This window comes from Streptomyces sp. NPDC001920 (genome assembly GCF_053594495.1).
In genome coordinates this window covers 25,786-83,456 of sequence record NZ_JBSFEP010000027.1, presented here as the reverse complement: position 1 = coordinate 83,456, position 57,671 = coordinate 25,786, and the positions used below count along the sequence as shown (strand labels likewise).

Here is a 57,671-nt window from a genome sequence, read left to right as displayed (position 1 = left end):
TGCCAGCAGAATTTGGGCCGCCGCGAGACCTACGGGCAGTGGACCAACGTCTGGTGGGCCAAGACGGACGACGACAGCGGAAACACCGGCGTCTTCGTCAGCGACGTCTACATCGAGGGCGGCAACAACGACGAGCCGGTGCCCGGCCTCCCGGTCTGCTGACTCAGCCGCCCTGGACCCGCACGTACCGCTCCAGCCCCGAGCGCGTCACCAGCTTCTCCTCCACGAACAGACGGGTGCCGCGCTCACACAGGTCCACGTCACCGCGCGCCCGTGCGCAGAACTGCTCGGGGGTGACACCGAACAGCTCCCGCAACCGCGCTGAGCCGAGCAGGAGTTCGGTGAGCAGCGCCTGCTGGCCGGGGTGGGTGCGGGGCGCCTCGGAGCCGTTGTGGAGGACGCCGTGGCGGTTGACGTACGCGAAGGCGCCGGGGAGCGTGCTGCCGTCCGCCAGCTCGATCCGCACCTCGGGCTGCGGCAGCCAGGCGCGACCGTAGTTGCCGTGCGGGGCGGGTACGCCCTCGCTCGTGTCGATGATCGCGAGCTGCTCGGGGTCGAGCCAGATGACGAACAGCTCCCGTACCGCGTCCGGCGCGAGGAACGGTGACGCGGACACGTAGCCCATGCGGCTCACGTGCGCGGAGACGCCCACGTCGATGCCGGTCACCCGGGTCTTCACCATGGGGATGGGGGTGCGGATCCCGAAGTGGTCCATTTTGTGCCGCAGTTGGCCGGGGCAGGCGTTGGAGCCCACCGCGAGGATCGGCACGCGGTCGTCGTGGACCAGGCGGTCGAGCGGCCGCAGCCGGTCACCGTCGAGGAGACCGGAGTCCGCGGGCCAGGCGCCCGGGTAGAGCAGAGGATGTTCACGCGGCGCCTCGGCCAGCCCGAGCGCCGCCAGCGTACGGCCCTGTGAGGACTGCCGCGGCCTTCCCGTGCGCTCCGTCATGGTCCGCTCAGTCCGCCGGGAGCAGCTCGCCGGAGCCGCGGGTGATGAGCCGCGTGGGCAGTTCGATGCGCTCCGGGTCGACCAGGGTGCCGTCCAGCTGGCGGAAAAGGCGCTCGGCGGCGGTACGGCCGATCGCCGCCGCGTCCTGCGCGACGACGGTGACGCCGGGCTCCAGCAGGTCGGCGAGTTCGATGTCGTCGAAGCCGACGAGGGCCACCCGCCGGGCATGTTCCGCGAGGACGCGGATCACGGTGACCGTCACCCGGTTGTTGCCCGCGAAGACCGCGGTGACGGGGGACGGGCCGGACAGCATCTCCTCGGCCGCCCGGCGCACCCGCCCCGGGTCGGTGACGCCCAGGGACATCCAGGAGTCCTCCACCGGTATGCCCGCGTCCTCCATCGCGGCCCGGTAGCCGCGCAACCGCTCGGCGGCCGTGTGGATGCGGGGCATGTCGCCGATGAAGCCGATCCGGCGGTGGCCATGGGCGATGAGATGGGCGACGCCGTCGCGTGCGCCTCCGAAGTTGTCGGACAGGACGCAGTCGGCGTCGATCCTCCCGGCCGGGCGGTCGACGAAGACGGTGGCGACGCCCGCCTTGAGCTCGGGCTCCAGGTACCGGTGGTCGTCACCGGCGGGGATGATCACCAGGCCGTCCACCCGCCGCGCGCACAGCGCCAGCGCCAGTTCCTGCTCGCGGTCCGGGTCCTCGGCGCTGGAGCCGTTGATGAGCAGGGCTCCGTGCGCCCGTGCGACCTCCTCGACCGCGCGACTCAGCGGGCCGTAGAAGGGGTCCGCGAGATCCTCCAGGACCAGGCCGATGCTCGCCGTACGGCCTTTGCGCAGCACCCGCGCGCTGTCGTTGCGGCGAAAGCCCAGTGCGTCGATGGCCTCCTGGACGCGCCGCTCCGTCTCCGGGGTGACCCCGGGCTCCCCGTTGACCACACGCGAGACGGTCTTCAGCCCGACTCCGGCACGCGCCGCGACGTCCTTCATGGTCGGACGATTGCCGTAGCGGGCCCCGGAAACGCGGTCTGCGGGGCGGTCGGAGCGGCGGATGGTCTCGGGCACGATGCGCTGTCCTGTCCTGTCGTCGTCCACGGGGATGCGTCGTCCATGGGTTTGTATGAGGATGTGGCGTCGAGCATAGGCCCTGGACAACGTTGTCAGATCCGGGAGACACTGTCCACCGCAATCTCCGGCCTGCGCCCCCACCGCGAGACCGGCGCGTCCAATTCCCGTGGCAGGCGGGGAGATCCGATTGGTTGACGGGGAGAACTGACACTGATGCACACCGACCTCGTGGCTGCGCTCGACATCGGCGGCACCAAGATCGCCGGAGCGCTGGTGGACGGTCACGGCACGATCGCGGTCCGGGCCCGGCGTGCGACGCCGGCGCGGGAGGACGGCGAGACGGTGATGCGGGCCGTCGAGGAGGTGATCGGCGAACTCGCCGGTTCACCGCTGTGGGGACGTGCCACGGCCCTCGGTATCGGCAGCGCGGGACCGGTGGACGCCTCGGCGGGGACGGTCAGTCCGGTGAACGTGCCCGGGTGGCGCGACTATCCGCTGGTCCGGCGGGTCCGGGAGGCGGCCGGGGGGCTGCCCGTCGAGCTGATCGGCGACGGGGTGGCCATCACGGCTGCCGAGCACTGGCAGGGAGCCGCCCGAGGGTACGACAACGCCCTCTGCATGGTCGTCTCCACGGGGGTCGGTGGCGGACTGGTGCTCGACGGCCGGCTGCACCCCGGTCCCACCGGCAACGCCGGTCACATCGGCCACATCAGTGTCGACCTGGACGGCGACTCCTGCCCCTGCGGCTCGCGCGGCTGCGTGGAGCGCATCGCGAGCGGCCCCAACATCGCCAGGCGGGCACGGGAGAACGGCTGGAGGCCGGGTCCCGACGGGGACGCGTCCGCCGCCGCGGTGGCCGCCGCCGCGCGTGCGGGAGACCCGGTGGCCGTGGCCTCCTTCGAGCGGGCCGCGCGGGCGCTGGCCGCCGGGATCGCGGCCACCGCGGCCCTCGTCGAGATCGACATCGCCGTCATCGGCGGAGGGGTCGGCAAGGCGGGTGACGTGCTCTTCACGCCGCTGCGCAAGGCGCTCCACGACTACGCCACCCTGTCCTTCGTGCGGCGCCTGACGATCGCGCCCGCCCAGATGGGCACCGACGCCGGGCTGGTGGGGGCCGCCGCGGCCGCGCTCGCCGAGCGAGCGGACGCGGCCACGGTCTGACGTGGGCAGGAACGTTCTCCCGGCCCCCGGCGCTCGCCCGGGGCCGGGGGCTCGGCGTGCGCCGGCGCGCGAACGGCGCGGTCTCAGCGGCTTGTTCCCGTCCCCAGGTGGCACGAAGACGCCGTACGGCGTTGCATGCCCTGTTTTTGAACGCGTTCAACGACTGCGCTAGGCTCGTGCTCACACGAGATGGGGGAGTCGATGAAGATAGTGATCCCCGGGGGAACCGGGCAGGTGGGCACCGTTCTGAACCGCTCGCTGACCGCCGCCGGCCATGAGGTGGTGGGCCTGACCAGGCACCCCACGCGCGAGCGTGAAGTCCGCTGGGACGGTGAGACGCCGGGGGCGTGGGCCGACGTGATCGACGGCAGCGACATCGTGATCAACTTGGCCGGGCGCAGCGTCAGCTGCCGGTACACCCCCGCCAACCTCCGGGCGATGATGGATTCCCGGGTGCGCTCCACGCAGGTCGTCGGCGAGGCGATCGCCCACGCCGCCCGGCCGCCGCGGGTCTGGCTGCAGATGAGCACGGCCACCGTCTACGCCCACCGCTTCGACGCGCCGAACGACGAGGCGACGGGCGTCATCGGCGGCGACGAGCCCGATGTGCCGGACTACTGGGCGTACAGCATCGAGATCGCCAAGGCGTGGGAGCGGGCCCAGGAGGAGGCCGACACGCCGTCCACCCGGAAGGTCGCCCTGCGCTCCGCGATGGTGATGAGCCCTGATCGGGGCGGGGTCCTCGACGTCCTGCTGGGGATGGTGCGGCTCGGTCTGGGCGGTCCCGTCGGGGGCGGCGCGCAGTACGTCTCCTGGATCCACGACCGTGACTTCGTCCGTGCGGTCGAGTTCCTGATCGACCGGAACGATATCGCCGGTCCGGTCAACCTCGCCGCTCCCGAGCCCCTGCCGCAGCGGGCGTTCATGCGGGCCCTGCGCTCGGCGTGGGGCATGCCCCTGGGCCTGCCCGCGACGAAGTGGATGGCCGAGATCGGTGCCTTCGCGCTGCGCTCCGACACCGAACTGCTGCTCAAGAGCCGACGCGTCGTCCCCGGCCGGCTGCTCGACGAGGGGTTCACCTTCGCGTACGACCGCTGGTCACAGGCGGCCGAGGACCTCGCGCGGCGGGTGCGGATGCGTGGCTCCGACGGGAGCCGGTCCCGGCCCGATCGCCCGGCGCCGTCCCGATCGCCCGGAAACCGGGCGTGACTCCCGCTCCGTTTCTCAGTTGAATCGGTCATGAAGAAGCGCAGCATGCTCGCCATCGCCTCCCTGGCCACCGGATTCGTCGTCGCGGCCGTCACGCCGTCGCACGCCGGCACCTCCCCTGCCGTGGGTCTCCCGGGCGCCAACCTTCCCGGCGCCGGACTGCCCGGGGCCGGCGGGGAGGCCAAGCTCACCGGCGGTGAGACCAAGGTCGCCGGGGTGAACGTGGACCAGGCCCTGAACACCGTCGGCAAGGCCATCAACCGCGAGACGGACCGGGCCGTGAACAACGCCCCGCACGGCAAGAAGCGCTGACCCGCCGGACCGAGACGTCACGCGGCGCCGGTGCCCCCGCTGCACGGGGGCACCGGCGCCGTCGTCATGCGCCCTCTACTGGAAGTGGTTTCCGTGGCAGGGTGGAGCGGGCAAGCCACAGGGGGCCAACAGAAGAGGGGGAAACGTGATCGTCTGGATCAACGGCGCGTTCGGTGCGGGGAAGACCACCACCGCACGTGAACTGATCGAGCTGATCCCGAACAGCACGCTCTTCGACCCCGAGGTCATCGGCGGAGCACTGACCCAGCTGCTCCCGCCCAAACGCCTCACCGAGGTCGGTGACTTCCAGGACCTGCCGATCTGGCGACGTCTCGTGATCGACACGGCGGCCGCGCTGCTCGCCGAGCTCGGCGGGACCCTCGTGGTGCCGATGACCTTGCTGCGCCAGGAGTACCGGGACGAGATCTTCGGCGGCCTCGCCGCGCGCCGCATCACCGTCCGGCACATCCTCCTCGCCCCGGCGGAAACGATCCTGCGTGAGCGAATAGCCGGGCGGGAGATTCCGCCCGACCTGTCCGACGGCGAGATACGGATCCGGCAGTGGTCCTACGACCACATAGAGCCGTACCGTGCCGCACTCGCCTCCTGGCTCACCGCCGACGCGTATCCCGTGGACAACGGCGGGCTGAGCCCGTACGAGACCGCCGGCCGTATCGCCGAGGCCGTCGGCAGCGGCACGGTCCCCGTATGCGACATCGTGCAGACGCCCGAGCCGACCGCCGAGACCGTCGCCTCGGGCGTCCTTCTCTTCGACGAGCAGGACCGGTTCCTGCTCGTCGACCCCACCTACAAGCCGGGCTGGGAGTTCCCCGGCGGTGTGGTCGAACCCGGCGAGGCGCCCGCGCGCGCGGGCATCCGCGAGGTCGCGGAGGAGACCGGGATACGGCTGGACGAGGTACCGCGACTCCTCGTCGTCGACTGGGAACGGCCCCTGCCTCCCGGCTACGGAGGGCTGCGGCTGCTGTTCGACGGCGGTCGCCTCGATTCCGCCGAGGCCAAGCGCCTCCTGCTGCCCGGGCCCGAACTGCGCGACTGGCGCTTCGTCACCGAGGAGGAGGCCGCCGAACTGCTGCCGCCGGTGCGCTACGAGCGGCTGCGCTGGGCGCTGCGGGCGCGCGAACGTGGGGCGGCGCACTATCTGGAGGCGGGGGTTCCGACGCCCTGAGCGATGCTCCGCGGCACCGGGTGCGGTGCGGCGGCCGCCTGCTCCCGTGCGCGCGCCCCGGTCGAACTCGCCCACGACGGCCGGGAGGACGTGCTCCGGGCGAGCATGTCCGCGGCGGCCCGCGGGACTCCCTCGGGCCGCATACGTCGGTCTCCGCGACCGCCGGCGCACCACGACGCATCCGGCGCACGGGCGGGCCGACCCCCTGGACGGCCACGTGTTTCGGGAACAGCGCAAGGCTGGTGGACGCCGTGGAGGCGGAAGGGCGGCGGAGCAAGGACGGTCGTGGGGCCGGCGGGCGTCCCCCGGCCGCCGCTCGACGTCGCCGAGCGGGACCCGTTCCCTGAAGACCGGGCTGCCTCCACCCTCGACCAGCGCCGGTGCCCCGCGGCCCGGCCGAGGCCGTGGGCCCCGACGCCGTGGCCGCTGTGGGACGCCAGGGGCGTCGCGAGGTCTGCGGGGACGGTGAGACGCGCGGTGCGGGTCATCGGCCCGGTCTCACCGCACTGCCTGTCAACTCGCCGCGTAATTGCGCAGGAACAGCGCTTCGGCGACCGAAAGGCGCTCCAGCTCCTGCGGGGAGACGCTCTCGTTCACGGCGTGGATCTGTGCCTCCGGCTCGCTCAGGCCGATGAGGAGGATCTCCGCGTGCGGATAGAGCGCGGCGAGGGTGTTGCACAGGGGGATCGAGCCGCCCTGACCGGCGTACTGCATCTCCTGACCGGGGTAGGCCACCGCCATCGCGTCCGCCATCGCCTGGTAGGCCGGGCTGCTCGTGTCGGCGCGGAACGCCTGGCCCTGGCCGATCTGCTCGGTGCGTACCCGCGCGCCCCACGGTGTGTGCGTCTCCAGGTGGGCCTGGAGCAGCTTGGTCGCCTCGGCCGCGTCGACGCCCGGCGGTACGCGCAGGCTGATCAGGGCACGCGCGCTCGCCTGCACGGACGGGGTGGCGCCGACGACCGGCGGGCAGTCGATGCCGAGGACCGTGACGGCCGGGCGGGCCCAGATGCGGTCGGCGACCGTGCCGGAGCCGATCAGCCCGACCCCGTCCAGGACCTTGGCGTCCGCGCGGAACTGCTCCTCGTCGTACTGCAGCCCCTGCCAGGACGACTCACCGGTCAGCCCGTCCACGGTCGTGGACCCGTCCTGCGCGCGCAGCGAGTCCAGTACGCGGATCAGGGCGGCGAGCGCGTCCGGCGCGGCCCCGCCGAACTGGCCCGAGTGGAGGTTGCCGCCCAGCGTGTCGATCTGCACCCGGACCAGGGTCATGCCGCGCAGGGTCGAGGTCACCGTCGGCAGACCGACGCGGAAGTTGCCCGCGTCGCCGATCACGATGGTGTCGGCCTCCAGCAGGTCGGGGTGTTCCTCGGCGTAGCGCTCCAGACCGCCCGTGCCCATCTCCTCGGAGCCCTCGGCGATCACCTTCACGTGCACCGGCACACCGCCGTTCGCCTTCAGGGCGCGCAGCGCGAGCAGGTGCATGATCAGGCCGCCCTTGCAGTCGGCGGCACCGCGTCCGTACCAGCGGCCGTCGCGCTCGGTCAGCTCGAAGGGCGGGGTGCTCCAGGCGGCCTCGTCCAGCGGGGGCTGCACGTCGTAGTGGGCGTAGAGCAGGACCGTCTTCGCGCCCTCGGGGCCGGGCAGGTGGCCGTACACCGACTGCGTGCCGTCCGGGGTGTCGAGCAGGGCCACGTCCTCGAAGCCCTCGGCGGTGAGCGCGTCGGCGATCCAGCGGGCGGCGCCCTCGCTCTCGCTCTTGGGGAACTGGTCGAAGTCCGCCACCGACTTGAACGCCACCAGTTCGGTGAGCTCCGCCTTCGCCCGCGGCATCAGCGAGGCGACGGTCTCGGCAACCGGATTCGACGACATGGGCACGCTCCTTGTGGGTGCGACGTTGTACCTGTGAGTGCTGTGATCCTCCCACAGCGGCCTGCGACGACGCCCGCCGTAGGATGCGGGGGACAGCAGCGGACGGCGGCTTGATCGGGAGCAGTAGACCATCGTGAGCAGCGAGAACTCTTCGGCGGACGACGCGCGGCAGGTGTGGGACGTCGTCGTGGTGGGCGCGGGACCCGCGGGCGCTTCGGCCGCCTACGCGGCAGCGGTCGCCGGGCGGCGCGTGCTGTTGCTGGAGAAAGCGGAGCTGCCACGCTACAAAACCTGCGGCGGCGGCATCATCGGGCCCTCGCGCGACTCCCTGCCGCCCGGCTTCGAACTGCCCTTCCGGGACCGGGTCCACGCGGTGACGTTCTCCAACAACGGCCGCTTCACCCGCACCCGCCGCTCCAAGCAGATGCTGTTCGGCCTGATCAACCGGCCCGAGTTCGACCAGCAGCTGGTCGAGCACGCGCAGAAGGCCGGCGCCGACCTGCGTACGGGCGTCACCGTGCAGCGCGTCGAGCAGCACGGCTCCGCGGTGCCGGACCGGCGCAGCGTCGCCGTCGTCCTGCAGGGCGGCGAGACGCTGCTCGCCCGGGCCGTCGTCGGCGCGGACGGCAGCGCCAGCCGGATAGGGGCACATGTGGGGGTGAAGCTCGACCAGGTGGATCTGGGCCTGGAGGTGGAGATCCCCGTGCCGGAGACGGTCGCCGAGGACTGGAAGGGGCGGGTCCTCATCGACTGGGGCCCGATGCCCGGCAGTTACGGCTGGGTCTTCCCCAAGGGGGACACCCTCACGGTCGGGGTGATCTCGGCGCGTGGTGAAGGTGCCGCGACCAAGCGGTACTTGGAGGAGTTCATCGGGCGGCTGGGGCTCGCCGGGTTCGAACCGAACATCTCCTCCGGCCACTTGACGCGCTGCCGCGCCGACGACTCGCCGCTGTCGCGCGGGCGGGTGCTGGTCTGCGGGGACGCGGCGGGCCTGCTGGAGCCGTGGACGCGTGAGGGGATCTCGTTCGCACTGCGGTCGGGACGGCTCGCGGGGGAGTGGGCGGTCAGGATCGCCGAGGCCCACGACGCGGTGGACACCCGGCGCCAGGCCCTGAACTACGCCTTCGCGATCAAGGCGGGCCTCGGCGTGGAGATGAGCGTCGGCAAGCGGATGCTGACGGTGTTCGAGCGACGTCCTGGCCTCTTCCACGCGGCGCTGACCGGTTTCCGGCCCGCCTGGAAGGCGTTCATGGACATCACCCGCGGCTCCACGTCGCTGGGCGAGCTCGTCCGTTCCCATCCCTTGGCCCAGCGCGCCCTGACCGCGCTGGACCGCCGCCCGGCGCCGGCGGGCGAGGAGGCCACCTCCTGAGCAGCCCGGGACCGGGCTCGACCGTGCTGGTCACTTCTTGACGGTGATCCGGAAGACGGGGTGGTCCGGGGCGGCCGCGATGATCTCCTCGTCGGAGGACTTCGCGGTGACCCCTTGGAAGTACTGGTTGACCTCCCAACCCCACTTCTCCAGGTAGGTCCGCAGGATCGGGAGCTTCTCCGCGTCGGGAAGCTCCACCGCGGAGAACTCACGCACCTTGCGCCCCACTCGCAGCTGTCCGCCGCCGGCGGCGCGCATGTTGCGCACCCATTGGGAATGACCGCGGGCAGAGACGAGGTACTGCGTGCCCTCGTACGTGTGCGGGTTGACCGGGATGCGCTGCATCCTGCCGCTCTTGCGACCGCGCACGGACATCTCGGCCGTGCCCGCGAGGCTGAGCCCGTGCCGGGCCAGCCAGCCGATCACCCCGTTGAGGCGGACGTTCAGCGGGCTGCCCTTGAGGTAGTACGGCGATGACATGGTGACCCCCGAGGGATTGGGAGAGCGGTGCTCTCGCTTGAGAGCAGTGTGCACGAGAGTGTCGTCCCAAAGCAAGAGCGGTGCTCTCTTATGAGAGCGCCGCTCTCGCTTGTGTGCGCCGCTCTCGCTTTCGTGGCAGACTCGTCCCATGAGCAGCACCGCACAGGGCGCCCGCGCCCGCGCCCGGATGGAAGTCACCGCCGCCATCAAGGACGAGGCACGCAGACAACTCGCCGCCGAGGGAGCCGCGAAGCTGTCGTTGCGTGCCGTGGCCAGGGAGATCGGCATGGTCTCCTCCGCGCTCTACCGCTACTTCCCCAGCCGGGACGACCTGCTGACCGCCCTCATCATCGACGCCTACGACTCCGTCGGAGCCGACGCCGAGGCCGCGCATGCCAAGGCCGCCGACGCCGGGCCCGCGCAGCGCTGGACCGCGGTGGCCGAGGCGGTGCGGGAGTGGGCGCTGCGCCATCCGCACGAGTACGCGCTGATCTACGGCTCGCCGGTGCCCGGCTACAGCGCCCCCGACACCACCGTGCCGGCCGCCTCCCGTGTCGGCCTCGTCTTCATCGGCATCCTCCGCGACGCCCACCGGGACCGCGGGCTCACCGAGCCGCCCCTGCCCGCCGAACTGCGCCCCGAGGCCGAGCGGATGGCCGCCGACCTGGCCCCCGACCTCCCGCCGGCGACGGTCGCGGCCCTCGTCGCCGCCTGGGCCGAACTCTTCGGGCTCGTCGGGTTCGAACTGTTCGGGCAGTTCAACCGGGTCGTGGAGGACCGGGAGGCATTCTTCCGCCACGCGGTGGCCCGGCTCGCGCACGGTGTCGGCCTGGGGTGCGCCGGGAGCGGCACGGCGGGGCGCGCGTGACCCGTCCGGCGGGCCGCGTACTTCGCGGGGAGTACGTGTGATCACCACGCCCGGGTGACGCCGCCCGGCGGCCGACGCGTCTAGCGTGGCGGACATGGGAGAGCAGCAGGAACGCCGGGCCGGCGGTCCGCCGACGTGGTGGCGGCACGGGCCGTCGTGGTGGCACCGCCGGGACGACGAGGACCGCGCGTCGCGGCTGCCCTGGCGCTCCACCGTGCTGCTCACGGTCTTCGTGCTGGCCGGCTCGAACTTCGCGGCCCAGGGGCAACTGGACGGCCGGGAGCATCTCGACCCCTTCGCGCGTGTGCTGCTGTTCGTCGCGTCCGGTCTGCTGCTGTGGCGCAAGCGGTACCCGGTGGCCGTCGTGTTCGGGACGACGTTGGCGGCCACGCTCTATCTGGGCGCCGGGTATCCCTACGGGCCGGTCTTCCTGACCGTGGCCGTGGCCTGCTTCGACGCGATCGTCGCCGGGCACCGCAGGGCCGCCTGGGCGGCCGTAGGGGTGTTCTGGGCCGGGCACGCCCTGGTCGCCCACTGGCTGTACGAGTGGCTGCCGCCGTCCGGTGACGCGGCGGCCTCCTGGACGCAGGAGGGCGTGATCGCCGCCTGGGTCGCGGCGATCATGGCGGTGTCGGAACTGGCCAGGACCAGGCGCGAGCAGTGGGCCAGGGAGCGGGCCGAGCGGGCGCGGGCCGCGCGGCGCCGGGCCGACGAGGAGCGGCTGCGGATCGCCCGCGAACTGCACGACGTCCTCGCGCACAGCATCAGCGTGATCAATGTGCAGGCGGGGGTGGGCCTCGCCCTCCTCGACTCCGACCCCGAGCAGGCGCGCACCGCACTCACCACCATCAAGGCCACGAGCAAGGAGGCGCTCGGCGAGGTCCGCCAGGTCCTGGACACGCTGCGCACCCCCGGCGACGCGCCGCGATCCCCCGCGCCCGGCCTGGACCGGCTGCCCGAGTTGGTGACCCAGGCGGCGGGCGCCGGTCTCACCGTCGAGGTCGAGGGCGAGCCGCCCCGCCTCGCGCCCGCCACGGACCTCGCGGCCTTCCGGATCGTCCAGGAAGCCCTGACCAACGTCGTACGCCACTCGGGATCGCGGCACGCGCGTGTGCGCCTCGATCACGGCGACGGGGCGACGCTACGGCTGCGTATCGACGACGACGGTCCCGCGACCGGAGCCGACGCGGGCGGCAGCGGCAACGGACTCGCCGGAATGCGGGAGCGGGCGGCGGCGCTGGGTGGCACGATCGAGGCGGGCCCGCGAGCCGACGGCGGGTTCCGGGTGCTCGCCGTCCTGCCGCTCAGGGCCGCCGTCGGCGCATCGGGCGACGCCCCCGAGGAGGACCGGTGATCCGCGTACTGCTGGCCGACGACCAGTCGCTGGTGCGGGCCGGATTCCGCGCGCTGCTCGACGCGCAGCCCGACATCGAGGTGACCGGGGAGGCCGCGGACGGCGCGCAGGCGCTGCGCGGAGTGCGCGAACTGCGGCCCGACGTGGTCCTGATGGACATCCGCATGCCGGTCCTCGACGGACTCGCCGCCACCCGCCGGATCACCGAGGACAGCGCCCTGGAGGCCGTCAAGGTGGTCATGCTCACCACGTTCGAACTCGACGAGTACGTCTTCGAGGCCATCCGCTGCGGAGCCTCCGGCTTCCTGGTCAAGGACACCGAGCCCGACGAACTCCTGCGCGCCGTACGGGCGGTGGTGGAGGGCGACGCGCTGCTGTCGCCGGGGGTGACCCGACGGTTGATCGCCGAGTTCGCCGCCCGTTCCAAGGAACCCGCGGCCGCCGACGCCCTGAGCCGACTCACCGAGCGCGAGCGGGAGGTGATGGCGCTGGTCGGTATCGGGCTGTCCAACGAGGAGATCGCCCGCCGCCTGGTGGTCAGCCCCCTCACCGCGAAGACCCACGTCAGCCGGACCATGGTGAAGCTGGGCGCCCGGGACCGGGCCCAACTGGTCGTCCTGGCCTACGAGTCCGGGTTGGTGCGGCCGGGCTGGCTGGGCTGAGAGCCGCGCCTAAAGCGCAGCAGCACGCTCGCGACCCGAACGAAGAACAGCACGGTCGCCCCCGTGGCGCCGGCGCCGACGAGGGCGTCGCGCACGCCGTCCGGCAGGTCGAAGGCGACCGCCGGCCCGGCGACCGCCCCGAACAGCACCGCCGCCGCGAACGCCGCGCTGAACAAGGCGTACCCGATCTCGACGGTGATCGCGTCCCGCTCGGCCTGACCCCGCCGTCCCCCGTGGTTGTCCATCCCTTGAGTCAACAGGCCTGCGCCCGGCGGAGCAAGTGGCTCCGCCGGGCGCAGGGGGAGGCGTCCCCCCGGACTCATCCGTGCACGCCTGCCCGCCGCCTGCCGACCGGAAGGACGACGGGACTTCGTGGACACGGCCCAGGACCTGCCGTTCGGATCATGCCTGCCTGACCCGAACCACAGACCCTAGTCGCGGACCGCCACGCGCTCCGCTTCCGCCTCCTTCAGGGTGGACTTGGCGACCACGACGCTCGGCTGCTGCCGGCTGCGGGCGCGCAGGCCGGTGAGCGAGATCAGCAGGCCCGCCACGGCGATCACCGTGATGACGACGAGGGCGGGCAGATAGCTGTCGAGGACGGCCTGCGGGGACGCCGGCTCCTCGGGCGCGTTCGCGGTCAGCACCGCCGTCACCACGGCCAGGAAGAGCGCGCCGCCCACCTGGACCGAGGTGTTGAGCAGGCCGGAGACCATGCCCTGCTCGTGCTCGTCGACGCCGCTCGTGGCCTGGACGTTGAGCGAGGGGAAGGTCAGCGCGAAGGCCGAGCCGACCAGCAGCATGGTGGGCAGGATCACCGCCGCGTAGACCGGGTCGAGGTCGATGCGCAGGAAGAGGAGGTAGCCGGCGACCATCAGGGCGAAGCCGATCGCTATCAGCCGTGCCGTGCCGAACCGGTCGATGACGGCACCGACCTTCGTCGCCGACAGCGCCACGAGCGCGCCCGCCGGAAGGAAGGCCAGCGCGGTCTGCAGCGCCGACCAGCCGAGCAGCTGCTGCATGTACAGCGTGACCAGGAACTGGAAGCCGATGTAGCTGCCGACGAAGGTCAACGCGCCCAGCTGGGCCCGCACCTGCGCCCCGGAGCGCAGCACACCGAGCCGGATCAGTGGGCTCGGGCTGCGCCGCTCGACGGCCACGAACACGGCCAGCAGCACGGCGACGGCGGCGAAGGACAGGACCGTGCGGGCCGAGCCCCAGCCGACCGCGGGCGCCTCGACGACGGTGAAGACGAGCAGCAGCATCGAGGTGGTACCGAGCACGGCACCGGGGATGTCGTAGCCGCCGTCCGACCGCTCGCGCTCGCTGCGCGGCAGCAGCTTCAGGCCGACGACGAGTGCGATCAGCGCGACGGGAGCCGGAAGCAGCATGGTGAGGCGCCAACTGGCCTCCGTGAGCAGGCCGGAGAAGACGAGTCCCATCGAGTAGCCGGTGGCACCGCAGGTCGTGTAGATGGCCAGCGCCCGGTTGCGTACCGGGCCCTCGGCGAAGGTCGTGGTGATGATGGACAGGCCGGCGGGCGCCGTGAAGGCGGCGGCCAGGCCCTTGACGAAGCGGCTGGCGATCAGCAGCGGACCCGAGTCGACCAGCCCGCCGAGCAGGGAGGCGAACGCGAAGACGGCCAGGGCCACCAGGAACACCTGGCGCCGCCCCAGCAGGTCGGCGGTGCGTCCGCCGAGGAGGAGCAGGCCGCCGTAGCCCAGGATGTAGCCGCTGACGATCCATTGCAGCGTCGAGGTGGACAGGCCCAGATCGGCGCCGATGGACGGCAGGGCGACGCCGACCATCGACACGTCCAGCGCGTCCAGGAACATCGCGGCGCAGAGCACCAGCAGGGTGCCCCACAGCCGGGGGGTCCAGCGGACCTCGGACGAGGGCGCCGCGGGATGGGTGAGCGGAGAGGTCATGCCGAGGACACTACATGCATGTGCATGAGATGCAAATGCATTTAATTCTGATGCAACAAAGTTTGTTTTCTGCTACGTTGCGCCCATGGCGGCGAAGAAGGCCGAACAGGCGCTCGTGGAACAGTGGCGGGACATCCTGGCGCTGCATGCGCGCACCCAGTGCGAACTCGACCGCGCTCTGCACCGGCACGGCCTGTGCGGCAGCGACTTCGAGGTGCTGGACGTGCTGGCCGGGGGCTCGTGCGCGTACCGCGTCCAGGAGATCTCCGAGCGCGTCCATCTGAGTCAGAGCGCGCTGTCGCGGCTGATCGCCCGACTGGAGAAGGACGGCCTCGTCGAGCGCGGTATGTGCCCGGAGGACCGCCGGGGCGTGAAGGTGGCGCTCACGGCGAAGGGGCGCACGCTGCACGGCGAGGTGCTGCCGGTGCAGCGCGCGGTGTTGGCGAGGATGCTGGCGAACTGAGCCGCACGGCCCCGGAGCCCGGCTCCGTGCGCCCGCGTCAGCTCCAGGTCACCGCCGAGTTCTCCCGCCACAGGGCGGCGATCGACGGGTCGCCGGACACGTGGGGGAAGGGCAGCCGGTTCCACAGCGACAGGTACAGCTGGGAGACGGGCCCGGCGATCTCGCAGTCGGCCCGGCCGGTGCCGTCCCGCTCGGCCACCGGCGGCTCCTGCGACAGCCGTACGGTCCACACGGCGCCGTCGGTGTCCGTCGCCCGCACCCTCAACACCCGTGGCTCGGCGCTTCGGACGCGGCTCTTGGGCCGGGCGTGGAAGGCGCGCAGCAACTCGTCGACGCCGTCCGTCGCGAAGCCGGGGTCGATCTCGCTCGGCGTCCCACCACGCGCCGTCTCCGCGTCGAAGCGGTGCACGGTCGTCTCGTGCGCCTGTCTGCGGGCCCAGAACGCGAGCGGCGACGGGGCGGGCAGGAAGTGCCAGCACCGCACGTCGGCGGGGGCGTCCGCGAGCGTGCCGACCAGGTGGCGGTGCCCCTGCCGGAACCAGCTGAGCAACTCGGCCCCGTCGAGGTCGGGCAGCCCGCCGTCGGGGTGGTAGGAGGTGTGGCCCTCGGCGACGAACGCGGCGGCCCACCGGTGCACCATCCCCGTGTGCCGCAGCAGGTCCCGCACCTGCCACTCGGGGCAGGTCGGCACCTTGGCCTCCACCCCGGCCTCCTCGGCGGCCGCGGCCAGCAGCAGGCCCTCACGATCCAGGGTTCGAACGAAGTCGGCTGTCTCCATGGGGCGAGTGTGCCCGACACGGCTCGGTCGAGGGGAGGGCCCGAGTGTGCGCGGGGCCCACGGTTCAGGACCGGAGCGCGAACAGGCAGAACTGAGTCGTCGCCCTCCACGTCGGCCAGGACGTGGTGGTCGTCGTGGCGGGTGACGACGGTCGCGCCGAACCCGACGAGCCGGACGGCCTCGGTCTGCAAGGCATCCGCGACCAGGTCGAGCCGGAGGCGGTTCTTGGCGCGCTTCGGCTCCGGCGCGAGTGGGCACCGCCGGCGCGGACCGCCGCCGCGCGACTCGACCAGGACCGTCGGATCGTCCTCCGGGCCGGTGATGCCCTGCGCGCGCAGGCGCGCGAGATCGGAGCCGTCGTACGGGGCGACCGTGCGCATGCCCGCCCGCCTGCCACGGGTCAGGGGTGGGTGGTCAAGTAGCCGCCCATCGACGTGAAGTACTCGGTCGCGGGGAGTTCGCGGCCGTCCTCGGTGCGTACCCGCGTGATGGCGAGGCCGTGGTTGCGGCCCGTGCGGGCGTCGGCGCCGGCGACGATCACCACGCCCTCGCCCTCGCGGTAGAAGATGCGCCCGGGGGTGCCGCCGTACCGTCCCTCGGAGACGACCGCGGCCAGGACGTCGAGGCGCCTGCCCTTGTGGAAGGTGAAGGCGCTCGGATACGGCTCGGACTGAGCCCGGATCAGGCGCTCCAGATCCGCGGCGGGCCACGTCCAGTCGATACGGCTGTCCTCGATGGACCGCTTGTGGAAGAAGCTGGCCTCGGAGCGGTCCTGCTTGGTGAACTCGGTCTGCCCGGAGGCGATCAGGTCGAGCGCGCCGATGGTGACCGGGGCGATGAGGTCGACGGTCCTGTGGAAGAGGTCGGTCGCCGTGTCCGTCGGTCCGACCTGCACCGATTCCTGGCGCACGATGTCGCCGGCGTCGAGCTCGTCGTTCATCATGTGCGCGGTGACGCCCACTTCGGGCTCCCCGTTGATCAGCGCCCAGATCAGGGGGGAGAAGCCGGCGTACTTCGGCAGCAGCGAGTCGTGCACGTTCAGGGTGCCGTGGCGCGGCAGGTCGAAGATGCGCGGCGGAATCCAGGTACGCCAGTTGTTGGCGACGATGATGTCCGGGTCCGCCTCCTTGAGGCGCGCGAACAGCTCGTCGTCGTCAGGTCGGTTGCGGATGACGACCGGTACGCCGTTCTCCTCGGCGAGGTCGGCGACCGAGTCGCTCCAGATCTTCTCGTACGCGTGCTCGCTCTGGGGGTGTGTGACGACCAGGACCACGTCGTGCTCGGAGTCCAGGAGGGCTTGCAGGGTGCGATGCCCCCAGGTCTGGTAGCCGAACATGACGACCCGCATGGGGATCCTCCTTGAGGCAGGGATTGGCCGTGATCAGTAAAGCAAGGCTTACCTAAGTGGTCAACGGGTCCTGCTTGTAGGCGTGTTGGGAGCGGGAGTCGGCGACGGGTGTCCGCTTTGCCTATGGACAGCCTCGCGGGATGAGCTTAGCCTTACCTAAGTTTGGGCCGTGGCTCTTCGGCGTGCCCACCTTCCGTTCTTCCAGATGCTCGACCAACGGCTGCCCGACTCCACAGGGCCGCCGCCGCACGATGGGAGTGACATGGCACAGGCTCGTCCTGGCGAGGCCCCTTTGATCCACGACCTCATTGGTATCGGCTTCGGGCCGTCCAACGTGGCCATGGCGATCGCGCTCAACGAGCACAACGCACGCGTCGGCAGGCAGGAAGCGGTCACCGCTCACTTCTTCGAGCAGCAGCCGCGCTTCGGCTGGCACCGCGGCATGCTCATCGACGACGCGACCATGCAGGTGTCCTTCCTCAAGGACCTGGTGACGCTCCGGAACCCCGCCAGCGAATACAGCTTCCTGTGCTACCTCAAGAGCAAGGGGCGGCTGATCGACTTCATCAACCACAAGAACCTCTTCCCGCTGCGGGTGGAGTTCCACGACTACTTCGAGTGGGCCGCCGGCAAGGTCGACGACATGGTCTCGTACGGTCATGAGGTCGTCGGCGTCATGCCCGTCACGCGCGACGGCGTCGTGGAGTACCTCGACGTCACGGTCCGGTCGGGGGAGGGACTCGCCGTCCACCGGGCCCGCAACCTGGTCCTCGGCACCGGTCTGCGGCCGCTCATGCCGGAGGGTGTCGAGCGCGGCGACCGCCTCTGGCACAACTCCGAACTGCTCGCGCGAGTCGACGAGTTGACGGGGACCGCACCCTCCCGGTTCGTGGTCGTGGGCGCCGGCCAGAGTGCCGCCGAGAACGTCGCCTACCTCCACCGGCGCTTCCCGCAGGCCGAGATCTGCGCCGTCTTCTCCCGCTACGGCTACAGCCCCGCCGACGACAGCAGCTTCGCCAACCGGATCTTCGACCCCCAGGCCGTCGACGAGTTCTTCACCGCGCCGGAGAGCGTCAAGCGCCGGCTGATGGACTACCACGGCAACACCAACTACTCCGTGGTGGACATCGACCTGATCGACGACCTGTACCGGCAGATGTACCAGGAGAAGGTCCTCGGCACCGAGCGGCTGCGCTTCCTCAACGTCTCCCGGCTGACCGGCGTCAAGGAGACCGCGGACAAGGTGCGGGCCACGGTCACCTCCCTCGTCACAGGCGAGGAGACCCTCCTGGACGCCGACGTCGTCGTCTTCGCCACCGGGTACAGCCCCGCCGATCCCGTCGGACTGCTCGGCGAGGTCGCGGACCGCTGCCTGCGCGACGACGAGGGCCGGGTCCGTGTCGAACGCGACTACCGCATCGCCACGGAACCCGACCTGCGCTGCGGCATCTATCTGCAGGGCGGCACGGAGCACACGCACGGCATCACATCGTCCCTGCTGTCCAACACGGCCATCAGGGTCGGCGAGATCCTGGACTCCCTGCTGGACCGGGGCCTGAAGTCCGCCGCCGACGCGGCCCGTTCGCTCGCGGACGGCAGACCGGTCGCCGACGGAACCGGAACCACCGCACGGTAGTCCGCCCACCCGTTCAGCCGCCCCATCTCGCCACGCCTGGCCGGCGGATCCCGTCCGGCGGGCGTGGCGGCACTGATCAAAGGGATAACGTACGTCCACATGGGCACGACTGCAGTTGAGCGCCCCGCGTCCAAGGCCACAACACCGGCCCGTCGGCGGCGAGTTGTGGGTTTGGGCATCCTGGTGGTGGTCCTTGCGGCCGCGGCGGCGGCGTCATTGGCCGTCGGTGCGCGGGCGTTGAGTCCCGCCGAGGTGTGGCACGGGCTGTTCGCGGCGCCGGAGGCGGATCAACGGCTCACCGAGATCAGGCTCATCGTGCAGACGGTCCGGGTGCCCCGGACGGTGCTGGCGGTCGTGGCGGGCGTCGCCCTCGGTGTCGGCGGGGCGCTGATCCAGGGGTACACCCGCAACCCGATCGCCGACACGGGTCTGCTCGGGGTGAACTCCGGGGCGTCGTTCGCCGTGGTGACGGTGATCGCGGTGTTCGGGCTCTCCAACCCGTTCCAGTACATGTGGTTCGCCTTCCTGGGAGCGGGCCTCGCCGGTGTCGTGGTCTTCGGGCTGGCGAGCATCGGCCGGGGCTCCGGCAACCCGTTGACGCTCGCCCTGGCCGGCCAGGGCGTCACGGTGTTCCTCGCGGCGATGACCGTGGCCGTCGCGCTCTCGGACCAGAAGTCGCTGAACGCGCTGCGGTTCTGGAACGCGGGCTCGGTGGCCGGTGTCGGATTCGGCGTCATCGGGCCGGTGACCGTGTTCATCGTGGCCGGACTGGTGCTGGCGCTCACCACCCTGCCCGCCGTGAACCTGCTGAACCTGGGTGACGACGTGGCACGTGGGCTCGGCGTGAACATCGCGCTGACCCGGATCGTCGGCATCACCGCCATCACCCTGCTGGCCGGCGCGGCGACGGCGGCGTGCGGCCCCATCGCCTTCCTCGGACTCATGGTGGCCCACGTGGCCCGGTATCTGACCGGGCCGGACTACCGCTGGCTGGTGCCGTACGCAGGCCTGCTCGGCGCCGTCATCCTGCTGGTCTGCGACATCGTGGGCCGCCTGGTGGTGCGGCCCGGCGAGTTGGACGCCGGCGTCCTCGTCGCCCTTCTCGGCGCCCCGTTCTTCGCGGTTCTGGTGTGGCGCGGAAAGTTCAAGAACGCATGAGCGGGGCGGAAGTGAAGCCGAACGAGGCGGACGTGAAACCGAACCGGGCGGACGACGGGACGTCGTTGACGCCGGGCGTGCGACTGGGCCGCCTGTCGTTCGTGTGGCGGCCCTGGATCGTCCTGGTCACGCTGCTGCTGGCGGCGGCGACCTTCCTGCTCTTCAGCGTGTCGATCGGCGTCGGGGACTTCCCCATCGGTCTGCCCCAGGTCATCGCCACCCTCCTCGGCGGGGGCGAACAGGTCGACGAGTTCGTGATCATGGATCTGCGGATGCCGCGCGCGCTGGCCGGTCTCGTCGTGGGCGTCGCGCTCGGGGTGTCCGGCGCGCTCACGCAGTCCATCGCCCGCAATCCGCTGGCCAGTCCGGACATTCTCGGGATCACCAGCGGCGCCAGCGCGACCTCGGTGTTCCTGGTGACGGTCTCGGGCGGGGCCGCGGCCGCGGTCGCCGACTCCGTGGGCCTGTCCGCGGCGGCGCTCGTGGGCGGCCTCGGCACGGGTCTGCTGGTCTACTTCCTGGCCTGGCGGCGGGGCGTCGAGGGCCTGCGGCTCATCCTGATCGGCATCTCGGTGAGCGCGGTGATGGAGGCGATCACGACCTGGCTGTTGGCCACGGCCGACATCCGGGACGTGGCCCAGGCCCAGGCCTGGCTGGTCGGCTCGCTGGACAACCGGTCCTGGGACGAGGTTCGGGTGGCGCTCTGGGGCGCGCTGGCTCTGCTGGCCGTCGTGACCGCGGTGGCCTTCCAGTTCAAGCCGATGCATCTCGGCGACGACGTCGCCGCCGGCCTGGGCGTCCGTTACTCGGCGGTGCGGGCCGTGCTGCTGCTGTGCGCGGTCCTGCTGGCCGGCGTGGCGGTGAGCGCTGCCGGTCCCGTTCCGTTCGTGGCACTGGTGGCGCCCCAGGTGGCGATGCGGCTGGCACGGTGTCCGACGCCGCCCATGGTGGCGTCCGGTCTGGTGGGCGCGCTGCTGCTGATCGGCGCCGACCTGGTCGCGCGTACGGCACTGCCCGTCAGTCTCCCGGTCGGTGTGGTCACCGCGGCGATCGGCGGCCCCTTCCTCGTCTATCTGCTGGTGCGGGCGAACCGCAGATAGCTGGTCCAGAAGTCGGCAAGCCTGAACAAGGGGGCCTTGTGGTCACTCAGTCCATCACCGGGGTCGAGTCCGCGGTCGGTGACGCCTCACGGCTGGCAGCCAGGGGCGTCACGGTCGGGTACGGCGCTCGCACCGTCATCGACGAACTCGACGTGGCGATACCGCCCGGGGTGATCACCACGATCATCGGCCCCAACGGGTGCGGTAAGTCGACGCTGTTGCGGACGTTGTCGCGGCTGCTCAAGCCGACCAGGGGGACGGTCGTGCTCGACGGCGACGACATCGCCAAGCTGCGGACCAGGGACGTGGCGAAGAAACTCGGTCTGCTGCCGCAGGCGCCGGTGGCGCCGGAGGGTCTGACGGTGGCCGACCTGGTCGCCAGAGGCCGTCACCCGCACCAGAGTTGGCTGCGGCAGTGGTCCTCGGACGATGCCGACGTCGTACAGCGCGCGCTGGCCATGACCGGTGTGGCCGACCTCGCCGACCGCCCGGTCGACACGCTCTCCGGCGGGCAGCGTCAGCGCGTGTGGATCTCGATGACCCTGGCCCAGGGCACCGACCTGCTGCTGTTGGACGAGCCGACGACCTACCTGGACCTCGCCCACGCGATCGACGTGCTCGACCTGGTGAACGACCTGCACGAGTCGGGCTGCACCGTCGTGATGGTGCTGCACGACCTCAACCTGGCCACCCGCTACAGCGACCACCTCGTCGTGATGCGGGGCGGTGCCGTCCTCGCGCAGGGGCACCCCCGCGATGTGATCACGGCCGAGCTGCTGCACGAGGCGTTCGGACTGCGGGCCAAGGTGATCGACGACCCGGTGGGCGACCGGCCCCTCATCGTGCCCATCGGTCGTACGCACGTTCAACTCGCCTAGTTCACACTAAAGTTATAGATATTAGGCTAGGCTAACCTTACTGCCCTGCGGTACGGTTTGGCTGCCCTCAGACGGGGTGCACACAGCGCGAAGAAGCAAGGGGATTCCGGATGCTCCTCCACAGAACGACGCGTACGAAGCCCTGGCGGCGAGTGGCGGCGATGCTGTCCGCCGTGACGCTCGGCGTCGGCCTCCTCGCGGGGTGCGGCTCCGACTCGGACTCGGCGGACACGGCGAACGACAGCAACAACACCGCCGCGGCCGGCGCCTTCCCGGTCACCGTGGAGCACGCGTTCGGAACCACGAAGGTCGAGAAGGCCCCGCAGCGGGTCGTCTCCGTCGGCTACACCGACGACCAGACCATCCTCGCGTTCGGCATCAAGCCGGTCGGCATGACCGACCAGTACCCGAACCCGGCGGGCCAGAGCCCCGACATCAACACCCAGTGGCCCTGGGTGAAGGACAAGTGGGGCGACACCAAGCCCGAGGTCATCATGAAGAACGGTGACTCAGGACCCAACTTCGAGAAGATCGCCGCCCTGCGCCCGGACCTGATCGTCGCGGTCTACTCCGAGATCGACCAGGCCGCCTACGACAAGCTCTCCAAGATCGCGCCGACGGTGGCCCGCACCAAGGCCGAGAAGGAGCCGTTCAGCGCCCCCTGGCAGGACAACGCCCTGCACATCGCCAAGGCACTCGGCAAGGCCGAGGAGGGCGAGCAGATGGTCAAGGACATCCAGGGCAAGCTCGACGCGGCCAAGAAGGACCACCCGGAGTTCGCCGGCAAGACCGCCGTCGCGCTGTCCTGGTACGAGAACTCGGTGGCCCCGTTCACCTCGACCGACGTGCGCGGACGGCTGCTGTCGGGCATCGGCTTCACGTACCAGACCGAGATCGACAAGGTCGCGGACGGCAGCTTCTACACCAAGCTCTCGCCGGAGCGTGTCGACCTGGTCGACGTCGACCACATCTTCGTCATCAACGACAAGGCGGACACCGAGGCGCTGAAGAAGTTCAAGCTCTTCGCCAACCTGGACGCCGTGAAGAAGGGCAACGTGTCCTACCTGCTCGACAGCGAGGGCCCGGCGGTCGGCGCGGCCATCTCCCAAGGCACCCTGCTGTCCATGCCGTACGCGATCGACGAGCTCGTCAAGTCGGCGGCCGGCTGACGATGACGCTCACCATGTCCTGTCCCCGGCTCGCCAAGGGTGCGGTGTGAGCGCGACCCACACCCGCGTCGCCCCGGCGAACCTGCGCACGGCGACCGGACGCGAGGCCACCCGGTGGGTCGCCACGCACTGCCGCGAGGTGCCCTGGCTGACGACCGCCACCGTGCTCACCACGGTGGCGGGAGCAGCGCTCCAGGTGCTTCCCGTGCTGCTGCTCGGCCGGGTCGTCGACGGCGTGGTGGAGGGCGAACCGCGTTCGATCCTGGTCACCATCGGGGTGTTGATGGGCGCCGCCGCGCTGCTCGGCGCGGCGGCCACCGCGGTGTCGACCTACCTGATCGGCCGACTGGGTGCCGATCTGCTGGCCCGGCTGCGCGAGGGCGCCGTCCGTGCGGTGCTGGGAATGCCGAGCGCACGGATCGAACAGGTCGGCCGCGGCGACGTCCTCTCCCGGGTCGGTGACGACGTCGCCGTCATCTCCAAGGGCATCCGTACGGCCGTGCCCACGGTCTTCTCGGCGGGTGTCCTGGTCGCCATCGCCACGGCCGGCATGTTCGGGCTGGACTGGCGGCTCGGCCTCGCGGGCGCCGGTGCGCTGCCCGCCTACGCGCTGGCGCTGCGCTGGTACCTGCCCCGGTCCGCCCCGCTCTACCAGAAGCAGCGGGTGGCCCAGGCGGACCGCGCGCAGGCGCTGATCAGCGGTCTGAACGGGATCGACACCGTCCGGGCGTACCGTCTGGAGGAGTCCTTCCGTGAGAAGGTCACCCGCGAGTCCTGGCGAGTGCGCGACCTCGGCATCGAGGTGTTCCGGTTCTTCGGCCGGTTCGTCGGCCGGGAGAACCGCGCCGAGTTCATCGGGCTGGTCCTGATCCTCGTGGTCGGATACGCCCTGCTGGAGGCCGACGCCGCGAGCCTCGGCGAGGTGTCGGCGGCCCCGCTGCTGTTCCACCGGCTGTTCACCCCGCTGGGCCTGATCATGTTCACCTTCGACGAGGCGCAGAAGTCGGGCGCGAGCCTGGCCCGGCTGGTCGGGGTGCTCGGGGAGGACACGGAGCGCCGGCTCGTCGGCGACCCGGCCGTCGCGCCGGCCGACGACGCGCCGCACGCGGTCGTCGTGGAGGGGCTGACATTCCGTTACCCCGGCTCGGACGAGCCGGTGCTGAGGGACGTCGACCTGACGATCCCGGCCGGCGGATCCCTCGCGCTGGTCGGCGCCACCGGGGCGGGCAAGACCACCCTGGCCGCGCTGATCGCGGGCATCGGCACCCCGCAGTCCGGGTCGGTGCGGATCGGGTCGACCGACCTCGCCGGTCTGGACGAGGCGGGGGCGCGGGCGCTGGTGAGCATCCTGACGCAGGAGACGCACGTGTTCTCCGGTCCGCTCGCCGACGATCTGCGGCTGTCCGCGCCGGACGCGACCGACACCCAACTGATGGACGCCCTGCGCACGGTCGGGGCCGACGAGTGGGTCGAGGCGCTGCCCGAGGGGCTGAACACGGCCGTCGGTGAGGGCGGTGAGCGCCTGGACGTCACCAAGGTCGCCCAGATCGCCCTGGCCCGGCTGGTGCTGGCCCGGTCGCCGGTCGTGGTGCTCGACGAGTCGACCGCCGAGGCCGGCAGCGAGGGCGCCGCCGAGCTGGAACGGGCGGTGCTCGCCGCCTGCGCGGGCCGGACCACCCTGTTCGTGGCCCACCGGCTGACCCAGGCGATGGCGGCCGACCGGATCGCCGTCCTGGACGCGGGCCGTGTCGTCGAGCAGGGGACCCACGAGGAACTGGTGGCCCTGGGCGGCCGGTACGCGCGACTGTGGCAGGCATGGCGCGAAGGTAGTTAGGTAAGCCTAAGTCGGTGCTTGCTTTCGTTTCCCTGAAAGGGTGCTGAGTCTTCGATGATGGAACCGAGTGCTCGTCTCGTACGGCTTTCCCCCGCCCGCCTGGCCGGCGTACGCAGGCGCACCAGCGACTATGCCGACCGGACCATCACCGAAGCGTGCGCCATCGGTCTGTCGTACTGGGCGACGGGCCTGGGCTGCGACGGCATCGACCTCACCCCCGGCACCCTGTTCGCCGACGTCCTCGGCTGGGTGGACAACGGCGGTGCCGCGCCCGCCGGCTGGGCGGTCGGCGCGGACGGCCGGAGCATCAGCGTTCCGGACGGGGTCGAGCCGGCCGACGCCCAGCTCGCGCTGGACGACCTGGCCGACTTCCCCGACCGGCCGCTCGGCACGATCGGTCCGTCCGACATGACCACGAGGCTCCGGGAACTGGCCGAGTGGAACGACACCCACGCCGAGCGGGCCCGCCCGACCATCGTGGAGATGTTCCGCGAGCAGGCACGCACCAGGCCGGACGCCGTCGCCGTCGTCGACGAGCGCCGCTCGCTGACCTACCGTCAAACAGCGGAACTGTCCAGTCAGTTGGCGCACCACCTGATCGAACGCGGTCTCACCGCCGAACAGGTCGTCGGCATCTCACTGGGCCGCTCGGCCGACATGGTGATCGGGCTGCTCGGTGTGCTGCAGGCAGGGTGCGCGTTCGTGCCGCTCGATCCGCAGTGGCCCGCCGCACGCCGGGCCGTCGTCATCGAGGACGCCCGGGTCGTCGTCCAGCTCAACGCCTCGGGCGAGCACGCGGCGGGCGAACCGGAGGCGGTGGCCGTCGACCTGGACGACTGGCGCCACGGCTCCCACCCCACGCAGGGCACCGGGGTCACCGTCCACGGCGACGCCCTCGCCTACGTCATCTTCACGTCCGGCTCGACCGGACGGCCCAAGGGCGCGATGATCCGGCACGAGGCGATCAGCGAGCGCCTGCTGTGGCAGGTGCACGAGATCCTGGGCTTCGGCCACGACGACGCCTCGCTGTTCAAGGCGCCCCTGTCCTTCGACATCTCCATCAACGAGATATTCCTGCCGCTGGTGTCCGGCGCCCGACTGGTGGTGCTGCGGCCCGGCGGCGAACGCGACCCCCACCACCTGCTCAGCGTGATCGCCGAGCAGCGCGTCACCTTCACCTACCTGGTGTCGTCCATGCTGGACGTGCTGCTGGAGATCGCCGGCGACTCGGACCGGCTGGACAGCCTGCGGCACGTGTGGTGCGGCGGCGAGGTACTGACCCCGGAGCTGTACGAGAGGTTCCGCACCAAGCTCGACATCCCCATGTACCACGGCTACGGCCCGGCCGAGACGACGATCGGCGTCTCCCACGTCATCTACCGGGGCGCCGCCGAACGCCTGTCGACATCGATCGGCAAGGCCAACCCCAACACCCAGCTGTACGTCCTGGACGACGAACTGCGCCCCGTCCCGGTCGGCGTCGGCGGCGAACTCTACGTGGGCGGCTTCCTGCTGGGCCGCGGCTACGTCAACGCGCCCGGCCTGACGGCCTCCCGCTTCGTCGCGAACCCCTTCGCCGACGACGGCTCCCGGCTGTACCGCACCGGTGACCTCGCCCGGTTCGCCCCGGACGGCTCGCTGGACTTCCTCGGCCGCGCCGACAACCAGATCAAGATCCGCGGCATGCGGCTGGAGATCGAGGACGTCGAGGTCTCACTCGCCGAGCACCCCGCGGTCCGGCACACCTGCGTCGTCGCGAAGAAGAACACGGCCGGCGGCACCTACCTCGTCGGGTACGTCATCCCGGCGGCCGGGAGCGAGGACCTGCGGGCGGACCAGGTCAGGGCGTGGGCCGCCGAGCACATGGTGGAGTACATGGTGCCCGCCCACATCGTCGTGATGACGCGGTTCCCCCTCACCGCCAACGGCAAGCTCGACCGCAACGCGCTGCCCGAGCCCACGGTCACGACGGGCACGCTCGCGCAGCCCACCACCGACGCCGAACGCGCGGTGTGCGCGGCCGTCGCCTCGGTGCTGCGGCTCGAAGCAGTCGGCGTCGACCAGGACTTCTTCCAACTCGGCGGCGACAGCATCCTCGCCATCTCCCTGCTGAGCGCGCTGCGCGACGCCGGGCTGTACGTCACCGCACGGCAGATCTTCACCCACAGCACGGTCGGGGCACTGGCGGCCGTCGCGAGCCGTGAGGACGTCACCGCCGCGGACCACCGCGACGTCGCCACCGGTGCCGTCGTGGGATCCCCCATCGTGCAGTGGCTGGGCCGGACCACCGACGCGATCGACGGCTTCGTGCAGTCGGTCGTCCTGAACACCCCGCCGGAACTGACCGCCACCGCTCTCGACGCGATCCTCACCGCCGTGGTCCGCCACCACGACATGCTGCGCGCCAGGCTGGTGCGCGGCGACCACTGGAGCTTCGACATCCCGGAGGCGGAGGGCGCCGTCCTCGGATGGCAGGAGAGCGACCGGCCGCTGGACGCCTGCGTGGCCCTCGCCACCGAGGGGCTGGACCCGGAGCGCGGAGTGATGCTGCGCGCGGTCTGGCGCCGCGACGCACGGCAGTTGGTCCTGGTCGCCCACCACGTGGTGATCGACGGAGTGTCCTGGCGGGTCCTCATGGAGGACCTGGCGACCGCGTGGCGTCAGTTCACCGCCGGCACGCCGATCGAACTGCCCCCGGTGGGCACCTCGTTCCGGCGCTGGACGCAGCTGCTGGAGCGCGCCGCGTTCGACGCCGACAGCTCCTACTACCGGCGGCCCCTGCCGGGGGACGACCAGCCGGTGGGCCGACGCGCCCTGTCCGAGTCCGACACCGTCGCCGGCGAGCGGCTGCGTACCGTCTCGGTCGGCCCCGAGGTCACGGCAGCGCTGCTCGGCGAGACCCCGGCGAAGTTCCACGCGGGTGTCAACGACGTGCTGCTGACCGGGCTCGCCGTCGCCCTCGCCCGGTGGCGCCGCGATCTCGGGCAGGACCAGACGTTCGCGCACATCGAGCTGGAGGGCCACGGCCGAGAAGCACAGTTCGTGGCGGCCTCCGCCGGCTTCGAACCCCGCCTGGCCAGGACCGTCGGCTGGTTCACCACCCTGTTCCCGGTGACCGTGGACCCGGGCGCCGCCGCCGACCTCACCGCACCCGAGTACCTGACCGCCGCGCTCAAGGCGGTCAAGGAGGACCTCGCCCGGGTGCCGGACAACGGCGTGTCCTACGGGGCCCTGCGCCACCTGACCCACACCGAGTTCGACGCGCCGGCCCCCCAGGTGCTGTTCAACTACCTCGGCCGCTTCGACGCCGGTTCCAGCGAGGACTGGCAACTCGCCCGCACGACGGGCCAGCTGGGCGAGCGACGCGACCCGCGGATGCGCCTGCCGCGCGCCCTGGAGTTCAACGCGATCGCCGAACCCGCCGCGAGCGGCGCCTACGAACTGGTCACCACCATCTCCTGGCCCGACGGCATGTTCACCGACGAGGACATCACCACCCTCGGCGGCTACTTCCGTACGGCCCTGACCCAACTGGCCGCCCTGGACCCCCGGGGTGGCCACACCCCCAGCGACTTCGCCCTCGTCCCGCTCACCCAGGCGGACGTCGACGCCCTGGACGGCCCGGCGCTGCGGGACATCCTGCCGCTGACCCCGCTGCAGGAGGGCCTGTACTTCCACTCCGTCTTCGACGACGACTCCGCCGGCGCCTACGTCGAGCAGCAACTGCTCACCCTGGACGGCGAGGTGGACGCCGACCGGCTCGCGGCGGCGGCCACCCGGCTGCTCGCCCTCTTCCCGAACCTGGCCGCCCGCTTCGTGGCCCTCGCCGACGGCCGCGTGGTGTCCGTACTGGAGAACGGCGTCGAGGCGCCCTTCACCGCGGTGGACCGCCCCGGCATCACCGACGACGAGATCCGCGCGTACGCCGAGCAGGACCGCCGTACCGGATTCGACCTGGCCACCGGCCCGCTGATGCGCTACACCCTGATCCGCCGCGGCCCCGGCCGAGCCGCCGTCCTCGTGCAGACCGTCCACCACATCATCGCCGACGGCTGGTCGGTGCCGCCCATGCTGCGGGCACTGCTGGCCGAGTACCACGCGCCGGGGACCGTGTACCCGGTGGGCGGCTTCTCCGATTACGTCGGCTGGCTCGCCGGACGCGACGACGAGGAGAGCGACCGGGTCTGGGGTGCCGAGCTGGCCGAGTTGCCCGGCCCGTCCCTGGTCGCCGAGGGGCACACCCCGTCCGACCGGTTCGCCGACACCGCGGTCGACCCGGGCGCCGACACCGACATCGACGCGGCCGCCCGCTCGGCCGGAGTACCGCTGAGCGTGGCCGTGCACAGCGCCTGGGCGGTGACCCTGGGCGGCATCCTGCACGGCACGGACGTGGTCTTCGGCTCCACGGTCTCCGGGCGCGACGCCGACGTGCCCGGCATCGAGGACATGGTGGGCCTGTTCATCAACACCATCCCCGTACGCGCACGCTGGACCCGTGACACCACGGCCCGGGAACTGCTCGCCTCGGTGCGCGCACACCAGAGCGCGGTGCTGGCTCACCAGCACGTCTCACTGGCCAGGATCGGCCGCCAGGCCGACGCCGGCTCCCTGTTCGACACGCTGGTGGTGTTCGACGTCGCCACCGATGTCGAGGGCCTGCGGCGGCCCGGTGACACGCTGGCCATCAGCGACCTGGTCAACGAGGGCGCTCCGCACTACCCGCTGACCCTGGTGGTGGAGCGCGCGCTCGACGGCCGTCCGCGGTTCAACCTGATCTACGACGGAGAGCTGCTGCGGGAGACGAGCGCGCGGGCCCTCCTGCACACGTTCACCTCGGTGCTCACCGCCCTGCTCACCCGGCCCGACGCCCCGGTCGACGAACTGGCCGCCGCGGGCGACCGACGCCCCGAGCGGATCACCCCGACGACCCTGGGCGCCCTCTTCGACGCCGCCGCGCGCCGCGACCCGTCCGCCACCGCCGTCACGCAGTGCGCTCTGGACGGCGCCACCCGGTCCCTGACGTACGGCGAACTGGCCGCCCAGAAGACCGAGTTGGCGTCGATTCTGCGCGCGGCGGGGGTCGGGCCCGGCAAGCGGGTCGCCGTCGCCGTGCCGCGTTCCCCGGAACAGGTCGTCGCCCTGGTCGCCGTCGTCAGCGCGGGCGGCGCGTACGTACCGCTGGACCTCGCGTACCCGGACGAACGCCTGGAGTACATCCTTACCGACTCGGCCCCGCAGGTCGTTCTCGTGGACCGCGAGCAGCGCGACCGCTTCACGGAGCTGCTGGAGCGGACGGACGTCCGGGCCCGTGTGCTCGTGCAGGGGGAGGAGCCGCCGGCCGCACCCGGCGCCGAGCCGGCCCCCGAGGCCGGCTGGCACACCCCCGCCTACGTGATCTACACGTCCGGGTCGACCGGCCGGCCCAAGGGCGTCGTCGTCCCGCACTCCAGCGTGGTGACCCTGCTGGCCAACACCCGGCCGGACATGGAGTTCGGCCCGCACGACGTCTGGGTCCAGTTCCACTCGTTCTCCTTCGACTTCGCCGTCTGGGAGCTGTGGGGCGCGCTGGCGCACGGCGCGGAGCTGCTGGTGCCGGAGTACGGGCTGACCCGATCCCCGGTCGACTTCCACCGGCTGGTCCGTGAGCGCGGGGTGACCGTGCTCAACCAGACCCCGTCGGCCTTCTACCAGTTCGCCGAGGCGGACCGGCTCACCGACGAGCCGCTGCCCGCCCTGCGCCGGATCGTGTTCGGCGGCGAGGCGCTGGACCTCGGCCGGCTGCGCGACTGGGTCGAGCGACACGGGACCGGCTCGCCGGAGCTGGTCAACATGTACGGCATCACCGAGACCACCGTCCACGTCACCCACCGGGTGCTGACCGACGACGACTTCTCCTTCGGCGACGACGTCAGCCCGATCGGCGGTCCGATCCCGGGCCTGGTCACCCACCTCCTCGACGACCGGCTGCGGCCGGTGCCGCCGGGGCAGGTGGGCGCCATCTACGTGGCCGGAGACCAGGTGTCGCTCGGCTACCTGGGCAGAACCGCGCTGACCGCGAGCCGGTTCGTCGCGAACCCCTTCACGGGGGACGGCTCCCGGATGTACCACACGGGCGACCTCGCCCGCCGTACGCTCGACGGCGAGCTGGAGTTCGTCGGCCGCGCGGACGACCAGGTCCAGCTCAAGGGCTTCCGCATCGAGTCCGGCGAGGTGGAGTCGGCGATCAGGGAGCTCGACGGCGTGGTCGACGCCGCCGTGACGGTGGCCGCCGGCGGCGATCACCTGGTCGCGCATGTGGTGGGCCGGATACCCGCCGACCTCACCGCGCTGCTGTCGGCGAAGCTGCCCGCGCACATGGTCCCGGGCCGGGTCCTGCCCGTCGACGCGCTGCCCCTGACGGTCAACGGCAAACTGGACCGCAAGGCCCTGGCCGCGCGGGCCGCGCGGGACGACACGTCCGTGGGCGAACCCGGCGTCGCCGGGAACGGCACGGATGCCGCCGTGAGCGACTCGGCGCTGGAGGCACTCGTCGGCATCTTCGCCGAGACACTCCCCGGTACCCAAGTGGACGGTGACACCGACTTCTTCCGGGCCGGCGGGGACAGCATCGTCGCCATCACGGTGGTCAACCGGGCACGGGCGCTCGGCCTGACGATCGCTCCCCGGGACGTGTTCCTGCTGCGGACACCGCGCGCACTCGCCGAGCACGTGGCGACGCGTACCCCACGAGCCCCGGTGCCGGCCGGCCGCCACGAGGACGGACCGATCATGGCGACGCCGATCATCCTGCGCCAGCGCGAACTGGGCGGCTCACTCGCCCGGTTCGCCCAGGCAAGGACGCTGGTGGCACCGCAGGGCACCGGCTTCGCCGACGCCGAACGCGCCGCGAACGCCGTAGTGGCCGCCCACCCGGCCCTGCGGCTGCGGCTGCGCGTCGAGCACGGCGTGTGGGCGCTCGGCACCGAACCCGCCCGGGAGATCACCGTCGTACGGCCGGACCCGGCCACCGACGCCGCGGCCGCCGCGAACGAGGCCGCCGGACGGCTCGACCCCGAGTCCGGGGACGTCATCGCCTTCGCCTGGCTGGAGCCCAGCCGCACCCTGGTGGTCACCGTGCACCACCTCGCCGTCGACTCGGTCTCCTGGCTGATCCTGTTGGACGACCTGGCCGCCGCCCTGCGCGGGGAGCCCCTCGCCCCACCGACCACGTCGTACGCCGCATACGCCGAAGCCCTGGCCCTCGAGTCAGGCCACGCGGTCGACGACCTCGGACACTGGATCACCACGCTCCAGGCGCCCCCGCTGCTCCCCGCCGTCGAGGGATCGCGCCACGCCACCGTCGTCCTCCCGCCCGAGGCGACCGACCGCGTGACCCGCACCGCCCCCGCCGCGCTCGGCATCGGCCTCACGGAACTGCTGTGCGGCGCCCTGCGCACGGCACTCACCCGGATCCAGCCCGCACCCACCGACCTCGCGATCGAACTGGAACGGCACGGCCGCGTCCCGGCACGGGAGCACCACGACTACACCCGTACCGTCGGCTGGTTCACCTCCATCGCGCCCGTACGGCTCACCGCCCACACCGACCCCGTCGCGGCGGCCCGCGAGGTCGCCGAACGCCAGCCGGACGAGTACGCGCACGTCGCCTACGGCCGGCTCAGGTACCTCAACCCGCAGACGGCCCCGCTGCTCACCGCCCGCCCGCAGGTGCTGTTCAACTACCTCGGCCGCGGCAGCGAGGCACAGGCGGTGCGCATCACCGGCGGCGACCAGTGCAGCCCGTACGCCGTCGAGGTCAACGCCTGGCTCGACGAGGCCACCGGCAGCCTGTGCGCGCACTTCACGCTCGCCGACGGCGTCCCGGACGCGCTCACCGAGCACTGGCGCGGCGCGCTGGAAGGCATCGCGGACGCCTGCGCCCTGGCCGAACGCACGGCCCCGGTCACCCCGCTCCAGCGGGGCCTGTTCTTCCAGGCCCAGATGGCCGGTTCGGCCGGCCACTACGTCGCGCAGAGCTGGTTCACCTTCGACCGGCGCCTGGACACCGACGCCCTCGCCGACGCGATGGCGTACGTGATCGCGCGGCACCCGGTGGTGGGGGCAGGCTTCGGCACCGACGCCGACGGCAACCCCGTCCAGGTCCTCAGGGCCGGGCGACGGGTCGACGTCCGTACGACCGAGCTGTCGACGGACGCCGAGGTCGACGCCCTGCGCGCGCGCGACCGCGACACGGGGTTCGACCCGGGTGAACCGCCGCTGATCCGGCTGACGGTGGTACGTCTGCCCGGCGACCGCGACGGTCTGCTGCTCAGCTACCACCTGCTGCTGTGGGACGGCTGGTCCCGCGAGATCGTGCTGCGTGACCTGTTCGACGCCTACCGGGCGCGCCTTTCGGGCGAACCCCTCGACCCCGTACCGGCCTCGCCGGGCTTCGAGGACCACGCCCGGGCGCTCGCCGCCAAGGACCTCGCCGTATCGGAACGCTTCTGGGCGGAGCACCTGGCCGGCCTCACCGGCCCCACCCTGCTCGCCGGACCGGCGCCGGTTCTGTCGGACGACCTTCCACGCGCCCTCGTGCACACACTGTCCGCGGAGCGGTCGGAGCTGCTCCGGACTGCGGCAAAGGCCCACGGCGTCACGCTGAACTCGGTCCTGACCGGCGCCTTCGGCCTCCTCCTGGGCGCCCGCACGGGCCGCAGCGACGCGGTGTTCGGCGTGACCGTCTCCGGCCGGGACGGGGAAGGGCTGTCCGACATCGTCGGCGTGCTCCTCAACACGGTGCCGATGTGGACGCGGGCCCGGCCGGACGACACCGTCCGCGACTACCTGTCGGCCGTGCAGTCGGCCCGGGTCGACGCCATGGAGCACGAGCACCTGGGGCTGGGCGAGATCCAGCGGGCCAGCGGACACACCACCCTGTTCGACAACCTCTTCGTGCTCCAGAACTTCCTGGACCTGGACGCGTTCGCCGAGATGAACGCCCGGCACGGCATCACCTCGGTGAAGGCCGACGACTCCACGCACTATCCGTTCACCTGGGTCGTCACCCCCGGCGACCGGCTCACCGTCAAGCTGGAGTACCGCGACGAGGACACGGCGGGCGCCCGACGCCTCCTCGACGACTACCTGCGCGTCCTGGAGGACCTCGCCCGGGCGACCGGCCCGGTCGGCGCGCTGCCGGGCCTGGGGCCGGTGCCCTCGCGGGGCGAGCGCACGGACATCGGGACGGACACCGTCGTCGACCGCTTCGACCGGGCGGCGGACCGCGCCCCCGAGCGGGTCGCTCTCGTCGCCGACGGCTCCACCATGACCTTCGCGGGGCTGCGGGACCGCAGCCGAGCGGTGGCGGGCGTGCTCGCCCGGCGCGGCATCGGGCCGGAGACGACCGTGGGTCTCGCCGTCCCGCGCTCGCTCGACTCGATCGTGGCGCTGTTCGCCGTGCTGCGGGCCGGTGCCGCGTACGTGCCGCTGGAACTGGATCACCCGGACGAGCGGATCGCCGCGATCGTCGAGGACTCCCGTCCGGACGTGATCCTCACCGTGAGCGCCGTGTCACCCCGGCTCGCCGCCCTGCCCGGTGACCTGATCGAGCTGGACCGCCCGCTGCCCGAGGCCGAGCCGTTCGTGACGTTCACGCCGGACGACCCGGACCGGCTGCGGCACCCCGCGTACACGATCTACACCTCCGGGTCCACCGGGAAGCCCAAGGGCGTGGTGACCGAGTACGCCGGGCTCACCAACATGCTGGTCAACCATCAGCGCCGGATCTTCGAACCGGTGCTGGCGGAGCACGGCCACCGGATCTTCCGCATCGCGCACACCGTCTCCTTCGCCTTCGACATGTCGTGGGAGGAGCTGCTGTGGCTCGCCGACGGGCACGAAGTGCACATCTGCGACGAGGAGTTGCGCCGTGACGCGCCCCGCCTCGTGGAGTACTGCCTGCAGCACGGGATCGACGTCGTCAACGTGACCCCGACCTACGCGCAGCAACTGGTGGCCGAGGGCCTGCTGGACGACCCGGAGCGCCGGCCTCCGCTGGTGCTGCTGGGCGGGGAGGCCGTCACCCCGACGCTGTGGCAGCGGCTCGCCAGGACCGAGGGCACGGTCGGGTACAACCTGTACGGGCCCACCGAGTACACCATCAACACCCTCGGTGTCGGCACCTTCGAGTGCGAGGACCCGGTGGTGGGCGTCGCGATCGACAACACGGACGTGTACGTGCTGGACCCGTGGCTGCGGCCGCTGCCGGACGGTGTTCCCGGCGAGCTGTACGTGTCGGGCATCGGCATCGCGCGCGGCTATCTCGGGCAGCCCGCCCAGACCGCGCACCGGTTCGTGGCCTGCCCGTTCGGCGAGCCCGGTGAACGCATGTACCGCACCGGCGACCTGGTGGTCCGTCGGCCCGACGGCAACCTGATGTACCTGGGCCGCACCGACCAGCAGGTCAAGATCCGGGGCCACCGGGTCGAACTCGGCGAGGTCGAGGCCGCGTTCGCGGCCCACCCGGCGGTGCGGTTCGCCGCCGCGGTCGCCCAGCCCGACCCGCAGGTCGACGGGGCGTACCGGCTGGCCGCCTACCTCGTGCTGGACGGCGCGGACCTCGCGGCGGTCGCCGCCGAAGTGGGCGGCGCACTGCCGGACTTCCTGCGCCCGACGCACTACGCCCAGGTCGACGGCATCCCGCTGACGGTGAACGGGAAGGCCGACACCAGGGCGCTGCCGGAGGCCAAGCCGCTGGGCGCGCTGACCACGGTGGGGGAGCGGGGTCCGCAGACGCAGACCGAGACCGTGGTGTGCGAGTTCTTCGCCGAAGCACTGGACCTGGACGACGACGAGGTGAGCGCGGTGAGCGACTTCGTGTCCCTCGGAGGACACTCCATGCTGGCGGTACGGCTGATCGGGCTGCTCCGCCGCGAGTACGGTCCCGTGATCAGCATCCGAGACCTGTTCACCCTGCGCACCCCGGAAGCGATTGCCCGCCACCTCGATGACAACTCCTGACACGCAGCGGCCCCGCACGGGGTCCGACATCCTCCGTACCGCTCTGCGCCGCAACGTGGGCGCCATGGCCGGCGGCACCTTCCTCATGGGCCTGTACCAGGCGGGGGAGACCGCCTTCCCGATCGCCCTCGGCATGATCGTCGAGCACACGATGCGGGACCGGAGCCCCGGCGCCCTCGGCCTGTCCGTCGCCGCCCTGGCCGTGATCATCACGACGGTGTCACTGTCGTGGCGGTTCGGGATGCGCATCCTTCAGAAGGCCAACACGACCGAGGCACACCGCTGGCGGGTGCGGGTCGCGGCCTGCGGCCTGCAGCCCGTGGCCCGGGACGTCGACCTGAAGTCCGGCGAGGTGCTGACCATCGCCACCGAGGACGCCGACCAGACGGCCGACATCATCGAGGTGGTGCCACTGCTGGTCAGCTCGCTCGTCGCGGTGCTGGTCGCCGCGATCGCGCTGGGCATGGCCGACCTCCGGCTCGGGCTGCTGGTGATCGTGGGGACCGTCGCGATCCTGTCGATCCTGAGCGTGATGTCCAAGCGCATCGGAGCCAGTACGCAGGAACAGCAGGCCCGGGTGGCGCGGGCCGGCGCCAAGGTCGCCGACCTGATCATCGGCCTGCGCCCGCTGCACGGCTTCGGCGGCAACCACGCGGCCTTCCGGTCCTACCGGGCGGTCAGCACGGAGGCGAAGCACCAGGCGGTCACCGTGGCCAAGGTGAACGGCGTGTACGCGGGCACGGCGCTGGCCCTCAACGCCGTCCTCGCCGCGGCGGTGACCCTGACGGCGGGCGTGCTGGCGTTCGACGGCCGGATCAGCATCGGGGAACTCGTCATGGCCGTGGGGCTGGCGCAGTTCATCATCGAGCCGCTGAAGATGTTCTCGGAGATGCCCAAGTACGTGATGATCGCGCGCGCTTCGGCCGAGCGCATGGCGTTGGTGCTGTCCGCGCCGCCGGTGATGACACCGGGTGCCGAACGCCCGGCCGCGGGAGGGGACCTGGAGATCGACGGCGTCAGCCACGCAACGCTGCGCAAGCTGACATTGCGTGTGTCCGCCGGGGAGTTCGTGGCGATCGCCGCATACCAGCCGCGCGCGGCGGCCGACCTCGCGGCGCTCCTGGCCGTGCGCGTCCCGCCCGGCGCGTACGAGGGGGAGGTGCGGGTCGGCGGGCGTGCGCTCGCCGACCTGTCGATCGAGGCGGTCCGTGCGCATCTGCTGGTCAACCCGTACGACGGGGAGATCTTCGCGGGCACCCTCCGCTCGAACATCGACCCCTCGGGCACCAGCCGGACGGTGGCCGAGGCCGTAGAGGCGTCCATGCTGACCGACGTCGTCGCCCTGCACCGCGAGGGACTCGACTACGCCGTCCGCGACCGCGGCGCGAACCTCTCGGGCGGACAGCGTCAACGGCTGTCCCTGGCACGCGCGTTGGCCGCCGACACCGACGTCCTGGTCCTCCACGACCCGACGACGGCCGTCGACGCGGTCACCGAGCAGCTCATCGCGCGCAACGTCGCGAAGCTGCGCCGGGGCCGCACCACGCTGGTGATCACCAGCAGCCCGGCCCTGCTGGACGCCGCGGACCGGGTCCTCGTCCTGAACGACGGCGTCATCACCGCCGAGGACACGCACCGCAACCTGCTCGCGGGCGACGAGGACTACTGCCTGGCGGTGGCGCGCTGACCCCGCGAGGCGCTCGCGGGGTGGTGTCCGGGCCCGTCCGGATCCGGCTGTCCGAGGGCCCAGGCGACGTCCCTGAGCAGCGCCTGCCGCCAGCCCGCCCGGTCGTGGCCGGACGCCGAGCGCGACACCCGTACGGTCGCACCGGCCTGCTCGGTCAGGGTCTCGGTCAGCTCGCAGTGGGGCAGCATCCGCCTCTCGTGCTCCCCGACGTCGAACGCGACCCGCAGACCGGTCAGGTCGGGCCCCTGCCGCAGCCGCGCCGCCAGGGCGCCGCCCACCGGCCCGCCCAGCGGATCCGCCTGCCCCAGGGCGTCGGGCGTCCACCAGAACGACCCCGACTGGCACGCGACCCGGGACACCAGATCCGGGAACTCCAGGGCCGCGTACATGGCACTCAGCCCACCGAGGCTCTGACCGGCGACCACCAGCCGGTCCGGCTCGGCCCGGACGCCGGATTCCGCCACCAGCGGCAGCAGTTCGTCGCGGACCGCCTCCCACAGCTCGGGCCGGCAGGCGAACTCGGCCTCCCTGTCCCGGGCCGGGAGGAAGACGAGCGTGACGGCGGGCATCTCGCCCGCGGCGACGGCCGAGTCGAAGGCGGTCATGGCCGGGTGGAGATACAGCCAGTCGTCCCCGTCGAGCAGCAGGACCACCGGTCCGCCGCCGCCCGCCGGATGGACACGCACGGTGCGCCGCCCGCCGAGCCGTGCACTGGCCCAGCGGATCCGGGTGCGGGGGACGGGCAGCACGTCGTCCGCACCGACCAGCGGCCAGTGCGGCTGCTCCGGGGCGTCGGGGGTCGCGGCGACGGACCGGTCGCCGCCGGCGCCGGCCGGGTTGAACGGGTCGGCGTACGCCGCGTCGTCCACGACGAGCTGGTACGTCACCCGCAGTCGCGCGGGCATGCGCACCTGCGCGTACCAGCAGTCCGTGTCGCCGTACCGGCGCAGGGGTACCGGCGCCGACCAGCTCTCGAAGGCGATGCTCGCCGCGCAGCCGCGCCACAGGAAGAGGGTCAGCCAGCCGCCGTCGTCGGTCGGCACCGACGCGGGTGTCCTCGCCGCGGCCCAGAACTCGGTGGTGCCCGGTGCGCCGGGCAGACCGAACGCGTCGAAGGAGATCTCCGTATCGGCCAGGCGCATGAACGTCTCCTTGTGAGGAAAAGCGGCACGGACTAAGCTCCCAGAATTAGGCAAGGCTAACCTAATTCACGTCTGTCTTCCATCTCATGACGGGCTGTCACCTCCCGTCGGACCCTAGGAGGCCGCGAGCATGAGCACCAACCCCTTCGACGACAACGAAGGCCGATTCCTGGTCCTGGTCAACGACGAGGGCCAGCACTCCCTGTGGCCGTCCTTCGCCGCCGTACCCGGAGGGTGGACGGTCGCGTTCGAGGAGAACTCGCGGGACGCGTGCCTGGCCTACGTCGAGTCCCACTGGACCGATCTGCGCCCCCGGTCCCTCGCCGCCTCCCAGGACGCCTGAGCCGGATCCGCGCCGATGCTCTGCGCCCGACTGACCAACGCGCGCTTCCTGACCATGGATCCGGACCACCCCGTCGCCCACGACCTGGGCGTCTGGCGGGGCCGGATCGTCGGACTCGACGAGGGCGTGACCTCGCTTCGCGCACGCGAGGTGATCGATCTTCAGGGCGCCACGGTGCTGCCCGGCTTCGTCGACGCCCATGTGCACCTGCCCTGGACCGGGTTCAAGCAGATCACGCCCAGCGTCGCGGGCCGCACACGCGTGGACGACGTCCTCGCGGTGGTGGAGCGGGCCGTCACCCGCAAGAACGCGCCCGGCGCGTGGGTGAGCATCGCCGGCTACGACCAACGGGCCCTGGGACGCCACCTGACGGCCGCCGAGCTGGACAGGGTCAGCCATGGACACAAGGTGTTCATGCTGCACGAGTCAGGGCACGGCTGCGTCGTCAACTCCGCAGTCCTCGATCTGCTCCCCTCCGACCTCCCGCACGAGGACGGCTTCCTCGCGGAGGGCGCCATGGGCGCCGCCCGCGCGCTGCGGTTGCCGTACTCCCAGGAGGAGTTGGCCGAGGCGATCGGACGAGCGGCCCGCACCTGTCTGTCCGAGGGCGTGACGGCCTGCGCCGAGGCAGGCATCGGCGGCACCCTCTTCGGTCACAGTCCGGTCGAACTGGGTGCCTACCAACTCGCGCGGGACAAGGGGCTGTTGCCGCTTCGGGTGCAGCTCATGGTCTCCGCGGACCGGCTCGGCCCCGTCGCCGCACACCGCAGCGACGGCATCCCCCGGGCGCTGGACCTCGGCCTGCGGACCGGCTTCGGCGACGACTGGCTCTCGGTCGGCGCGCTGAAGGTCTACACCGACGGCGGCATGATGGCCCGCACGGCCGCCCTGAGCAGCCCGTACCAAGGGCTGGACCACGCGGGCCAGTTGCAGGACGACCCCGAGGCGCTGACCGACCTCATCGTGGACGGTCACCTCGCCGGATGGCAGCTCGCCGTCCACGCCATCGGCGACCGCGCGGCCGACGTGGCCCTCGACGCACTCGAACGGGCCCAGCGCCTGCGCCCCCGGCCCGAGGCGCGTCACCGCATCGAGCACGCCGGCCTGATCCGCCCGGACCAGCTCCCCCGTTTCGCGCGGCTCGGGGTGAGCGCGGTCGTCCAGCCCAACTTCCTGCGCCACTACGGCGACGACTACGCGGCGATCATGGGGGAGGAGCGCGCGCCCTGGCTGTACCGGGGGAGAGGCTTCCTCGACCACGGCATCACCCTGGTCGGAAGCTCGGACCGGCCGGTCGCCGACGGGTCCCCGCTGCGCGCCGTCCAGTTCATGGTCGAGCGCGCATCCGCCTCGGGCGGGGTGATCGGCCCGCAGGAGGGCATCACCGTCGACGAGGCCCTGCGTGCCTACACCGTGGCCGGCGCCTTCGCCTGCCACTGGGAGGACAGCGTGGGCAGCCTCACCCCGGGCAAGCGCGCCGACCTGGTCGTCCTCGGCGACGATCCGCGCCGTGTCGACACGGCCCGCATCGGTGACATCGAGGTGGTGGCGACGTACGTCGAAGGCCGCGAGAGCGAGAAGCACACGCCATGAAGGGAAAGCCTTGACCACGGCTGCTCCGCGCCCCGCCTCCGGACTGCGGCACGTCCTTCCCGCGGCCGCACCCGCCGTGCGCCCCGCCCGCCCGGAGGACGCGGCGGCCCTCGCCGCCCTGTCCCGGCCGTTCGTCGAGTCCGGGGCGCTGCGCGCACGACCGCTCTCGCTCTACGCCGCCCACGCGGCCGACTTCGTGGTGACGGAAGCCCCCGACGGCACCCTTGCGGGCTGCCTGGGGTTACGGGTGCACCCGGCCGAGCCGGAGCACGGCCTCGGCCCGTCGGGCGTGCTGTACAACTTCTGCGTGGCCCGGCACAGACAGGGCTGCGGAGCGGGCGCCCGGCTGTTGCGTGCCGTGCTGGTGAGGGCGCGTGCGCGGTCGCTGGGGGCCCTGTTCACGGCGACGACGGGGGACGGCGCCCTGTTCCTGCGGCACGGGTTCGCGCCGGCCAGCGCGCGCCTGGCCCCCTCCTCCTGGGTGGAGTCGCTGGACCCGGAACGCAACGCCCGCCTCCTCGCCCGGATGCCGCAGCCGCCTGCGCCGGTGTAGGCACGGAGTCGGGCACCCGCGCCGCGGAGTCGGCGGCGCGGTCATCGCCGTCACACGGCGACACCGCGGCCGTCCGGGGCGTGGTCCGGTACCACCGTGGTGCCGGGGCCGTCGTCGTCCAGGACGCCGCGCAGCAGTGCGTGGGGGACGCGGCCGTCCAGCACCTGCGCCTTGCGCACGCCGCCCCGGACCGCCCGCAGGCAGCCCTCCATCTTGGGCAGCATTCCACTCGCGAGACCCGGCAGCAGCCCGTCCAGCTCGTGCGCCGTCACACGGGCGATCACCTCCGTGCTGTGCGGCCAGTCCGCGTAGAGACCCTCCACGTCGGTGAGGACGACCAGCCGTGCGGCGTCGAGGCCCACGGCCAGCGCCGAGGCCGCGAGGTCGGCGTTGACGTTGTAGACCTGTCCGTCCGCACCGCGGGCCACGGGGGAGACCACGGGAATGTGCCCCTGCTCCAGGAGGGCGTGGACCGCGCGCGGGTTCACCTCGACCACGTCGCCGACGAGACCGATGTCCACCGGTCTGCCGTCCACCCATGCCGGTCGCCGTACGGCGGTCATGGTGTGCGCGTCCTCGCCGGTCAGGCCGACGGCGAAGGGCCCGTGGGCGTTGATGTGGCCGACCAGCTCCCGTTGCACACGGCCGGTCAGGACCATGCGCACCACCTCCATGGCCTCCGGGGTGGTCACCCGCAGACCGGCCTCGAAGCGGGACTCGAAGCCGAGACGGTCGAGCATCGCGCTGATCTGGGGACCGCCGCCGTGCACGATGACGGGCCGCAGCCCCGCATGCCACAGATCGACGACATCCTCGGCGAACGCCCGCTGCAGACCGCTGTCGACCATGGCGTTGCCGCCGTACTTGACGACGACCGCCCGGCCCCGGAGCTCCTCCGCCGGGCGAAGCCCCGAGGCGCCCGGGACCGCGTTCCCGGTCTCCCCCGTCGGCTCCCCGGCGACGCTGCCACTGCCTTCGGACGTTGCGACCCGCACGGTCATGGTCCCCGTCTCTCGTTGTGCCGGCGTGGCCCGACGGAGCCGTTCCACGCGATGATCACAGCGCTCGTCTTAGCTGAGGCTAACCTAAATTAATCACCGCCACGAGGGGCGAAAACCGGCCTGCGCGCCGCCCGCCGACTGTCCGGGCGCGGCCCGAGGTGCGACGCTGGGACGACAGGTATCCGCCGAGGGAACTCGGAGGGCGCGATGGGACGTGACGTGCCGGCCCTGGTGTTCACGCGGGAGGACCGCCGTCGGTACCGCGAGAAGATGCACACCTGTCTCGACGTGCTGGCGCAGATGCTGCGCGAGTCGACCTTCGAGAGCGAGCGGCCCCGGGTCGGGCTGGAGATCGAGCTCAATCTGGTGGACGACGACGGACTGCCCGCGATGCGCAACACCGAGGTCCTCCAGGCCATCGCCGACCCCGCCTGGTCGAGCGAGCTGGGCCGCTTCAACCTGGAGATCAACATCCCGCCCCGGGAGCTGACCACCGGCGGACCCGGTGCCTGGGAGCAGGCGATCCGCGACGCGCTCAACCACGCCGAGGACCGCGCCGCGGCGGTGGGCGCCCACCTGATCATGATCGGCATCCTGCCCACGCTCGGGGAGGGGCACGTCGACGAGACGGCCCTGTCCGGCGACCCGCGCTACCGGCTGCTCAACGAGCAGATCTTCGCGGCCCGCGGCGAGGACCTGCGGATCACGGTGGACGGCGTGGAGCGGCTGTCGACGTACGCCGACACCATCACCCCGGAGGCCGCCTGCACCAGCACCCAGTTCCACCTCCAGGTCGCCCCGAAGGACTTCGCGGACTACTGGAACGCGGCGCAGGCCGCCGCGGGTGTGCAGATCGCCCTGGCGGCGAACTCGCCCTACCTCTTCGGCCGGGAACTGTGGCGCGAGACCCGTATCCCCCTGTTCGAGCAGGCCACCGACACCCGCCCCCAGGAGATCAAGGCCCAGGGCGTACGGCCCCGGGTGTGGTTCGGAGAGCGGTGGATCACCAGCGTCTTCGACCTGTTCGAGGAGAACGTGCGCTACTTCCCGGCGCTGCTGCCGCTGTGCGACGACGAGGACCCGCAGGCCGCGCTCGACGGCGGGGGAGTCCCGGAACTGGGCGAACTCACGCTGCACAACGGCACGATCTACCGTTGGAACCGCCCCGTCTACGCCGTCACCGAAAGCGGCCCGCACCTGCGCATCGAGAACCGGGTCCTGCCCGCGGGCCCCACGGTGGCCGACATCATCGCCAACGGCGCCTTCTACTACGGCCTCACCCGCGCCCTGGTCGACGAGGACCGGCCGATCTGGACGCGGATGTCCTTCTCGGTCGCCGAGGAGAACCTCCACACCGCGGCCCGCGACGGCATCGACGCCCGCCTGTACTGGCCCGGCATGGGCGAAGTCCCCGCCACGGAACTGGTGTTGCGCCGCCTGCTGCCGCTGGCCCACCGCGGCCTGGAGCTGGCCGGCCTGGACACGGCGTGGCGCGAACCCCTGCTGGGGATCGTCGAGCAGCGGTGTCTGACCGCCCGCAACGGCGCCCTGTGGCAGGCGGAGACGGTGCACCATCTGGAGAAGAGCGGCGTCTCCGACCGGAGCGAGGCGCTGCGGCGCATGACCACGGCGTACATGGACTACATGCACCTCAACGCGGCCGCGCACACGTGGCCGGTGGACTGACGTCCGCGCCGCGGTCGCCAGGCCGTGCGTGCCAGGCCCCGCGACGCCGGCATGATCCGAACGACAGACCCTAGCTGTATCGACCCGGAGCGGCCCGCCCCCGCCACTCCTCGGCGGCCGTCAGCGGAACCGGCACGGGCGGCTCGGCCGTCGTCGTCAGCTCGACGCGCCGCTCCTCGGACGCGGACCGCAGCAGTGCGCTCATCGTCTCCAGCACGTGCAGGGCGAGATCACCGCCCGCCCGGGGCGCCCGCTGTCCGGTGGCGGCGACGAAGTCGAGCAGCCCGACGCCCCGTGCGCCGTCGACGTAGCCCGCCGACGGCGGGAGAGTGCGCCACCGGGCGCCGCCGAGTTCGAAGAGCCGTACGTCGCCGTCGAAGCGGTTGGGGTCCGGGACGGCGAGCGTCCCCGCGTCGCCGTGGACCTCGATCGGGGCCGCCGTCGTGGCCACACCGTCGAAGCTCGTGGTGAGCGTCGTCAACGTTCCGCCCACATGCTCCAGCACACCGGTGACATGGCTGTCCACCTCCACCGGGATCCGCTCGCCCGCACGCGGCCCGGACCCGATGACGCGCTCGGCGCGCAGCCGGCCCGCGGCGCCGGTCACGGCACGCACCGGACCCAGCAGATGCACCAGGGAGGCGAGATAGTACGGCCCCATGTCGAGCAGCGGGCCGCCCCCGGCCGTGTAGTAGAAGTCGGGGTGCGGATGCCAGCGTTCGTGCCCCGGGGTGACCATCACGGCCGAGGCGAACTGGGGGCGCCCTATGCGGCCCGCCTCCACCGCGGCCCGCGCCGTCTGGATCCCGGTGCCCAGCACCGTGTCGGGCGCGCACCCCACCCCGACGCCCGCCTCCGCCGCGGCCTCCAGCACCGCACGGGCGGCGCCGAAGTCGGCGGCCAGCGGCTTCTCCCCGTACACGTGCTTCCCGTGGCCGACCGCGCCGAGGGCGATCTCGGCATGGGCCGCCGGGACCGTGAGGTTGAGCACCGTGTCCACGTCCGGGCTGCTCAGCAACTCGCCGACGCCGAGCGCCTCGACGCCGGGGAACTCGGCGGCGACGGCCGCCGACCGGGAGGCGTCGAGGTCGGCGACCGCGGTGACGCGTGCGGCGGGATGGCCGATCAGCGTGTCCAGGTAGGCGCGGGAGATGACGCCGAGACCTACGACCCCGACGCGGTGCGGGTCGCCCACAGCATGCCCCTCTCGATGACGGTACGGACAGCGGGGTGCTCCAGCACGTCGAGGCTGTGCCCCGGAGTCGTCACCACCACGCGCCCGGCGCCCCACCTGCGGGTCCACACCGCCGGTGAGGTGACCGGGCGGTGCCAGGGCTGCCACGGGCGGGCCGGATGCGTGGTGGTGGCCAGGACGTCGATCAGGTCGTCGTGGAGCACCCAGTACTGCTCGGTGTGCAGTTCGAAGTCCTCGATGCCCGCGGTGATGGGATGCTCACGGCCGAGTTCGGTGACGGCGATGACGTGCGGCAGGTAGTTGTCCTCCTGAACCCCCCGGCGCTCACAGGGCTCCTTGCCCGGATGGGCCGCGAACTGGCCGCCCACCAGGTGGAGATAGTCGCAGGAGGCGCGGAACGAGTCGGCGATGCCGCCGTGCCAGCCGGTGAAGCCGGTGCCGGCCACGACCGCCGCGGACAGCCCCGACAACTGCTCGGCGGTGATCTGCGACATGGTGACGCACTGCACGACGAGATCGGTGTCCGCCATCTCGGCGGAGTCGGCGTAGACGTCGGTCGACTCCTCGACCCGGACGGTGTAGCCGTTGTCCCGGAGGAACGGCAGGAACAACTCCGTGGCCCGGACCGGTTGATGCCCCTCCCATCCACCCCGGACCACCAGCGCCTTCTTGTGTGTCATCGCGTCCCTTCGTGAGGCCGGCGCACAGCGTCCTCACTATGCGCCAGGCGCTCGGCCCTCAGGAAGAGCGGCCGGATTCCGCGAAACTTTTCGCTCCCGGAAAGCTCGTGAGCTCTCAGATCCAGCCCTGTTCCCAGGCTCGGTGCGCGGCCGCGTGCCGGGTCGGCACGCCGAGCTTGGCCATGGCCGCGGAGAGGTAGTTGCGCACGGTGCCGGGCGCCAGGTGGACCTCCGCGGCGATCTCCACGACGGACGCCCCGGTGCGGGCCGCACGCAGGACCTGCAGTTCCCGGTCGGTGAGGGGACAGTCGTCCTCGGTGAGCGCGGAGGCGGCGATGTCCGGGTCCACATAGCGGCGCCCGGCGGCGATGTCCCGGATGATCTCGGCCAGCCGGGCCGCCGGAGTCGTCTTGGGGACGAAGCCGCGCACCCCCGCCGCCAGGGCCCGGCGCAGCACGGCGGGCCGTGCGTGCCGCGTCATCAGGACGACGCGCGTGGCCAGTTCGGCCCGGATCTCCTCGGCGGCGCGCAGCCCGTCGGTGGGCGGCATCTCCAGGTCGAGGACCGCGATGTCGGGGCGATGCTCACGGGCCAGCCGGACCGCTTCCGTCGAGGTACCCGCCTCGGCGACGACGGTGAGGTCCGGCTCCAGCCCGAGCAGCGTGGCCAGGGCGCTGCGGAGCAGGTCCTCGTCGTCAGCGATCAGCAGTCGGATCACCGGGCGGCTCCGTCCGCGGTGGCCGATGTCGCGGGCGGCGCAGGGGGGTTCACCGGCAGCGCGGCCGTGACCACGAAGCGGTCACCGTCCCGACGCCACGTCAGCTCTCCCTCGGCCGCACTCAGCCGCTCGGCCAGGGTGTGCAGTCCCGTGCCGTCCGGGGCCACCGGGTGTGCGTCGGCACCGTCGTTGCCGATCCGCAGCCGGGCGAGACCGTCACCGATCCGGTAGTCGACCTCGGCGTGCCGGGCCCGGCTGTGCCTGAGGACGTTCGTCGTGGCCTCCCGCATCACCAGGCCGAGGAGGTGACGTGCGCAGTCCGGGAGGCCGAGGGCCACGGCGGCCGGGTCCAGCCGCAGCGCCGTGTCGATGTCGGCCGCCGCCAGCACCCGTGTCGCGTTGGTGATCTCGTCGTCCAGGGACGTCCGGCGGTACCCCCGCACCACGGCCCTGGTGTCGCTGAGGGCGTCCGCGGCCAGCCGCTGTATGTCCTTCAACTCCGCGGCGGCACGCGCCGGGTCGGCCTCGACGAGGCGTTCCGCCAGTTCGCCCTTCAAGGCGATGACCTGGAGGTGGTGGCCCTGGATGTCGTGGAGATCGGTGGCGAACCGCAGCCTCTCCTCCCGTACGGCCAGTTCCGCCTCCAGCCGCCGCGCCGCGTCCAGTCGCCGTGCCGTGTCCCAGGCCCACAGCGGGCCGAGCGTCACCCACGCCGTGAAGGCGACCAGCCCGGCCGGGAACAGCGCGGCGTACGCGGGCTCCACGTCCCCCGCGACCAGGCCGACCACACCGCCGGGCAACGGCGCCAGGGCCACCGCGGCGGCCACCAGCGCCCGCCTGCGGCGCGGCGGGAGGTATGTGGCGACGACCGCCACCACGACGGCCGGGGCCACCGGCCACAGCCCGTAGTCGCGCACGGCCAACGGACATACGGCCAGCACGACTGCGGCGGCGACCGCGACGGTCAGCCAGCCCGTCGGCGGGCGCGGGTGCGCGTCCGGCACCGGCAGCCACGCCAGTCGTCGGCCCAGCAGGACCCCGCTCGCTCCCAACTCGACCGCCAGGGCGGCCGCGGCCGGGACGCGCGCCCACGGCGGAACGTCGCCGTCGAGGAGCCACCCGCCCACCAGCACCGCCAGGACGGACAGCGTCATGCCCGGCACGGTCCACCACATGTAGCGCCGAAGGCCCGCCAGCCCCGCGGTCCCCTGCTCGATCGCCCCGTCCCCCATCCGGCCATTGTGGCGCAGGCCGCATGACAAATGTCATGCGAGGTCGTGACAACGCCACTCGCCCGCATGGGGATCCGGCACTACTGGCGGACTTAGCCGGGACGGAGGCTGAAAGCGTCAGCGGACATCCCGCCCCGTACCGAGGAGAACCCGGCATGCACGCACACCACCCGCACGCGACGGCCGAGCGGCCGCACCCGGCCGCGATCCTCAGGCGCCGCTGGCCGACGGCGCTGGCCCTCGCGGTCGCCGCCCTCAACGTGCTCGCATCCGGCTCCGAGGACGTCACCGACGCCGTCGGCGGCTTCGGTGAGACCCTGCCGCTGCTGCCTCTGATCTACCTGGTCGTCCACCAGCTCGGAAACCCGCGCGCCACCTGGCCGGTGCTCGGGGCCGGACTGGTGGCCGTGTTCGTCATCCCCCTGCAGCAGGCGCTCGCGCCGTCGACGGTGCTGGTCGCCCTCGCCCTCGCCGTTCTGCTGTGGGGCATCGTCCGCGCAACTCCTCACGGGCGGGCCGGCTTGGGGGTGCAGGCGGCGGGCGCGTTCCTCTTCGGCGGGCTGGCGCTGGCCGGGCTGGCCGTCGATCCGGACCTGGGCCGGTACCTGGTGGCGGCCGGTTGGTTCGGCCACGGGGTCTGGGACTTCGTGCACCTGCGGCGGGACGCGGTCGTCTCCCGTACGTTCGCCGAGTGGTGCGGCGTCGTCGACGTACTCGTGGCGGTCCAACTGCTCTTTCTGGTCTAGCGAGCCGTACGCCCGGGACGCGGCGGCCTCCTGTCCGACAGCGGGCCCGGTCGACGCCTCCGACACGGCGACCCCACGACGCGCCTTCCCCGAGTCTTCACATCCGCCCCGGGACGAGCACGGGCCGGAGGCCGGCCGGCTGGTCCGCCGCGTGGGGGCCGCGCCCCCCGAGAACGGGGGTGACACCGCGCGACCTCGGCCTTTCAGCGGGTCACGGTACACACACACTTCCTGAGAGATCTGCGCAGGAGCATCACCCGTGCTGCACACAGCCTGTCGATGGCCTCGTTAGCGTTCTGGCCGTTCGATCTCTCGTGTGAACGCGACCAGGCGGGTCGAACAGGGCCGCCGGCGCAGTCAACCCAGGAAGACCACATGGACTACTGCTCGTCGTGCCGCCGGCACCTCAACGGTGCCCTCGTGTGCCCCGGGTGCGGCGCCTACGCCCCGGACATCGCCCCCTGCACGACCGGAGGGCCCGAGGCGCGGGCCACACCGGGCGCGGCGGCGACCGCGCCGGCGACCTGGGAGGACCCCGCCGCCGACACGTGGTACGACGGCGGCTTCCGGGACGAGCCCGCGGCGCCGGCCGGCGGCGACGCACCCGCGCCCGGTGTTCCGGCCGGCTACGACGAGCCCGTTTCCGACGCCCCGTCCGGCGTCGGCGAAACCGCGCCCGGTGACGTCGAGGGCGTGCCCGTGGCCCCGCAGGGCCGGGCGGCTCGGCGCCGTCAGCGGGCCCGCTGGAAGAAGAACCAGCGCCGGGCCGTGGTGGCGACCGCCGTCGCCCTGGTCGGCGGGGGCCTGACCGTCTCGGCGATGAACCGGGGTTCCGTCGACAAGGCGCAGGCGGCCACCGCGCCGGAGATGCCGAACACGGCTGCGGCCGAGCAGCAGGAGCCGGACCTCACCCGGCCGGCGTCCACGCCGTCGGACACCCGCACCGCCCCGCGCACCGCCGACACACCGTCGAAGCCGTCCCCGACCAACGTCGCGCGGGAGCCCGTCACCACCCCCCGCACGACCCGGCAGTTCACCCGTCCGGACGCCGACGCCACCGCGGGTACGACGGACCCCCAGGCCCCTCAGGCCCCCCAGGCGCAGTCGGTCTCCCCGCCCTCCGGCTCATCGGACTCCGGCGGCGGCTCCGGCACGACGACGGAGCAGGAGCAGACGCCGGCCCCGGCGGCGACCGAGGGCACGGACAGCCAGACGCCCCCCTCGCAGTCGAGCCCCGCCCCGCAGGAGGACTCGCCCGAGCAGCTCTGCGTGCTCAACGTCCTCTGCGTGGGCTGACCAGGACGCCGAGAGCCGGTCCGCTCCCCCCTGCGGACCCCCACCTGAGTGCGCCGTCACACTCCCGCATCGCCCCATGAGCGCGGTGATGCGGTCATGCTGGAAGAAGCCGAAGCGATCTCCTCGCCGAGGCCGATACCAGCAGAGCAGGACGTCGTACTCAGGAGGGAACCTTCCATGGTCGAGCAGGACGAGCGCTTCGATGTCGTGGTCCTCGGCGCGGGCCCCGGCGGCTACGTCGCCGCCATCCGCGCCGCCCAGCTGGGCAAGCGCGTGGCCGTCGTGGAGGAGAAGTACTGGGGCGGCGTCTGTCTGAACGTGGGCTGCATCCCCAGCAAGGCGCTGCTGCGCAACGCCGAACTGGCGCACATCTTCACGCGCGAGGCGAAGACCTTCGGCATCAAGGTGGACGGACAGGTCTCCTTCGACTTCGGCGAGGCGTTCCGCCGCAGCCGCAAGGTCGCGGACGGCCGGGTCAAGGGCGTCCACTACCTGATGAAGAAGAACAAGATCACCGAGATCGACGGCCGCGGCACCTTCCTCGACCCGCACACCCTCCAGGTGGCCGGCTACGACGGCGAGACCCGCACCATCGGCTTCGACCACTGCATCATCGCCACCGGCGCCACGCCGAAGCTGCTCCCCGGCACCCGGCGCAGCGCACGCGTGGTGACGTACGAGGAGCAGATCCTGGCCGAGGAGCTGCCGCGCTCGATCGTCATCGCGGGTGCCGGGGCGATCGGTGTCGAGTTCGCCTACGTGCTCCACAACTACGGCGTGAAGGTCACCATCGTCGAGTTCCTGGACCGGATGACCCCGCTGGAGGACGCCGAGGTCTCCGCCGAACTCGCCAAGCAGTACCGCAGGTTGGGCATCGACGTGCTCACCTCGACCCGGGTCGACACGGTCGACGAGTCCGGCGAGCAGGTGCGGGTCACCGTCACCGGCAAGGACGGCGCCCAGCAGGTCCTGGAGGCCGACAAGGTGCTCCAGGCCATCGGCTTCGCGCCGAACGTCAGCGGATACGGCCTGGACAAGACAGGTGTGACGGTCACCGAGCGCGGCGCGATCGACGTCGACGGCCGCTGCCGTACGTCCGTCCCGCACATCTTCGCCATCGGCGACGTCACGGCGAAGCTCATGCTCGCGCACGCCGCCGAGGCCATGGGCATCGTCGCCGCCGAGACCATCGCGGACGCGGAGACCATGGAACTGGACTACGCGATGATCCCGCGCGCCACCTACTGCCAGCCGCAGATCGCCAGCTTCGGCTACACCGAGGCCCAGGCCCGGGAGATGGGCTACGACGTGCAGGTGGCCAAGTTCCCCTTCACCGCGAACGGCAAGTCGCACGGCCTGGGTGACGCCACCGGCTTCGTGAAGCTGATCAGCGACGCCAAGTACGGAGAACTGATCGGCGGCCACCTCATCGGCCCGGACGTCACCGAACTGCTGCCGCAACTGACCCTGGCCCAGCAGTGGGACCTGACCGTCCATGAGGTCGCCCGCAACGTCCACGCCCACCCGACCCTCGGCGAGGCGGTCAAGGAAGCGGTCCACGGCCTGGCCGGCCACATGATCAACTTCTGAGCCGTTCAGCCGTCGAGCCACCAGCGGGCCGCCGCCCAGGCGAACGCGTAACCGAGGCCGTTGACCGCCCAGTGCAGGGCCACGGGCGTCAGCAGGCTGCCGGAGCGGCGGCGCAGCTCGCACAGGACGACCCCGGCCGCGGCCGTGGCGCCGACCGCCAGGGCGACGGTCGGCACCACACCCGCCGGGCCTTCACCGAAGACCGAGGCGACGGCGGCGTTGGACCGGTTGAGACCCCGGGACGGCAGCACGTGCCACAGTCCGAACAGCAGCGACGACACGGCGGTGGCCCGCGCCGCCCCGTGCCGGCGCCGGATCATGGCCCACAGCACACCGCGGAAGGCGGTCTCCTCCAGCAGCACGGTCCCGAACGGCACCCGCACCAGCGTCACCCACAGCAGCCGGCCCACCGACAGGCCCGCCGCCCTGGCATCCCGGAACGCCTCGCGGCCGGCCGGGACGGCGAGCAGGAGCAGCAGGACCAGCAGGACGACCGCGGCCAGGACCGGAGCCCATCGCAGCCCCCGGCGCAGCCCCGCCGCGTCGAGCCCCAGGTCGGCCCGGGTGAGTCCGTCCCAGCGGGCGATGAGCAGCAGTACGGCCGTCGCGGTCACGCAGACCACCACGTACAGCACGGGGCCCCGCGCGAGCCAGTTGTTCAGCAGGTTCGCGGCGGCGAGAACGGCGAGAGCACTGACGATCCGCATCCGGCTTCCAGGATGCCCCGGGCGGCGCCCGGACGCCGTGGACGACGAAGGGCACCGGCCCTCGTGCCGTGACCGTCACAGTCGGGCCCGCACCTGTGGCGCCCCCGCGCCCCATTGAGCATGCTCGATGGTACGGCCCCGCGGCCGACCAGCACGGTTGCGCCCGCCGCGGCCACCCGCGTCCCAGGAAGGCACGACCCATGCCGGCCAAGAACCTCAGCGCCAACCGCGCCGCCCTCGGCCACCGCCTCGCCTACGCCCTGCGCCACCCCGACCGGGTCCCGCGCCATCTGGCGCGCACCGCCCGGGACATGTGGCTGCGCCGCCGGCACCCGGACCACGTCGCCTACTACCGCGCGGTGATGCGCTCCGACACCCGGGCCGATCCGGACGCGGCGGTCGGCAGTCGCAGCCGGGAGCGGTGGCTGGCGCTCGGGGCGATGCAGTTCGACTACCTGACCGGGCACGGCCTGCGCCCCGGGCACCGGATGCTGGAGATCGGATGCGGCAACCTGCGGGCGGGCTGGCGCTTCATCCGGCACCTGGAGCCCGGTCACTACTACGGCATCGACATCTCGCCCGACATCCTCTTCGCCGCGCAGGACACGATCGTCGAGATGGGACTCCAGCCGCGGCTGCCCACGCTGACCCCGGTGCGCGACCTGACGCTGCGGTTCCTGCCCGACGCCCACTTCGACGTCGTGCACGCGCACAGCGTCTTCTCCCACTCGCCGCTCCCGGTCATCGAGCAGTGCCTGGCCAACGTCGGACGCGTGCTGGCACCGGGCGGCTGGTTCGACTTCACCTTCGACCGCACCGAGGGCGAAGAACACCACGTCCTGCGGGAGGACTTCTACTACCGCACCGAGACGCTCCTCGCGCTGGCCGAGAAGCACGGACTGCGGGCCCGCTTCATGACGGACTGGGAGAAGCTGCCGCACGGCCAGTCCAAGATCCGGGTCACCCACCCGGTGTGAACCGACGACCCGTCAGAAGGTCGTCCACCTCGGCCAGTAGGTCATCTGTCCCGGACTCTTGACTCGTCATGCGGCAGTGGCCATCCTCGTCGCACGTTGTGCGGGGTCATGACAAGCCGGCCCCGCCTCCCGCCGACCGAGGGACTTGGGCCGTGACCAGTGCCGGACGTCCGTACCGCAAACGCAAGAACGTCACCGTGGTGTCGCTCCTCCTGCTCGTGCTGTCCCTGGCGCTCGGACCCACACCGAGTTCGGCGGCCGGCACCGACTGGTGGAACCCGACGGCACGGCCCGCCCCGGACTCCCAGGTCGGCGTCACCGGCGAACCCTTCACCGGCACCAACGCCAAGGGCGAGGTGCGCGGCTTCGTCGACGCACACGACCACATCTTCTCCAACGAGGCCTTCGGCGGCCGTCTGATCTGCGGAAAGCCGTTCTCCGAGCAGGGCGTCGCCGACGCCCTCAAGGACTGCCCCGAGCACTACCCGGACGGCTCCCTGGCGATCTTCGACTTCATCACCAACGGCGGTGACGGCAAACACGACCCGGTCGGCTGGCCCACCTTCAAGGACTGGCCCGCGCACGACTCGCTGACCCACCAGCAGAACTACTACGCCTGGGTGGAGCGGGCCTGGCGCGGCGGCCAGCGCGTGCTGGTCAACGACCTCGTCACCAACGGCGTGATCTGCTCCGTGTACTTCTTCAAGGACCGCAGCTGCGACGAGATGACGTCCATCCGCCTCCAGGCCAAGCTGACGTACGACATGCAGGCCTACATCGACAAGATGTACGGCGGCACCGGAAAGGGCTGGTTCCGGATCGTCACCGACAGCGCGCAGGCCCGCGAGGTCATCGAGCAGGGCAAGCTCGCGGTGGTCCTCGGCGTCGAGACCTCCGAGCCGTTCGGCTGCAAGCAGATCCTCGACATCGCGCAGTGCAGCAGGGCCGACATCGACAAGGGCCTGGACGAACTGCACGCGCTGGGCGTGCGCAGCATGTTCCTGTGCCACAAGTTCGACAACGCCCTGTGCGGGGTCCGCTTCGACTCGGGGACGCTCGGGACGGCCATCAACGTCGGCCAGTTCCTGTCGACCGGCACCTTCTGGAAGACCGAGAAGTGCACCGGCCCCCAGCACGACAACCCCATCGGCAACGCCTCCGCCGCCGCGGCCGAGAAGAAGCTCCCGGCGGGCGTCGAGGTCCCCTCGTACAACGCGGACGCCCAGTGCAACGTCCGAGGGCTCACCGCACTCGGCGAGTACGCCGTCCGCGGCATGATGCAGCGCGGGATGATGCTGGAGATCGACCATATGAGCGTCAAGGCCACCGGCCGGGTGCTCGACATCTTCGAGTCGGCGTCCTACCCCGGCGTGCTCTCCTCGCACAGCTGGATGGACCTGGACTGGACCGAGCGGGTCTACGGCCTCGGTGGCTTCATCGCCCAGTACATGCACGGCTCCGAGGGCTTCATCGCGGAGGCCGGGCGCACCGAGGCCCTGCGCGACAAGTACGGCGTCGGCTACGGCTACGGCACCGACATGAACGGCGTCGGCGGCTGGCCGGGGCCGCGCGGGGCGGACGCGCCGAACAAGGTCACGTACCCCTTCACCAGCGTCGACGGCGGCTCGGTCATCGACCGGCAGACCACGGGCGAGCGCACCTGGGACCTGAACACCGACGGAGCCGCCCACTACGGCCTGGTCCCGGACTGGATCGAGGACATCCGCCGGGTCGGCGGCCAGGACGTGGTCGACGACCTCTTCCGCGGCGCCGAGTCCTACCTCGACACCTGGGCGGCCTCGGAGAAGCACGAGGCCGGAGCGAACCTCGCACGCGGCGCCGCCACGTCGGCCAGTTCCTCGGAGTGGAGCCTGTTCACCAGCTACCGGCCGCACCGGGCCGTCGACGGCGACAGCCGTACCCGCTGGGCGAGCGACTGGAGCGACGACCAGTGGTACCAGGTCGACCTCGGCTCCACGCATGTGGTGAACCGGGTGACGCTCGACTGGGAGCGCGCCTACGGCAGCTCCTACCGCGTCGAGCTCTCCACCGACGGCACCACCTGGCGGACCGCCTGGTCCACCACCACCGGGGACGGCGGCCTGGACACCGCGAGGTTCACCGGCACACCGGCCCGCTATGTACGCATCCACGGGCTGGACCGCGGCACCGACTGGGGCTACTCCCTCCACGAGGTCGGCGTCCACAGCAGCTGACACCCACGAGAGGGGCTCCATGGCACGGTTGCCGTCCGCCGAGCGGCGGCGACAGCTCACCGAGGCGGCGATCAGAGCGATGAGCCGGGACGGCGTCCCCAGGACGACGACCCGGTCCATCGCCGCCGAGGCGGGCGTTTCGCTCAGCGTCTTCCACTACTGCTTCGACTCCAAGCAGGAGCTCATCGAGTCCGTCATCACCACCATCACCGAGCACTACGTGACGATCGTCAAGGACGCCATACGCCCCAGAGCCACCCTGGAGGAGACGATCCGGGCCGGCTTCCAGGCGTACTGGGACCACGTCCGCACCCACCCGGACGAACACATGCTCACCTACGAGCTGACCCAGTACGCCCTGCGCCAGCCCGGATTCGAACATCTGGCACGACGGCAGCACGAGCTGTACGCCGAGACGTACGCCGACCTCATCGACCAGCTGCGACGGACCATGGGCATCCGGCTGCGCGTCCCGGTCCCCGTCCTGGCCCGCTACCTGGCCGCGATGACCGACGGCCTCACCCTCAACTACCTGGTCCTCGGCGACGAGGCCGCCTGGACCGACATCCTCGACACGGTCACCGCGCACATCGCCGGACTCGTGGACGAGCCCTGAGGCCGTGCGTCACCCACGTACCGCGGCCCGGTCACCGGCCTCTTCCGGCGCCTCCCGCCGGAAGAACCGGCGCATGTCCGGCTCCACCACGAAGCGCAGCGCGCGCCGCACCGGCGGGGCGCACAGCAGGGTCACCACCACGGCGGCGACCACGGTCACGACGATCGCGCCCAGCGGGCCGTGCACCCAGGCCGGGTCGTACCAGCCCCAGAACCTGGACCCCTGGGCGACGAAGCCGTGCAGCAGATAGCCGTACAGCGTGCCCGCGCCCAGCACGGTGCACCACAGCCGCCGTCCCGGCACCCACGACAGGAAGCACGCCACCAGCAGCAGCGAGCAGACGAACAGGGCCGGCGTCATCACGACCCCGTACCACGCGGGCGCGCCCAGCTCCTCGGCACTGTCCCGGTGGTAGAACCAGCTGCCCGACATCCGGGGCACCGCCCAGTACGCCACCACGAACGCCCCCGCGAACACGGGCACCGCCACGATCCGCACGGCACGCCGCCGGACCAGCCGGAAGTGCTCGGGCCTCAGCAGCAGCCCGAGCACGAAGTAGGGCAGGAACTGCAGGGCACGCTGCAGATCGAGGTCGTTGCCGATGGACGGCGAGAGGGTGGCCAGCATCGCCACGGCCAGCGCCAGCGGCAGCGGCGCCCGCACCCGCCGCCACAGCGGGGTGGTCAGCCGCCACAGGAACAGCGCCACCAGGAACCAGGTCAGGTACAGCGGGTCCAGGAGGCTGACCGGGCGGTCCGGCTCCTGGTCGGTCCACCGGGTGTACAGGGTGTACGCCGTCTCGAACACGACGTAGGGGACGACGAGGCCGGTCACCAGCCGCTTCAGCTGTGCGGGACGCCCGTCGAAGCTTCGGGAGAAGTAGCCGGAGACGATGATGAAGGCCGGCATGTGGAAGGCGTACACCAGCATGTACAGCGCGTCGACGGTCCGGCTGCCGTCCCGTAGCGGTTCCCACGCATGGCCCACCGCCACCAGCACGATCGCCGCGTACTTGGCATTGTCGAAAAACGCGTCCCGCTTCTTCGAAAGCCCTGGTGAGGCCGGTGTGGCGGGGGCGGGAGCGGTCTGTACGGCCTCGCTCACCACACGGCCCCCCGGGCACCACGCGGGCGGGCCGTGCGACCGGACGGGGGTCTGACGGCGGCGGGGACGGCTGTGGGGATGCGCTGGGACATCCCACGCGTCTGACCACTTCCGGAGGGCGTAAACCTCTTCCGGCGGTCATCCACACCGCGGGTGCGGGTGACAGGGCCGACGGGGTGTGGTCGTAACCCGTGTGAACGCTTCGAATGGTGCGTCCGGTGGTCATGGCTGACGGTGGATCACGTCAAGGCCTGGCCCCAGTGGTGATGAAGCGTCAACCGCCCAGGCCGTGATGGAAGGACTCACCTATGCGCTCTGTCCGCATGCTGCTCGCCACCGCGACGGCCACGGCCGCCTTGGCGATCGCCCCCACCGCCTACGCCGTCACGGCGGGTGACTGGGACACGGAGGACTCGTCCTCCCACAGCAAGGAGCACGACACGGACTCCGGCAAGGAGCACGGGAAGGACTCCGGCAAGGAACACGACAAGGACTACAGCAAGGAGCACGGCAAGGAAAGCAAGCACGACGACCCGCGTGGCGGGATGCACACGGGCGGCGGAGCGCTGGCTGCCGTGAACGACAAGGACGACTGGGGCAGCAAGGAGCACGACAAGGACGCGTCCGAGGAGCACGGCAAGGACGCGTCCAAGGAGCACGACAAGGACGCGTCCAAGGAGCACGGCAAGGAAGGCAAGCACGACGGTCCGCGTGGCGGGATGCACACGGGCGGCGGAGCGCTGGCTGCCGTGAACGACAAGGACGACTGGGGCAGCAAGGAGCACGACAAGGACGCGTCCGA

43 protein-coding genes and 3 pseudogenes (1 of these 46 running past the window's edge) are annotated in these 57,671 nt (G+C 71.9%); 29 read left to right on the top strand and 17 right to left on the bottom strand.

The window, feature by feature from the left end; genetic code table 11:
- A protein-coding gene (locus tag ACWCPI_RS34625) for a protein kinase domain-containing protein (RefSeq protein WP_451041917.1) crosses the window boundary here: on the top strand, positions 1–162 show its final stretch. Its footprint begins 1,986 nt before the window's first position; the window shows 162 of its 2,148 coding nt (coding positions 1,987–2,148); its start codon lies off the left edge, out of view; the stop codon is at positions 160–162.
- Here ACWCPI_RS34625 and ACWCPI_RS34620 read toward each other — a convergent pair.
- Together ACWCPI_RS34620 and ACWCPI_RS34615 are read right to left on the bottom strand one after the other, a co-directional pair.
- A pseudogene (locus tag ACWCPI_RS34620) lies at positions 108–949 on the bottom strand (hypothetical protein). The gene ACWCPI_RS34625 and the pseudogene ACWCPI_RS34620 sit on opposite strands and share 55 nt — an antisense overlap.
- Positions 950–956: 7 nt before the next feature.
- Positions 957–2,018 carry a LacI family DNA-binding transcriptional regulator gene (locus tag ACWCPI_RS34615; protein ID WP_451041916.1) on the bottom strand — a complete coding sequence of 354 codons (1,062 nt, stop codon included), beginning with the start codon at positions 2,016–2,018 and terminating at the stop codon, positions 957–959.
- Positions 2,019–2,234: 216 nt separating this feature from the next.
- Here ACWCPI_RS34615 and ACWCPI_RS34610 point away from each other — a divergent pair, with 216 nt between their 5' ends.
- From ACWCPI_RS34610 to ACWCPI_RS34595, 4 genes are all read left to right on the top strand, one after another.
- Positions 2,235–3,182 (top strand): ROK family protein, encoded by a 948-nt coding sequence (locus tag ACWCPI_RS34610; RefSeq protein ID WP_451041915.1) that lies wholly within the window; start codon positions 2,235–2,237, stop codon positions 3,180–3,182.
- Positions 3,183–3,383: 201 nt separating this feature from the next.
- Entirely contained in the window at positions 3,384–4,391 is a 1,008-nt protein-coding gene (locus tag ACWCPI_RS34605) for a TIGR01777 family oxidoreductase (RefSeq protein WP_451041914.1), read from the top strand.
- A 30-nt stretch (positions 4,392–4,421) separates the two neighbouring features.
- Entirely contained in the window at positions 4,422–4,703 is a 282-nt protein-coding gene (locus tag ACWCPI_RS34600; RefSeq protein ID WP_451041913.1) for a hypothetical protein, read from the top strand.
- Between the two features lie 145 nt (positions 4,704–4,848).
- Positions 4,849–5,889 (top strand): NUDIX hydrolase, encoded by a 1,041-nt coding sequence (locus ACWCPI_RS34595; RefSeq protein WP_451041912.1) that lies wholly within the window; start codon positions 4,849–4,851, stop codon positions 5,887–5,889.
- 513 nt (positions 5,890–6,402) lie between these two features.
- Here the strand turns inward: ACWCPI_RS34595 and ACWCPI_RS34590 are convergent.
- Positions 6,403–7,758, bottom strand: coding sequence for a M20/M25/M40 family metallo-hydrolase (locus ACWCPI_RS34590; protein ID WP_451041911.1), 1,356 nt, complete (start codon positions 7,756–7,758; stop codon positions 6,403–6,405).
- A 133-nt stretch (positions 7,759–7,891) separates the two neighbouring features.
- Between ACWCPI_RS34590 and ACWCPI_RS34585 the strand changes: the two genes are divergently transcribed.
- Positions 7,892–9,130: a geranylgeranyl reductase family protein gene (locus ACWCPI_RS34585; protein ID WP_451041910.1), complete on the top strand. Its 1,239-nt coding sequence runs from the start codon at positions 7,892–7,894 to the stop codon at positions 9,128–9,130.
- 30 nt (positions 9,131–9,160) lie between these two features.
- Here ACWCPI_RS34585 and ACWCPI_RS34580 read toward each other — a convergent pair whose 3' ends face one another.
- On the bottom strand, positions 9,161–9,610 hold the full coding sequence (locus ACWCPI_RS34580) for a nitroreductase/quinone reductase family protein (RefSeq protein ID WP_451041909.1): 450 nt from the start codon (positions 9,608–9,610) through the stop codon (positions 9,161–9,163).
- Between the two features lie 148 nt (positions 9,611–9,758).
- Here ACWCPI_RS34580 and ACWCPI_RS34575 point away from each other — a divergent pair, with 148 nt between their 5' ends.
- From ACWCPI_RS34575 to ACWCPI_RS34565, 3 genes are all read left to right on the top strand, one after another.
- Positions 9,759–10,478 carry a TetR/AcrR family transcriptional regulator gene (locus ACWCPI_RS34575; RefSeq protein WP_451041908.1) on the top strand — a complete coding sequence of 240 codons (720 nt, stop codon included), beginning with the start codon at positions 9,759–9,761 and terminating at the stop codon, positions 10,476–10,478.
- 94 nt (positions 10,479–10,572) lie between these two features.
- The gene (locus ACWCPI_RS34570; protein WP_451041907.1) at positions 10,573–11,832 is read left to right on the top strand and encodes a sensor histidine kinase; all 1,260 of its coding nucleotides are present in this window, start codon (positions 10,573–10,575) and stop codon (positions 11,830–11,832) included.
- Entirely contained in the window at positions 11,829–12,494 is a 666-nt protein-coding gene (locus tag ACWCPI_RS34565) for a response regulator (protein ID WP_451041906.1), read from the top strand. Before ACWCPI_RS34570 ends, ACWCPI_RS34565 begins: the two co-directional genes overlap by 4 nt.
- Here ACWCPI_RS34565 and ACWCPI_RS34560 read toward each other — a convergent pair.
- On the bottom strand, positions 12,455–12,739 hold the full coding sequence (locus ACWCPI_RS34560) for a DUF6332 family protein (RefSeq protein ID WP_451041905.1): 285 nt from the start codon (positions 12,737–12,739) through the stop codon (positions 12,455–12,457). The two genes, ACWCPI_RS34565 and ACWCPI_RS34560, sit on opposite strands and share 40 nt — an antisense overlap.
- A 186-nt stretch (positions 12,740–12,925) precedes the next feature.
- Complete coding sequence (locus ACWCPI_RS34555) at positions 12,926–14,422, bottom strand: MFS transporter (RefSeq protein ID WP_451041904.1); 1,497 nt, start codon at positions 14,420–14,422, stop codon at positions 12,926–12,928.
- Between the two features lie 85 nt (positions 14,423–14,507).
- Here ACWCPI_RS34555 and ACWCPI_RS34550 point away from each other — a divergent pair, with 85 nt between their 5' ends.
- On the top strand, positions 14,508–14,885 hold the full coding sequence (locus ACWCPI_RS34550; RefSeq protein ID WP_451041903.1) for a MarR family winged helix-turn-helix transcriptional regulator: 378 nt from the start codon (positions 14,508–14,510) through the stop codon (positions 14,883–14,885).
- Between the two features lie 37 nt (positions 14,886–14,922).
- On the opposite strand, the gene ACWCPI_RS34545 is transcribed toward ACWCPI_RS34550, so the two are convergent.
- The 3 genes and pseudogenes from ACWCPI_RS34545 to ACWCPI_RS34535 form a co-directional block, all read right to left on the bottom strand.
- Positions 14,923–15,663: a maleylpyruvate isomerase family mycothiol-dependent enzyme gene (locus ACWCPI_RS34545; protein WP_451041902.1), complete on the bottom strand. Its 741-nt coding sequence runs from the start codon at positions 15,661–15,663 to the stop codon at positions 14,923–14,925.
- Positions 15,664–15,821: 158 nt separating this feature from the next.
- Positions 15,822–16,043 (bottom strand): annotated as a pseudogene (locus tag ACWCPI_RS34540) (VOC family protein); the annotation flags it as partial.
- A 20-nt stretch (positions 16,044–16,063) separates the two neighbouring features.
- Positions 16,064–17,011, bottom strand: coding sequence for a methionyl-tRNA formyltransferase (locus ACWCPI_RS34535; protein ID WP_451041901.1), 948 nt, complete (start codon positions 17,009–17,011; stop codon positions 16,064–16,066).
- A gap of 262 nt (positions 17,012–17,273) precedes the next feature.
- Here ACWCPI_RS34535 and ACWCPI_RS34530 point away from each other — a divergent pair, with 262 nt between their 5' ends.
- The 8 genes from ACWCPI_RS34530 to ACWCPI_RS34495 all read left to right on the top strand — a co-directional run bounded on the left by ACWCPI_RS34530 (position 17,274) and on the right by ACWCPI_RS34495 (position 37,474).
- Positions 17,274–18,647 (top strand): lysine N(6)-hydroxylase/L-ornithine N(5)-oxygenase family protein, encoded by a 1,374-nt coding sequence (locus tag ACWCPI_RS34530; protein WP_451041947.1) that lies wholly within the window; start codon positions 17,274–17,276, stop codon positions 18,645–18,647.
- Positions 18,648–18,746: 99 nt separating this feature from the next.
- A complete protein-coding gene (locus ACWCPI_RS34525) occupies positions 18,747–19,805 on the top strand; it encodes a FecCD family ABC transporter permease (RefSeq protein WP_451041900.1) in 1,059 nt (352 codons plus the stop codon).
- Positions 19,802–20,905: a FecCD family ABC transporter permease gene (locus ACWCPI_RS34520; protein WP_451041899.1), complete on the top strand. Its 1,104-nt coding sequence runs from the start codon at positions 19,802–19,804 to the stop codon at positions 20,903–20,905. Before ACWCPI_RS34525 ends, ACWCPI_RS34520 begins: the two co-directional genes overlap by 4 nt.
- Positions 20,906–20,943: 38 nt before the next feature.
- The gene (locus ACWCPI_RS34515) at positions 20,944–21,783 is read left to right on the top strand and encodes an ABC transporter ATP-binding protein (protein WP_451041898.1); all 840 of its coding nucleotides are present in this window, start codon (positions 20,944–20,946) and stop codon (positions 21,781–21,783) included.
- 110 nt (positions 21,784–21,893) lie between these two features.
- Positions 21,894–22,952, top strand: coding sequence for an iron-siderophore ABC transporter substrate-binding protein (locus ACWCPI_RS34510; RefSeq protein WP_451041897.1), 1,059 nt, complete (start codon positions 21,894–21,896; stop codon positions 22,950–22,952).
- A 46-nt stretch (positions 22,953–22,998) separates the two neighbouring features.
- Positions 22,999–24,786, top strand: coding sequence for an ABC transporter ATP-binding protein (locus ACWCPI_RS34505; RefSeq protein ID WP_451041896.1), 1,788 nt, complete (start codon positions 22,999–23,001; stop codon positions 24,784–24,786).
- 54 nt (positions 24,787–24,840) lie between these two features.
- The gene (locus ACWCPI_RS34500; RefSeq protein ID WP_451041895.1) at positions 24,841–35,787 is read left to right on the top strand and encodes an amino acid adenylation domain-containing protein; all 10,947 of its coding nucleotides are present in this window, start codon (positions 24,841–24,843) and stop codon (positions 35,785–35,787) included.
- Entirely contained in the window at positions 35,774–37,474 is a 1,701-nt protein-coding gene (locus ACWCPI_RS34495) for an ABC transporter ATP-binding protein (protein WP_451041894.1), read from the top strand. Before ACWCPI_RS34500 ends, ACWCPI_RS34495 begins: the two co-directional genes overlap by 14 nt.
- Here ACWCPI_RS34495 and ACWCPI_RS34490 read toward each other — a convergent pair.
- Positions 37,450–38,616: an alpha/beta hydrolase-fold protein gene (locus ACWCPI_RS34490; RefSeq protein WP_451041893.1), complete on the bottom strand. Its 1,167-nt coding sequence runs from the start codon at positions 38,614–38,616 to the stop codon at positions 37,450–37,452. The two genes, ACWCPI_RS34495 and ACWCPI_RS34490, sit on opposite strands and share 25 nt — an antisense overlap.
- Before the next feature lie 130 nt (positions 38,617–38,746).
- Here ACWCPI_RS34490 and ACWCPI_RS34485 point away from each other — a divergent pair, with 130 nt between their 5' ends.
- From ACWCPI_RS34485 to ACWCPI_RS34475, 3 genes are read left to right on the top strand one after another with little or no spacing between them, the layout of a single operon-like run.
- On the top strand, positions 38,747–38,959 hold the full coding sequence (locus tag ACWCPI_RS34485) for an MbtH family protein (protein WP_451041892.1): 213 nt from the start codon (positions 38,747–38,749) through the stop codon (positions 38,957–38,959).
- A 15-nt stretch (positions 38,960–38,974) separates the two neighbouring features.
- On the top strand, positions 38,975–40,552 hold the full coding sequence (locus ACWCPI_RS34480) for an amidohydrolase (protein ID WP_451041891.1): 1,578 nt from the start codon (positions 38,975–38,977) through the stop codon (positions 40,550–40,552).
- Between the two features lie 10 nt (positions 40,553–40,562).
- Positions 40,563–41,105 carry a GNAT family N-acetyltransferase gene (locus tag ACWCPI_RS34475; protein WP_451041890.1) on the top strand — a complete coding sequence of 181 codons (543 nt, stop codon included), beginning with the start codon at positions 40,563–40,565 and terminating at the stop codon, positions 41,103–41,105.
- Between the two features lie 50 nt (positions 41,106–41,155).
- On the opposite strand, the gene argB is transcribed toward ACWCPI_RS34475, so the two are convergent.
- Positions 41,156–42,106, bottom strand: a complete 951-nt coding sequence (gene argB / locus ACWCPI_RS34470; RefSeq protein ID WP_451041889.1) for an acetylglutamate kinase — start codon at positions 42,104–42,106, stop codon at positions 41,156–41,158.
- 207 nt (positions 42,107–42,313) lie between these two features.
- Here argB and ACWCPI_RS34465 point away from each other — a divergent pair, with 207 nt between their 5' ends.
- Positions 42,314–43,792 (top strand): glutamate--cysteine ligase, encoded by a 1,479-nt coding sequence (locus ACWCPI_RS34465; protein WP_451041888.1) that lies wholly within the window; start codon positions 42,314–42,316, stop codon positions 43,790–43,792.
- Positions 43,793–43,862: 70 nt separating this feature from the next.
- Here ACWCPI_RS34465 and ACWCPI_RS34460 read toward each other — a convergent pair whose 3' ends face one another.
- The 4 genes from ACWCPI_RS34460 to ACWCPI_RS34445 all read right to left on the bottom strand — a co-directional run bounded on the left by ACWCPI_RS34460 (position 43,863) and on the right by ACWCPI_RS34445 (position 47,617).
- Positions 43,863–44,987, bottom strand: a complete 1,125-nt coding sequence (locus tag ACWCPI_RS34460; protein WP_451041887.1) for a Gfo/Idh/MocA family protein — start codon at positions 44,985–44,987, stop codon at positions 43,863–43,865.
- Positions 44,957–45,667 (bottom strand): ThuA domain-containing protein, encoded by a 711-nt coding sequence (locus tag ACWCPI_RS34455; protein ID WP_451041886.1) that lies wholly within the window; start codon positions 45,665–45,667, stop codon positions 44,957–44,959. Before ACWCPI_RS34455 ends, ACWCPI_RS34460 begins: the two co-directional genes overlap by 31 nt.
- A 115-nt stretch (positions 45,668–45,782) precedes the next feature.
- On the bottom strand, positions 45,783–46,385 hold the full coding sequence (locus ACWCPI_RS34450; RefSeq protein WP_451041885.1) for a response regulator transcription factor: 603 nt from the start codon (positions 46,383–46,385) through the stop codon (positions 45,783–45,785).
- The gene (locus ACWCPI_RS34445) at positions 46,382–47,617 is read right to left on the bottom strand and encodes a sensor histidine kinase (protein ID WP_451041884.1); all 1,236 of its coding nucleotides are present in this window, start codon (positions 47,615–47,617) and stop codon (positions 46,382–46,384) included. The genes ACWCPI_RS34450 and ACWCPI_RS34445 overlap by 4 nt, the downstream gene beginning before the upstream one ends.
- 155 nt (positions 47,618–47,772) lie before the next feature.
- Between ACWCPI_RS34445 and ACWCPI_RS34440 the strand changes: the two genes are divergently transcribed.
- The 3 genes from ACWCPI_RS34440 (at position 47,773) to lpdA (ending at position 51,249) form a co-directional block, all read left to right on the top strand.
- Positions 47,773–48,363: a hypothetical protein gene (locus ACWCPI_RS34440; RefSeq protein ID WP_451041883.1), complete on the top strand. Its 591-nt coding sequence runs from the start codon at positions 47,773–47,775 to the stop codon at positions 48,361–48,363.
- 375 nt (positions 48,364–48,738) lie between these two features.
- On the top strand, positions 48,739–49,659 hold the full coding sequence (locus ACWCPI_RS34435; protein ID WP_451041882.1) for an SCO2400 family protein: 921 nt from the start codon (positions 48,739–48,741) through the stop codon (positions 49,657–49,659).
- 177 nt (positions 49,660–49,836) lie between these two features.
- Entirely contained in the window at positions 49,837–51,249 is a 1,413-nt protein-coding gene (lpdA, locus tag ACWCPI_RS34430) for a dihydrolipoyl dehydrogenase (protein WP_451041881.1), read from the top strand.
- Positions 51,250–51,254: 5 nt separating this feature from the next.
- Here the strand turns inward: lpdA and ACWCPI_RS34425 are convergent, their stop codons facing one another.
- Positions 51,255–51,956, bottom strand: a complete 702-nt coding sequence (locus ACWCPI_RS34425) for a CPBP family intramembrane glutamic endopeptidase (protein WP_451041880.1) — start codon at positions 51,954–51,956, stop codon at positions 51,255–51,257.
- Positions 51,957–52,156: 200 nt separating this feature from the next.
- Between ACWCPI_RS34425 and ACWCPI_RS34420 the strand changes: the two genes are divergently transcribed.
- The 3 genes from ACWCPI_RS34420 (at position 52,157) to ACWCPI_RS34410 (ending at position 55,765) form a co-directional block, all read left to right on the top strand.
- Positions 52,157–52,933, top strand: coding sequence for a class I SAM-dependent methyltransferase (locus tag ACWCPI_RS34420; RefSeq protein WP_451041879.1), 777 nt, complete (start codon positions 52,157–52,159; stop codon positions 52,931–52,933).
- Between the two features lie 152 nt (positions 52,934–53,085).
- Positions 53,086–55,149, top strand: a complete 2,064-nt coding sequence (locus tag ACWCPI_RS34415) for a galactose-binding domain-containing protein (protein WP_451041878.1) — start codon at positions 53,086–53,088, stop codon at positions 55,147–55,149.
- A gap of 19 nt (positions 55,150–55,168) precedes the next feature.
- Positions 55,169–55,765, top strand: a complete 597-nt coding sequence (locus tag ACWCPI_RS34410) for a TetR/AcrR family transcriptional regulator (RefSeq protein WP_451041877.1) — start codon at positions 55,169–55,171, stop codon at positions 55,763–55,765.
- Positions 55,766–55,774: 9 nt separating this feature from the next.
- Here ACWCPI_RS34410 and ACWCPI_RS34405 read toward each other — a convergent pair whose 3' ends face one another.
- On the bottom strand, positions 55,775–56,869 hold the full coding sequence (locus ACWCPI_RS34405) for an acyltransferase family protein (RefSeq protein WP_451041876.1): 1,095 nt from the start codon (positions 56,867–56,869) through the stop codon (positions 55,775–55,777).
- A 308-nt stretch (positions 56,870–57,177) separates the two neighbouring features.
- Here ACWCPI_RS34405 and ACWCPI_RS34400 point away from each other — a divergent pair.
- Positions 57,178–57,671: pseudogene (locus ACWCPI_RS34400) on the top strand (hypothetical protein); the annotation flags it as partial.

What these genes read in the sequence shown, in the direction of transcription:
- ACWCPI_RS34480 (WP_451041891.1), top strand. Translation starts at nt 38,975, where the DNA reads ATGCTCTGCGCCCGACTGACCAACGCGCGCTTCCTGACCATGGATCCG.
- ACWCPI_RS34435 (WP_451041882.1), top strand. Translation starts at nt 48,739, where the DNA reads ATGGACTACTGCTCGTCGTGCCGCCGGCACCTCAACGGTGCCCTCGTG.
- ACWCPI_RS34605 (WP_451041914.1), top strand. Translation starts at nt 3,384, where the DNA reads ATGAAGATAGTGATCCCCGGGGGAACCGGGCAGGTGGGCACCGTTCTG.
- ACWCPI_RS34410 (WP_451041877.1), top strand. Translation starts at nt 55,169, where the DNA reads ATGGCACGGTTGCCGTCCGCCGAGCGGCGGCGACAGCTCACCGAGGCG.
- ACWCPI_RS34490 (WP_451041893.1), bottom strand. Translation starts at nt 38,616, where the DNA reads ATGCGCCTGGCCGATACGGAGATCTCCTTCGACGCGTTCGGTCTGCCC.
- ACWCPI_RS34525 (WP_451041900.1), top strand. Translation starts at nt 18,747, where the DNA reads ATGGGCACGACTGCAGTTGAGCGCCCCGCGTCCAAGGCCACAACACCG.
- ACWCPI_RS34555 (WP_451041904.1), bottom strand. Translation starts at nt 14,422, where the DNA reads ATGACCTCTCCGCTCACCCATCCCGCGGCGCCCTCGTCCGAGGTCCGC.
- ACWCPI_RS34485 (WP_451041892.1), top strand. Translation starts at nt 38,747, where the DNA reads ATGAGCACCAACCCCTTCGACGACAACGAAGGCCGATTCCTGGTCCTG.
- ACWCPI_RS34535 (WP_451041901.1), bottom strand. Translation starts at nt 17,011, where the DNA reads ATGCGGGTCGTCATGTTCGGCTACCAGACCTGGGGGCATCGCACCCTG.
- ACWCPI_RS34545 (WP_451041902.1), bottom strand. Translation starts at nt 15,663, where the DNA reads ATGGAGACAGCCGACTTCGTTCGAACCCTGGATCGTGAGGGCCTGCTG.
- ACWCPI_RS34420 (WP_451041879.1), top strand. Translation starts at nt 52,157, where the DNA reads ATGCCGGCCAAGAACCTCAGCGCCAACCGCGCCGCCCTCGGCCACCGC.
- ACWCPI_RS34425 (WP_451041880.1), bottom strand. Translation starts at nt 51,956, where the DNA reads ATGCGGATCGTCAGTGCTCTCGCCGTTCTCGCCGCCGCGAACCTGCTG.
- ACWCPI_RS34455 (WP_451041886.1), bottom strand. Translation starts at nt 45,667, where the DNA reads ATGACACACAAGAAGGCGCTGGTGGTCCGGGGTGGATGGGAGGGGCAT.
- ACWCPI_RS34600 (WP_451041913.1), top strand. Translation starts at nt 4,422, where the DNA reads ATGAAGAAGCGCAGCATGCTCGCCATCGCCTCCCTGGCCACCGGATTC.
- ACWCPI_RS34560 (WP_451041905.1), bottom strand. Translation starts at nt 12,739, where the DNA reads ATGGACAACCACGGGGGACGGCGGGGTCAGGCCGAGCGGGACGCGATC.
- ACWCPI_RS34445 (WP_451041884.1), bottom strand. Translation starts at nt 47,617, where the DNA reads ATGGGGGACGGGGCGATCGAGCAGGGGACCGCGGGGCTGGCGGGCCTT.
- ACWCPI_RS34440 (WP_451041883.1), top strand. Translation starts at nt 47,773, where the DNA reads ATGCACGCACACCACCCGCACGCGACGGCCGAGCGGCCGCACCCGGCC.
- ACWCPI_RS34510 (WP_451041897.1), top strand. Translation starts at nt 21,894, where the DNA reads ATGCTCCTCCACAGAACGACGCGTACGAAGCCCTGGCGGCGAGTGGCG.
- ACWCPI_RS34520 (WP_451041899.1), top strand. Translation starts at nt 19,802, where the DNA reads ATGAGCGGGGCGGAAGTGAAGCCGAACGAGGCGGACGTGAAACCGAAC.
- ACWCPI_RS34465 (WP_451041888.1), top strand. Translation starts at nt 42,314, where the DNA reads ATGGGACGTGACGTGCCGGCCCTGGTGTTCACGCGGGAGGACCGCCGT.
- ACWCPI_RS34550 (WP_451041903.1), top strand. Translation starts at nt 14,508, where the DNA reads ATGGCGGCGAAGAAGGCCGAACAGGCGCTCGTGGAACAGTGGCGGGAC.
- lpdA (WP_451041881.1), top strand. Translation starts at nt 49,837, where the DNA reads ATGGTCGAGCAGGACGAGCGCTTCGATGTCGTGGTCCTCGGCGCGGGC.
- argB (WP_451041889.1), bottom strand. Translation starts at nt 42,106, where the DNA reads ATGACCGTGCGGGTCGCAACGTCCGAAGGCAGTGGCAGCGTCGCCGGG.
- ACWCPI_RS34590 (WP_451041911.1), bottom strand. Translation starts at nt 7,758, where the DNA reads ATGTCGTCGAATCCGGTTGCCGAGACCGTCGCCTCGCTGATGCCGCGG.
- ACWCPI_RS34530 (WP_451041947.1), top strand. Translation starts at nt 17,274, where the DNA reads ATGGCACAGGCTCGTCCTGGCGAGGCCCCTTTGATCCACGACCTCATT.
- ACWCPI_RS34570 (WP_451041907.1), top strand. Translation starts at nt 10,573, where the DNA reads ATGGGAGAGCAGCAGGAACGCCGGGCCGGCGGTCCGCCGACGTGGTGG.
- ACWCPI_RS34500 (WP_451041895.1), top strand. Translation starts at nt 24,841, where the DNA reads ATGATGGAACCGAGTGCTCGTCTCGTACGGCTTTCCCCCGCCCGCCTG.
- ACWCPI_RS34580 (WP_451041909.1), bottom strand. Translation starts at nt 9,610, where the DNA reads ATGTCATCGCCGTACTACCTCAAGGGCAGCCCGCTGAACGTCCGCCTC.
- ACWCPI_RS34575 (WP_451041908.1), top strand. Translation starts at nt 9,759, where the DNA reads ATGAGCAGCACCGCACAGGGCGCCCGCGCCCGCGCCCGGATGGAAGTC.
- ACWCPI_RS34495 (WP_451041894.1), top strand. Translation starts at nt 35,774, where the DNA reads ATGACAACTCCTGACACGCAGCGGCCCCGCACGGGGTCCGACATCCTC.
- ACWCPI_RS34610 (WP_451041915.1), top strand. Translation starts at nt 2,235, where the DNA reads ATGCACACCGACCTCGTGGCTGCGCTCGACATCGGCGGCACCAAGATC.